The organism is Pseudoalteromonas sp. 2CM36K (assembly GCF_023161865.1).
GTDB classification, from domain to species: Bacteria; Pseudomonadota; Gammaproteobacteria; order Enterobacterales; family Alteromonadaceae; genus Pseudoalteromonas; species Pseudoalteromonas tetraodonis.
Map to the genome: position 1 here is coordinate 115,344 of NZ_JALNTK010000004.1, position 57,671 is coordinate 173,014.

Annotated in this window: 48 protein-coding genes and 4 pseudogenes (2 of these 52 cut by a window edge); 20 read left to right on the forward strand and 32 right to left on the reverse strand. The window is 40.2% G+C overall.

Going from position 1 to position 57,671, the window contains the following annotated elements; all coding sequences use genetic code 11:
• Positions 1-915 carry the 5' portion of an HrcA family transcriptional regulator gene (locus MTN97_RS03730; RefSeq protein ID WP_248473715.1) on the reverse strand. 51 nt of this gene lie to the left of the window's left edge, so the window shows 915 of its 966 coding nt (coding positions 1-915); the start codon lies at positions 913-915; the stop codon falls past the left edge of the window.
• A gap of 167 nt (positions 916-1,082) precedes the next feature.
• On the opposite strand from MTN97_RS03730, the gene nadK reads away from it, so the two are divergent.
• The 4 genes from nadK (at position 1,083) to MTN97_RS03750 (ending at position 4,715) form a co-directional block, all read left to right on the forward strand.
• Complete coding sequence (gene nadK / locus MTN97_RS03735; RefSeq protein WP_076922469.1) at positions 1,083-1,967, forward strand: NAD(+) kinase; 885 nt, start codon at positions 1,083-1,085, stop codon at positions 1,965-1,967.
• A gap of 75 nt (positions 1,968-2,042) precedes the next feature.
• Complete coding sequence (locus tag MTN97_RS03740) at positions 2,043-2,600, forward strand: hypothetical protein (RefSeq protein WP_248473716.1); 558 nt, start codon at positions 2,043-2,045, stop codon at positions 2,598-2,600.
• Positions 2,601-2,675: 75 nt separating this feature from the next.
• Positions 2,676-4,349, forward strand: a complete 1,674-nt coding sequence (gene recN, locus MTN97_RS03745; protein WP_248473717.1) for a DNA repair protein RecN — start codon at positions 2,676-2,678, stop codon at positions 4,347-4,349.
• 48 nt (positions 4,350-4,397) lie between these two features.
• Entirely contained in the window at positions 4,398-4,715 is a 318-nt protein-coding gene (locus MTN97_RS03750; RefSeq protein ID WP_248473718.1) for a hypothetical protein, read from the forward strand.
• A 223-nt stretch (positions 4,716-4,938) separates the two neighbouring features.
• Here MTN97_RS03750 and MTN97_RS03755 read toward each other — a convergent pair whose 3' ends face one another.
• Complete coding sequence (locus MTN97_RS03755) at positions 4,939-6,354, reverse strand: FAD-dependent oxidoreductase (RefSeq protein WP_138626306.1); 1,416 nt, start codon at positions 6,352-6,354, stop codon at positions 4,939-4,941.
• 9 nt (positions 6,355-6,363) lie between these two features.
• The gene (gltB, locus tag MTN97_RS03760) at positions 6,364-10,821 is read right to left on the reverse strand and encodes a glutamate synthase large subunit (RefSeq protein ID WP_036982359.1); all 4,458 of its coding nucleotides are present in this window, start codon (positions 10,819-10,821) and stop codon (positions 6,364-6,366) included.
• 702 nt (positions 10,822-11,523) lie between these two features.
• Here gltB and MTN97_RS03765 point away from each other — a divergent pair.
• From MTN97_RS03765 to MTN97_RS03775, 3 genes and pseudogenes are all read left to right on the forward strand, one after another.
• Positions 11,524-11,910 (forward strand): hypothetical protein, encoded by a 387-nt coding sequence (locus MTN97_RS03765; protein ID WP_248473719.1) that lies wholly within the window; start codon positions 11,524-11,526, stop codon positions 11,908-11,910.
• Positions 11,906-12,169: pseudogene (locus MTN97_RS03770) on the forward strand (ABC transporter ATP-binding protein); the annotation flags it as partial. The gene MTN97_RS03765 and the pseudogene MTN97_RS03770, both read left to right, overlap by 5 nt.
• Positions 12,135-12,590, forward strand: a pseudogene (locus MTN97_RS03775) (sensor histidine kinase); the annotation flags it as partial. The pseudogenes MTN97_RS03770 and MTN97_RS03775, both read left to right, overlap by 35 nt.
• 202 nt (positions 12,591-12,792) lie before the next feature.
• On the opposite strand, the gene MTN97_RS03780 reads toward MTN97_RS03775, so the two are convergent.
• Positions 12,793-13,131 carry a Grx4 family monothiol glutaredoxin gene (locus MTN97_RS03780; RefSeq protein WP_008113155.1) on the reverse strand — a complete coding sequence of 113 codons (339 nt, stop codon included), beginning with the start codon at positions 13,129-13,131 and terminating at the stop codon, positions 12,793-12,795.
• Between the two features lie 264 nt (positions 13,132-13,395).
• On the opposite strand from MTN97_RS03780, the gene MTN97_RS03785 reads away from it, so the two are divergent.
• The 5 genes from MTN97_RS03785 to MTN97_RS03805 all read left to right on the forward strand — a co-directional run bounded on the left by MTN97_RS03785 (position 13,396) and on the right by MTN97_RS03805 (position 19,844).
• Complete coding sequence (locus MTN97_RS03785; protein WP_010388603.1) at positions 13,396-13,977, forward strand: superoxide dismutase; 582 nt, start codon at positions 13,396-13,398, stop codon at positions 13,975-13,977.
• Positions 13,978-14,186: 209 nt separating this feature from the next.
• The gene (locus MTN97_RS03790) at positions 14,187-16,109 is read left to right on the forward strand and encodes a PrkA family serine protein kinase (protein WP_013465180.1); all 1,923 of its coding nucleotides are present in this window, start codon (positions 14,187-14,189) and stop codon (positions 16,107-16,109) included.
• 31 nt (positions 16,110-16,140) lie between these two features.
• Entirely contained in the window at positions 16,141-17,424 is a 1,284-nt protein-coding gene (locus MTN97_RS03795; RefSeq protein ID WP_024602945.1) for a YeaH/YhbH family protein, read from the forward strand.
• A gap of 18 nt (positions 17,425-17,442) precedes the next feature.
• Positions 17,443-18,957 (forward strand): SpoVR family protein, encoded by a 1,515-nt coding sequence (locus tag MTN97_RS03800; protein WP_248473720.1) that lies wholly within the window; start codon positions 17,443-17,445, stop codon positions 18,955-18,957.
• A gap of 5 nt (positions 18,958-18,962) precedes the next feature.
• Positions 18,963-19,844 (forward strand): universal stress protein, encoded by an 882-nt coding sequence (locus tag MTN97_RS03805; protein ID WP_069439622.1) that lies wholly within the window; start codon positions 18,963-18,965, stop codon positions 19,842-19,844.
• 10 nt (positions 19,845-19,854) lie between these two features.
• Here the strand turns inward: MTN97_RS03805 and MTN97_RS03810 are convergent, their stop codons facing one another.
• Both MTN97_RS03810 and MTN97_RS03815 read right to left on the reverse strand, forming a co-directional pair.
• Positions 19,855-20,826: a diguanylate cyclase gene (locus tag MTN97_RS03810; protein WP_248473721.1), complete on the reverse strand. Its 972-nt coding sequence runs from the start codon at positions 20,824-20,826 to the stop codon at positions 19,855-19,857.
• Positions 20,827-20,832: 6 nt separating this feature from the next.
• The gene (locus MTN97_RS03815; RefSeq protein ID WP_214552022.1) at positions 20,833-21,837 is read right to left on the reverse strand and encodes a response regulator; all 1,005 of its coding nucleotides are present in this window, start codon (positions 21,835-21,837) and stop codon (positions 20,833-20,835) included.
• Positions 21,838-22,058: 221 nt separating this feature from the next.
• Between MTN97_RS03815 and tpx the strand changes: the two genes are divergently transcribed.
• Positions 22,059-22,640, forward strand: a complete 582-nt coding sequence (gene tpx / locus MTN97_RS03820; RefSeq protein ID WP_036982343.1) for a thiol peroxidase — start codon at positions 22,059-22,061, stop codon at positions 22,638-22,640.
• A gap of 73 nt (positions 22,641-22,713) precedes the next feature.
• Here tpx and adk read toward each other — a convergent pair whose 3' ends face one another.
• The 11 genes and pseudogenes from adk to MTN97_RS03870 all read right to left on the reverse strand — a co-directional run bounded on the left by adk (position 22,714) and on the right by MTN97_RS03870 (position 32,977).
• On the reverse strand, positions 22,714-23,358 hold the full coding sequence (adk, locus tag MTN97_RS03825; protein WP_036982340.1) for an adenylate kinase: 645 nt from the start codon (positions 23,356-23,358) through the stop codon (positions 22,714-22,716).
• Between the two features lie 361 nt (positions 23,359-23,719).
• Positions 23,720-25,633 (reverse strand): molecular chaperone HtpG, encoded by a 1,914-nt coding sequence (htpG, locus tag MTN97_RS03830; protein WP_036982337.1) that lies wholly within the window; start codon positions 25,631-25,633, stop codon positions 23,720-23,722.
• A 121-nt stretch (positions 25,634-25,754) separates the two neighbouring features.
• Positions 25,755-26,467, reverse strand: a pseudogene (locus MTN97_RS03835) (RluA family pseudouridine synthase).
• Positions 26,468-26,571: 104 nt separating this feature from the next.
• The gene (recR, locus tag MTN97_RS03840; RefSeq protein WP_036982332.1) at positions 26,572-27,180 is read right to left on the reverse strand and encodes a recombination mediator RecR; all 609 of its coding nucleotides are present in this window, start codon (positions 27,178-27,180) and stop codon (positions 26,572-26,574) included.
• A 6-nt stretch (positions 27,181-27,186) separates the two neighbouring features.
• Complete coding sequence (locus MTN97_RS03845; RefSeq protein WP_013465191.1) at positions 27,187-27,513, reverse strand: YbaB/EbfC family nucleoid-associated protein; 327 nt, start codon at positions 27,511-27,513, stop codon at positions 27,187-27,189.
• 60 nt (positions 27,514-27,573) lie between these two features.
• A complete protein-coding gene (gene dnaX / locus MTN97_RS03850; RefSeq protein ID WP_248473722.1) occupies positions 27,574-29,907 on the reverse strand; it encodes a DNA polymerase III subunit gamma/tau in 2,334 nt (777 codons plus the stop codon).
• A 3-nt stretch (positions 29,908-29,910) separates the two neighbouring features.
• Positions 29,911-30,456, reverse strand: a complete 546-nt coding sequence (apt, locus tag MTN97_RS03855; RefSeq protein WP_013465193.1) for an adenine phosphoribosyltransferase — start codon at positions 30,454-30,456, stop codon at positions 29,911-29,913.
• A gap of 160 nt (positions 30,457-30,616) precedes the next feature.
• On the reverse strand, positions 30,617-30,739 hold the full coding sequence (locus tag MTN97_RS17870) for a hypothetical protein (protein WP_282447298.1): 123 nt from the start codon (positions 30,737-30,739) through the stop codon (positions 30,617-30,619).
• Between the two features lie 71 nt (positions 30,740-30,810).
• Positions 30,811-31,563 carry a DUF2063 domain-containing protein gene (locus MTN97_RS03860; RefSeq protein WP_248473723.1) on the reverse strand — a complete coding sequence of 251 codons (753 nt, stop codon included), beginning with the start codon at positions 31,561-31,563 and terminating at the stop codon, positions 30,811-30,813.
• Between the two features lie 54 nt (positions 31,564-31,617).
• Positions 31,618-32,475, reverse strand: coding sequence for a DUF692 domain-containing protein (locus tag MTN97_RS03865; protein WP_248473724.1), 858 nt, complete (start codon positions 32,473-32,475; stop codon positions 31,618-31,620).
• Between the two features lie 64 nt (positions 32,476-32,539).
• The gene (locus MTN97_RS03870; RefSeq protein WP_248473725.1) at positions 32,540-32,977 is read right to left on the reverse strand and encodes a hypothetical protein; all 438 of its coding nucleotides are present in this window, start codon (positions 32,975-32,977) and stop codon (positions 32,540-32,542) included.
• Positions 32,978-33,164: 187 nt separating this feature from the next.
• Here MTN97_RS03870 and MTN97_RS03875 point away from each other — a divergent pair, with 187 nt between their 5' ends.
• Together MTN97_RS03875 and MTN97_RS03880 are read left to right on the forward strand one after the other, a co-directional pair.
• Positions 33,165-34,145, forward strand: a complete 981-nt coding sequence (locus MTN97_RS03875; RefSeq protein ID WP_248473726.1) for a tRNA-dihydrouridine synthase — start codon at positions 33,165-33,167, stop codon at positions 34,143-34,145.
• Between the two features lie 59 nt (positions 34,146-34,204).
• Positions 34,205-34,531 (forward strand): TraR/DksA C4-type zinc finger protein, encoded by a 327-nt coding sequence (locus MTN97_RS03880; RefSeq protein ID WP_036982316.1) that lies wholly within the window; start codon positions 34,205-34,207, stop codon positions 34,529-34,531.
• Positions 34,532-34,545: 14 nt separating this feature from the next.
• On the opposite strand, the gene MTN97_RS03885 is transcribed toward MTN97_RS03880, so the two are convergent.
• From MTN97_RS03885 to pyrC, 9 genes are all read right to left on the reverse strand, one after another.
• Positions 34,546-35,589: a hypothetical protein gene (locus MTN97_RS03885; protein WP_036982313.1), complete on the reverse strand. Its 1,044-nt coding sequence runs from the start codon at positions 35,587-35,589 to the stop codon at positions 34,546-34,548.
• Positions 35,590-35,650: 61 nt separating this feature from the next.
• Positions 35,651-36,910 (reverse strand): tetratricopeptide repeat protein, encoded by a 1,260-nt coding sequence (locus MTN97_RS03890; RefSeq protein WP_069439632.1) that lies wholly within the window; start codon positions 36,908-36,910, stop codon positions 35,651-35,653.
• 11 nt (positions 36,911-36,921) lie between these two features.
• Entirely contained in the window at positions 36,922-37,536 is a 615-nt protein-coding gene (locus MTN97_RS03895; protein WP_036982309.1) for an energy transducer TonB, read from the reverse strand.
• Complete coding sequence (locus tag MTN97_RS03900; RefSeq protein WP_006792384.1) at positions 37,536-37,940, reverse strand: ExbD/TolR family protein; 405 nt, start codon at positions 37,938-37,940, stop codon at positions 37,536-37,538. The genes MTN97_RS03895 and MTN97_RS03900 overlap by 1 nt, the downstream gene beginning before the upstream one ends.
• Positions 37,941-37,954: 14 nt before the next feature.
• Entirely contained in the window at positions 37,955-38,479 is a 525-nt protein-coding gene (locus tag MTN97_RS03905; protein WP_036982306.1) for a MotA/TolQ/ExbB proton channel family protein, read from the reverse strand.
• Positions 38,479-39,843, reverse strand: coding sequence for a MotA/TolQ/ExbB proton channel family protein (locus tag MTN97_RS03910; protein WP_036982301.1), 1,365 nt, complete (start codon positions 39,841-39,843; stop codon positions 38,479-38,481). The genes MTN97_RS03905 and MTN97_RS03910 overlap by 1 nt, the downstream gene beginning before the upstream one ends.
• Before the next feature lie 6 nt (positions 39,844-39,849).
• A complete protein-coding gene (locus MTN97_RS03915; RefSeq protein ID WP_013465204.1) occupies positions 39,850-40,620 on the reverse strand; it encodes a DUF3450 domain-containing protein in 771 nt (256 codons plus the stop codon).
• Positions 40,621-41,476: 856 nt separating this feature from the next.
• Positions 41,477-41,680, reverse strand: coding sequence for a cold-shock protein (locus tag MTN97_RS03920; RefSeq protein WP_036982297.1), 204 nt, complete (start codon positions 41,678-41,680; stop codon positions 41,477-41,479).
• A gap of 420 nt (positions 41,681-42,100) precedes the next feature.
• Entirely contained in the window at positions 42,101-43,141 is a 1,041-nt protein-coding gene (gene pyrC, locus MTN97_RS03925; protein ID WP_248473727.1) for a dihydroorotase, read from the reverse strand.
• Between the two features lie 203 nt (positions 43,142-43,344).
• Here pyrC and MTN97_RS03930 point away from each other — a divergent pair, with 203 nt between their 5' ends.
• From MTN97_RS03930 to MTN97_RS03940, 3 genes are all read left to right on the forward strand, one after another.
• Positions 43,345-45,714: an EAL domain-containing protein gene (locus MTN97_RS03930; RefSeq protein WP_248473728.1), complete on the forward strand. Its 2,370-nt coding sequence runs from the start codon at positions 43,345-43,347 to the stop codon at positions 45,712-45,714.
• A 958-nt stretch (positions 45,715-46,672) separates the two neighbouring features.
• Complete coding sequence (locus MTN97_RS03935; protein WP_036982291.1) at positions 46,673-47,560, forward strand: LysR family transcriptional regulator; 888 nt, start codon at positions 46,673-46,675, stop codon at positions 47,558-47,560.
• 54 nt (positions 47,561-47,614) lie between these two features.
• The gene (locus MTN97_RS03940) at positions 47,615-48,379 is read left to right on the forward strand and encodes a YdcF family protein (protein WP_248473729.1); all 765 of its coding nucleotides are present in this window, start codon (positions 47,615-47,617) and stop codon (positions 48,377-48,379) included.
• A gap of 347 nt (positions 48,380-48,726) precedes the next feature.
• Here the strand turns inward: MTN97_RS03940 and MTN97_RS03945 are convergent, their stop codons facing one another.
• Positions 48,727-48,906 (reverse strand): hypothetical protein, encoded by a 180-nt coding sequence (locus MTN97_RS03945; RefSeq protein ID WP_248473730.1) that lies wholly within the window; start codon positions 48,904-48,906, stop codon positions 48,727-48,729.
• Positions 48,907-49,339: 433 nt separating this feature from the next.
• Complete coding sequence (locus MTN97_RS03950) at positions 49,340-50,092, reverse strand: Nif3-like dinuclear metal center hexameric protein (protein WP_036982289.1); 753 nt, start codon at positions 50,090-50,092, stop codon at positions 49,340-49,342.
• A gap of 150 nt (positions 50,093-50,242) precedes the next feature.
• Between MTN97_RS03950 and MTN97_RS03955 the strand changes: the two genes are divergently transcribed.
• Complete coding sequence (locus tag MTN97_RS03955) at positions 50,243-50,605, forward strand: hypothetical protein (protein WP_008114254.1); 363 nt, start codon at positions 50,243-50,245, stop codon at positions 50,603-50,605.
• A 77-nt stretch (positions 50,606-50,682) separates the two neighbouring features.
• On the opposite strand, the pseudogene MTN97_RS18090 reads toward MTN97_RS03955, so the two are convergent.
• Positions 50,683-51,101, reverse strand: a pseudogene (locus MTN97_RS18090) (HPP family protein).
• A gap of 25 nt (positions 51,102-51,126) precedes the next feature.
• On the opposite strand from MTN97_RS18090, the gene MTN97_RS03965 reads away from it, so the two are divergent.
• Entirely contained in the window at positions 51,127-51,702 is a 576-nt protein-coding gene (locus MTN97_RS03965; protein ID WP_248473732.1) for a TetR/AcrR family transcriptional regulator, read from the forward strand.
• 63 nt (positions 51,703-51,765) lie between these two features.
• Here MTN97_RS03965 and MTN97_RS03970 read toward each other — a convergent pair whose 3' ends face one another.
• The 3 genes from MTN97_RS03970 to MTN97_RS03980 all read right to left on the reverse strand — a co-directional run.
• Positions 51,766-54,939 (reverse strand): amidohydrolase family protein, encoded by a 3,174-nt coding sequence (locus MTN97_RS03970; RefSeq protein WP_248473733.1) that lies wholly within the window; start codon positions 54,937-54,939, stop codon positions 51,766-51,768.
• Positions 54,940-55,038: 99 nt separating this feature from the next.
• Entirely contained in the window at positions 55,039-55,863 is an 825-nt protein-coding gene (locus MTN97_RS03975) for a M90 family metallopeptidase (protein ID WP_008114265.1), read from the reverse strand.
• Between the two features lie 94 nt (positions 55,864-55,957).
• Positions 55,958-57,671: the 3' portion of a ligand-binding sensor domain-containing diguanylate cyclase gene (locus MTN97_RS03980; protein WP_248473734.1), read on the reverse strand. The gene runs 1,169 nt beyond the window's last position; only the last 1,714 of its 2,883 coding nucleotides appear in the window; its start codon lies off the right edge, out of view; the stop codon is at positions 55,958-55,960.

Here is a 57,671-nt window from a genome sequence, read left to right on the forward strand (position 1 = left end):
TTGCGCTGATTTCGGACAAATAACACAAAAACGACTTTGATATTCCTGATTTTGAAAGTACGGCACAGTGATCACAATGAGATCATCACAGGTGCTAAAAGGTAAGTTTTCAGCACTGAGAATAGAGACCCCGTTTTTAAATGCGAGCTTATCTTCCACAAAATTTAAAAATGAAACACCAATATTAAGACTTTGCTCACAATCTATTTTTTTATAAAGGTAGTTTTCGCCCACCACAATACTGTTATCTGAACCTAATTTTTGGCTTAGTTCACGCGTCCATTGAGTTAAAGAGTCATGACAATTGCGCGGTGCCGTATTCGCCATTGCCTGCATTCGATAAAGCCCTTCAATTAAAGATTGTTGGCTAAAAACCGTATTAAGCCAAGTTGCAAACTCGTATCGTTGGTTATCACTAGGATCGTGAGGCTTATTAATGCAAATATTGTGGCTCTGGCCTGCTCTATCTAATAACAATACAAGCCAGTTATTAGCGTCAAAGTCGAGTACTTCTACTCTAAATACCTGTTGAGTTCTAACTTGAGGTAGCCCCACACAACAGCATACTTGGTAACGTTGACTCAAGCCATGTGCCAATTCAACTAACTCAGCCTGCTCAGGCTGCCAATAATTAGCAATATCATTGAGCGTAAAAAACTCATCAAACCAATAGTCAAACCCATCATTGGTTGGCACTCGGCCAGCCGATGTATGTGGTGAATACAACAAGCCTATTTTTTCAAGGCGCGCCATCGCGTTACGCACAGTGGCAGAGCATACCGCCATACCTTTTTGCTTTGCAATTTTTGTTGACGGCACAGGTAAGCCATCGCCATTACAGTACATACTCATAACAGCGGCAAATATTTGCTGATCTCGTGGGTTTAGTTTCATGTTATCTACATCTTTACGCATAGCTGTTATATCGGGGCTAAGTATTATTATTTCAAGTATAAAAAATACAATAAATCTAAATTTTACAGTGAATTAATTAAATCCGCTGGTTATTATTAAGATCTGTGTTTTCAAACACTTCTGTTTTAGGTTACTCTACAAATATTAGAACTCTCAGTGTATTTATTATGGACTCTCCCTTTAACACTATCGGCTTGATTGGTAAGCCAAATCATCCTAATGCTGCCGCTACTTTACAACGATTACATACGTTTTTATTAGCTTTAGGCTTTGAGGTGATTGTTGAAAAACGTACAGGGAGTCAACTTAGTGATGTACCGAGCGACAAACTCGTAAAGCTCGTTGATTTAGGCGAGCGTGCCGACTTGGCGATTGTGGTTGGAGGCGATGGCAATATGCTGGGTGCTGCACGGGTGCTTGCTCGCTTTGATATAGCCGTAATTGGTGTAAATAGAGGTAATTTAGGCTTTTTAACCGATTTAAATCCAGAAGGGTTTGAGGGTAGCTTAGAACAGGTACTCAGCGGCGATTACATTGAAGAAAAACGTTTTTTATTAGAAGTTGAAGTGTATCGTCATAACGAACTTAAAAGCGCTAATTCTGCAGTAAACGAAGCAGTGCTTCATGCTGATAAAGTAGCACATATGATTGAGTTTGAAGCCTTTATAAACGATGACTTTGTATTTTCTCAACGCTCCGACGGTTTGATTGTGTCGACTCCAACAGGCTCAACGGCATACTCTTTATCGGGCGGTGGGCCTATTTTAACACCAGAGCTTAATGCAATGTCACTGGTTCCGATGTTTCCACATACTTTATCAAGTCGCCCTTTAGTGGTAGATGCCGATAACGAAGTACGTTTAAAGCTTAGTTTAGAAAATACCGATAGCTTACAGGTAAGTTGCGACAGCCATGTTGTACTTGCCGTATTACCCGGTGATGAGGTCGTTATTCGCAAAGCAGATAGAAAATTACGCTTAATCCACCCAAAAAATTATTCTTATTATAATGTGCTACGTAAAAAGCTAAATTGGGGTAGCCGGTTATACTAATTTTATTGCCAAATATGCAACTTTAGCGCAAAATATTGGACTAGAAGTTTTAAATATCATCAGGAAAAAGTAGTAATGAGTTATGTAGTATTTCTTGCTTTATTATTATTAATTACTTTACTTGGCAGTTACTTGCTAATTGAGAGTAATCGAAAAAAAACCATTGAAGCAAAGAAAAAGCTGTTTAACGAGCGCGTAGCAAGTACTCAATCACGTTTAAAAATAAAACTAAACGAGTTACTTGATGCAAAAGTCATTAGTGCTAAACACCTTCCTCGAATTCAAGCCGTTGTCAGTAATTTTTTTGTGGTACAGCCACACACTGATGAAAATTTAAACAGGCTAGAGTCGCTATGCGATTTACTTATTAATATTCTTAACGAAGAACTAATAAAAACCTATAAAAATAATAACAGCCAAGCTTTTTCCGATACCACTCAATATTTTATAGCAGAGTTACCAGCTCAAGGTATTTTATATAATAAAAACTTTTATCAAGAAGTCCTTCCTACGCTAATTTTAAAGTTAAAAACTGAAGACGTAGCGCAACCAGTTGATAGTATTGACCTTAACGATGAAAACCTCCCTATTGATGAAGAAAAAAAAACATTAATTGAGTCCAGCCTTGCTTAAAATATAGAAATTTAATTTGCAAAAAACCAAAACACTGTATAAATTAACAGTTAATTCACTGGATGGATGAACAGTATGTTAATTGGTTTAGAAATTAAAAATTTTGCAATCGTAAGTAATTTAAGCACAGAATGGCATTCGGGTATGACCGCTATCACCGGTGAAACGGGAGCAGGTAAATCAATCGCCATTGATGCATTATCATTGTGCCTTGGAGAACGAGCAGAGGCATCAGCTGTGCGCCCAGGCACTGATAAAGCCGAGGTAAGTGCGCAATTTGATTTAAGCAATTTGCCACACGCTCATGCATTTCTAGAAGAGAACATGCTTAATAATGACGATAACGAATGTCTACTTCGTCGAGTTGTTTGCAAGAATGGCCGCAGCAAAAGCTACATTAATGGTAGCCCTGTCACCGCTGCACAGCTAAAAGAGCTAGGCCAATATTTAATTTCTATACACGGTCAACATGCACACCAGCATCTATTAAAAGCAGAGCATCAATTACAGCTACTTGATGCTTACGCCGGGCACCAAAATCTAGTTAATGCTGTAAGCCAACGCTATAAACGTTATGCTGATTTACAAAAAGAATTTAAACAACTAGAACACCAACAACAACAACAAGCTGCGCAAAAACAATTATTAGAATATCAAGTGGCTGAGCTTGATGAATTTGCGTTGCAAGCTGGTGAGTTTGAACAAATAGAAGCAGAGCATTATAAGCTCAGTAACAGCCAAACTATTTTGCAATCTTGTCAGCGCGAGCTACAACATTTATACGAAAGTGATGAGCAAAATGCGTGCTCTCTTTTACAACACAGCGCACAACAATTTAATGAACTTGCACATTATGATGAAACCCTGGCCAATGTAGCAGCATTACTGACAGAAGCAGCGGTTCAAGTTGAAGAAGCAAGCAGAGAAATACGCAATTATACTGAACAAGCTGACTTAGATCCTACTCGCTTAACGGAAGTAGAAAACAGACTCAGCGGCGCTATGGATTTAGCAAGAAAACACCATATAAAGCCACAAGAGCTCGTTGAGTTTCATCAAAATGTAACACAAGAACTAGACTCTATAAGCAGTAATAGTTCGCGCCTCGAACAGCTTGAAGGTGAAATTGCAGCAGCCCTTGAAGATTATCAAACGGCTAGTGAGGAATTAAGTGCTAATCGTCATCAATACGCCAACACGCTAAATGGCTTGATCAGCGAAAGTATGGCTAACTTATCTATGGAAAATGGCGTATTTGAAATAGCTCTTACAGCACATACCGATCGCTCTCCTAATAGTTTAGGTTTTGATAATGTATCGTTTTTAGTATCAACAAACCCAGGGCAACCATTACAACCTCTAGCAAAAGTAGCCTCTGGTGGTGAATTATCACGCATTAGTTTGGCTATTCAAGTTATTATTGCCCAAAAAGTAACGACTCCAACACTTATATTTGATGAAGTAGATGTCGGTATTTCTGGCCCTACAGCTGCTGCAGTTGGTAAACTGCTGCGCCAACTAGGTAAGTCTACGCAAGTAATTTGTGTGACCCATTTACCGCAAGTGGCCAGTAGCGCTCATCAGCAGTTTTTTGTTGCCAAAGAAATTGCAGACGGTGAAACATTTACGCATATGCTGGCATTGAATAAAGATGGTCGAGTAAATGAGATTGCTCGATTACTGGGTGGTGATAACATTAGCAAAACAGCTAAAGCAAATGCAAAAGAGCTTATAAAAGCGCACGGATAAAGTGAATCGCTTTACAGTGCGTTACCTTGATACGGTGAGGATACATTAATGCAAACGACGGTCATTTATTTTGGCTTAGTAATTAACTGGCTGCTACTGATTGTCAGTATACTTTTGGCTGTTTTTAGTAAGTTTAAACATACACAATTTAAGCAGAGCTTATATCGCTTTTTAAATGTGGCATTAATTGTACATATTGTTATTGCTGTTATGTTAGTTTTTAGCAGCACAGCTATTAGTGGCTTAATAACACTAAGTTGGTTAGTTATTGGCCTACAGCTTGTTTGTAACGTTATTTGCTATAAAAGTGTGAAACGCCGACAAGCCAGAGTGAAACCGAGCCTAGATCACTTCTCGATGGATTAACTAACAGCGCGTTTAAAAAAAGCCCACAATCTATGTATTGCGGGCTTTTTTATTTGTAAAATCTTATAATTGTAAATAGCTAGGTCAAAACCTAGGTCCCTTTTTATAGACCTTAAACACCGGCTATGGAACCATAAATATTTACCTTTGTTTGTAAAACTGAGGAAATAAAAAAAGCAAACCCGAAGGTTTGCTTTTGACTCCATTCTAACAAAAGCATTATTTACACTTTTAAATAATCCATAATGCCTTCTGCAGCGTTACGCCCCTCAAATATAGCGGTGACCACTAAGTCTGAACCACGAACAATATCGCCACCAGCAAATATTTTAGGATTAGTAGTTTGATGTGTAAATTCACCTTGCTCGGGTGCATTAATACCACCCCAGTGGTTAATTTCTACGTCGTACTGCTCTAACCAATCCAATTTATGTGGCTTAAAACCAAATGCCATAATCACTTGTGTGGCTTCAATAATATGCTCTGAACCCGGTACTTCCTCAGCGCGACGGCGGCCGTTTTCATCTGCCTCGCCAAGCTGAGTTTTTACCATTTTAACACCGGCTACAGCACCTTTGTCATCAAGTACAATCCCTTTAGGCTGAACGTTATAAGTAAAAATTACGCCCTCTTCTTTGGCATTTTTTACTTCGCGTTTTGAACCAGGCATGTTCTCTTCATCACGACGATAAGCACACGTTACTTTTAACGCGTTATGACGAATGGAGGTACGCACACAGTCCATTGCTGTATCACCACCACCTAGTACCACTACTTTTTGATTTGCCATATCAATGCAGGCTTGTTTAGACTCATCGTAACCCATAACACGGTTAGTGTTACCAATTAAAAATGGCAGGGCATCATGCACTCCCGGTGCATCTTCGTTCTCAAGCCCCGCTCGCATACTCTGATAAGTCCCCACGCCCAAGAATACGGCGTCATACTCATTAAGTATTTCATCCATACTAATGTCTTTACCTACTTCGACATTAAGCTTGAATTCAACACCCATTTCGGTAAATATTTCACGACGTTTTTGCATGACTTCTTTTTCTAATTTAAAAGAAGGAATACCAAAGGTTAACAGCCCACCAATTTCAGGGTGACGGTCAAATACCACAGGCTTTACGCCATTACGCACTAAGATATCTGCACAGCCCAGGCCCGCAGGCCCTGCGCCAATAATGGCAACTTTTTTATCAGTCCATGTCACATAGGACATGTCTGGTTTCCAGCCCATTTTAAACGCGGTGTCGGTGATGTATTTTTCAATATTACCGATTGTTACTGCACCAAACTCTTCATCTAATGTACATGAGCCTTCGCATAAGCGGTCTTGCGGGCATACTCGTCCACACACTTCTGGCAAACTGTTAGTACGGTGCGATAGCTCAGCGGCCTCTAAAATGCGCCCTGTACGGATCAGTTTTAACCATTGTGGAATATAGTTATGTACTGGACATTTCCACTCACAATAAGGGTTACCACAATCAAGGCAACGATCCGCTTGTGAATTAACCTGATTTTCTGAAAAGGGTTCATAAATTTCTACGAACGATTTTTTACGCGACGAGATTGGTTTTTTGCGTGGGTCTACACGCTGCACGTCTATAAATTGATATACATTTTCGCTCATACTGCCCCCTTATTGCGCCTGAACACGTAGTTCGGCGCTACTGCGAGCGCGGTGCCCGAGTAAACTTTTTACGTCACTTGATTTAGGTTTTACTAATTTGAACATCGGTAAATAAAGTTCAAAGTTAGCTAAAATAGTTTCTGCTCTGCATGAGCCTGTTAGCTCTAAATGATCAGCAATTAAGCCGCGTAAATGCTCTTGATGTGAACTTAAGTCATCTAAAGTAACCACTTCAACCAACTCTGGGTTAATGCGTTTCTCAAAATCACCTCGTTCATCTAAAATGTAAGCGAAACCACCGGTCATACCTGCACCAAAGTTCACTCCTACATTACCAAGTACACACACAACGCCACCGGTCATGTATTCACAACCGTTATCACCTACGCCCTCAACAACGGCTTGCACGCCTGAGTTACGTACAGCAAAACGCTCGCCTGCACATCCTGCTGCAAACAATTTACCGCCGGTTGCACCATATAAACAGGTATTACCAATAATTGTTGCTTTATGACTTTCAAATGACGAACCCAGTGGTGGGCGAATAACTAGCTTACCGCCCGCCATGCCTTTACCAACGTAATCGTTAGCATCGCCAACCAAAGTCATTTCAAGGCCACCAGCATTCCATACACCGAATGACTGACCAGCTGTACCATGTAATTCAATAACTACTGGATCTGCGGCCATGCCTTGATTACCGTGTTTATCAGCAATATACCCAGAAAGCATAGCGCCAACCGATCTATCGGTATTACAAATACGACTTACTAATGAAATGCCACTTGAGTTATCTATTGCCTCTTGCGCCTTACCAAGTAAGCTCTCATTTAACTCACCTAAATAATGCGAGCTATTTGGTGCACTGCAAAACAAAGTTTCACCCGTTGGGTTATTTGGCTGAGCGATAACCGCTGATAAATCTATTTTTTGCTGCTTCGCTGTTTTGCCTTCAATGGCTTCGAGTAAGTCTAAGCGACCAATTAAATCGGTTAGGTTTGCAACCCCTAAACTTGCCATAATTTCGCGCGCTTCTTGAGCAATAAACTTAAAGTAGTTCATCGCCATTTCTGGCAGACCATGATAATGCTTTTGACGTAATGTTTCGTCTTGTGTTGCCACACCTGTCGCACAGTTATTTAAGTGACAGATTCGTAAGTATTTACAGCCTAATGCCACCATAGGCCCTGTGCCAAAGCCAAAACTTTCGGCGCCTAAAATGGCCGCTTTGATGATATCAAGGCCCGTTTTTAAACCACCATCTGTTTGCAGGCGAATACGATGGCGAAGGCCATTTTCTACCAAGGCTTGCTGTGTTTCAGCAAGTCCCAACTCCCATGGACTGCCAGCGTATTTAACCGAGGTTAATGGACTTGCACCTGTGCCACCATCATAGCCTGAAATAGTAATTAAGTCGGCATACGCTTTCGCTACACCGGTTGCAATTGTGCCAACACCCGGTTCAGATACCAGTTTTACAGAAATCAATGCATTCGGGTTTACTTGTTTTAAGTCAAAAATCAGCTGGGCTAAATCTTCGATAGAATAAATATCGTGATGCGGCGGAGGTGAAATAAGTGTCACACCCGGTACCGAGTAACGAAGCTTGGCAATATAGGGAGTGACTTTTTCACCTGGTAGTTGTCCGCCTTCCCCTGGTTTAGCGCCTTGTGCCACTTTTATTTGAATAACATCAGCGCTACGTAAATAATGGGGCGTTACACCAAATCGACCCGAGGCTACTTGTTTAATACGTGAATTTTTTTCTGTACCGTAACGCAGCTTATCTTCGCCACCTTCACCAGAATTTGAGCAGCCACCTAAACGATTCATGGCAATTGCGAGTGCTTCATGCGCTTCTGGCGATAATGCACCAATACTCATGGCCGCTGAGTCAAACCGTTTATAAAGCTCAGTGGCAGGCTCTACCTCATCAATGCTTATACCCTTTTCTGGCAGCTTTAATGTCAACATATCGCGCAGAGTCGCAACTGGACGGTGATTAACTAGCTTTGCGTATTCGCTGTAATCACTGTACTCGCCGCTACGTACTGCTTTTTGTAACGTTTGAATCACATCAGGATTGTAAGCATGGTACTCGCCGCCGTGAACGTATTTAAACAAGCCACCATGGCTTAATAATTTACGTTTACTAAGCGCCAGTTTATGCAAGCTTTGCTGATCGTCATCAAAGTCGCTAAAACACGCCCCTTTAATACGACTCGCCACGCCTTTAAAACACATCTCAACAATAGCGTCCGATAGACCAACCGCTTCAAACAACATTGAACAACGATATGAAGCCACGGTACTAATGCCCATTTTAGACATGATTTTGTACAAGCCTTTATTAATTGCTTGACGATAAGCCAGTGTAACTTCACTGTATGACTTATTAATTACCTTGGTATCGCTCATAGCCACAAGTGACTCGTACGCTAAATACGGGTAAATTGCGGTTGCACCAAATCCAAGTAGTACCGCAAATTGATGCGCATCGCGAACGCTACCAGTTTCAATAATAATATTTGACTCACAGCGTAAGTTATTATCTACCAAGCGTTTTTGTACCGCACCCACCGCCATAGCAGCAGGAATAGGTAATTGATTGTCATCAAAGTTACGATCCGTTAATACCAGCATAATGCAGCCAGATGCGGCTTTTGCTTGTGCTTCATCACAGATGCGCTTTACCGCATTCTCAAGGCCTTCTTCTACGGTATAAGTAATATCAATCTTACAATAGCTGTAGTGCGCTTCATCGGCGTTAAGTAGCTGCTGCATATCAGCGTACATTAAAATAGGCGTATCAAATTGCAGGCGTTTAGCGTGCCCTGTTGTTTCATTAAATACGTTTTGCTCACTGCCAATACACGTTGCAAGCGACATCACATGGTTTTCACGTAACGGATCAATTGGCGGATTAGTAACCTGAGCAAACTTTTGACGGAAATAATCATAAAGTGAACGGTGCCCTTCGCTCAGTACGGCAAACGGCGTATCGTCACCCATTGAGCCAGTGGCTTCTTGCCCATTTTCACCCATGACACGAATGACGCTGTCTAGCTCTTCGTTAGTATAGCCAAACATCTTTTGGTATTTGACAAGGGTTTCATCATCAAATGAGCGATTGCCCGCATCTTGCTCGGTAAGTGCTTCAAAAGGCGTTAATCGTTTAACGTTTTCTTCTAACCACGACTTATAAGGGTGGCGTGATTTTAAATCTTGGTCAATTTCATCTGAATGCCAAATTTTGCCTAATTTAGTATCAATAACGAGGAGTTCGCCCGGGCCAACACGTCCTTTTTCGACCACTTCGTCAGCGGTGTAATCCCATATCCCAACTTCAGAGGCTAAAGTAATAAAGCCATCTTGAGTAATGATATAGCGCGCAGGGCGCAGGCCATTACGGTCTAAGTTACAGGCAGCAAAACGCCCATCCGACATAACAATCCCTGCAGGGCCATCCCACGGTTCCATATGCATAGAATTAAAATCATAGAATGCGCGAAGGTCGTCATCCATAGCACGGTTTTTTTGCCATGCTGGCGGTACCAGCATACGCATCGCACGGAATAAATCCATACCACCGGCTAAAAACAGCTCTAGCATATTATCGAGGCTAGATGAGTCAGACCCTGTTTCATTAACAAACGGCGCTGCGCTTTGTAAATCAGGAATAAGCGGCGAAGCAAATTTATAAGAGCGTGCACGGGCCCACTGACGGTTACCTTCAATAGTATTAATTTCACCATTGTGCGCTAAATAACGAAATGGTTGCGCTAAAGGCCAGCGAGGCTGTGTGTTTGTAGAGAAGCGTTGATGAAAAACACAAATAGCACTGGTCATGCGAATATCAGCAAGATCGAGATAAAAATTTGGCAAGTCAGCAGGCATCATTAAGCCTTTATAGATGGTGACTAGCCCAGATAAGCTCGCAATATAAAATGATTCATCATCCATCAAGCGCTTTTCTGCACGACGACGTGCAACATATAAACGTCGCTCTAAATCTTTAGAACGCCAGCCTTCAGGCGCACTAATAAAAATTTGTTCAAACCCAGGCAATTGCTTTAGGGCTATAGGTCCTAACATTGATGGATCGGTAGGGACAACACGCCAACCTAAAATATTAAGCGTTTCTTTTTCTAGTTCTTCGCTTAAAACATCTTTAGCTGCTTGTGCTAATACCGGATCAGCATTGAGGAAAATCATCCCAACGGCGTAATTTTTACCTAAATGCCAATTATTTTCAGCAGCAATAGCACGAAAGAAGCTGTCTGGTTTTTGAAGTAACAAGCCACAACCATCACCCGTTTTACCATCAGCAGATATACCGCCCCGGTGCTGCATGCGATCTAAACCGGTGATCGCCGTACGGATGAGTCGGTGACTCGCTTTGTTATTAACTTGGGCTATTAAGCCAAAGCCACAATTATCTTTTTCTAGTTTTGAGTCATATAACATGGACCCCTCCCCTTGCTGCACTGTTAACGTGGATGAACGGCTCGACGATTTGCTAACAGACGATCAAAATTAGCGTTATTCCTAACCTGAGTCAATATCTTTCTGAATATATATTCATTATATTGAATATATTTCAACTTCATTAAAAATCATAAAACAATGCTAAATATTAACATTTGAGTAGATATTGGATCGAAAACTTTAATGACACCGGTGTTATTTTTAAGAACTTGTAAATAAAGCCTCCTCACAATAAGCAGTTTACGTAAACGTAAACGAGCCAAAATATGAATAACTATTCACCGAATATCATTCCATCATTTTTGCTTTATTCGTAATACATCTAAACATGACATTTAATTACATCGACTTTTACTAGCACATAGTTTATTCAATGAATTTGCACGTTAGTCTTATGCTATGCATTAATTATCAACTTTCTTTGCTTTACGTTGAGGTAATCTCACCCCGCAGCGGACACTTTTTATGTCCGCGGACATATAAAAAGAAAGTTTAAAAATAAAAAGTAATTAAATTCAACAAGATAAAAAATGGCACGCTATTCGAATATCGCATAACTACATAAATTTTGAGGGCATTGAATGTTTACTATTGGCTTATTTTTAATTTCACCAATTATTCTGTTTATTGCCTCGCTAATGATTACTGTGTTTGAAAAACACTAAGCAAAGAGAACAAATAATGATTAAAGACACTAACGGGCAAGACACGCAAATCTCACGACCTATAAATTTTAAAAAATACATCAGGCTGTTTATATTTATTGTGGGCTTAGTTGCTCTATGTGTATATGCATTATTAAATACTGATCAAGAAGGTACTATCTCGGTTTATAGAGTAAGCCTACAAATAGCCACAGAGATGCGCCAATCGCTAATACGCGATGCTGCAGCCAGCGGTAAAATTGTGGCCGCCAGAGCACCAAAAGTTTACAGCCCTGAACGAGGCTTTGTTTCATTGAAGGTAAATGCTGATGACTCAGTAAAACTGAATGATGTAATAGCCATGGTTGAGAGCCCCAAGTTCACAAACGAATTAAAGCAGCAACACTGTTTTAGCTCGTCTTGAGGGCGAGCTACGATTTTTATTAGCCGATGAACCAACTGGTAATCTCGACAGCCTTATGGCTCGTCAAGTAATGGAGCTGCTTAAACAAATAAATCGTGATGGCGCAACCATTGTCATGGTCACCCATGATGCAGAACTTGCTCTGCGTGCCCCTCGAAACATTCAAGTTGTAGACGGTCAACTTGCTGATTTCACCTTGTACCAAGGTGCACAAAACCTTAAAAAACGAGTTCGTTCAAGGCTATGGTTGGTTTGCTAAACTTCCACCACCTATAATAACGACGGTTGACTGGCATTCATTACTCGATCAATTACAAAGCCAATGGCAATTTAATTTCGACCTTCAAAAAGACATCACTACACAAGCCGATCAAACCCAAATAGAACAATTGCTCATTAACCTGTTGAAAAATGCACATGAATCAGAGTCGCTAGCAGAGCATATTAGTTTAAAAGTAACACAAGATAGTCTCGGCACTCATATTAATGTGAGCGACAAAGGAAAAGGCATGAGTGAAACAGTTATGGCCAGTGCGCTTATCCCTTTTTGTTCTACCAAGGTGGCAGGAAGTAGATTAGGTTTGGCACTGTGTCGAGAAATTATTGAAGCCCACCATGGGCAAATTAGCCTACACAATCGGGACGTCGGCGGGATCAGTGTTTTTGTAAGTTTACCTTGAGAGTTGTTTAGCTTTAAGGCTGAAAACTCATCCAATTTAGAAATGATACAATCGCGTTCTGAAGTTTATGACCTAGGGAGCTAAGTAAAAACCGCGAAAAGCTGCCTACTCATTCGGTACTGTCATCGTATAAGCAACTATGAGTAAATACTTTATAGACATAAAAAAAGCTGCAAATTGCAGCTTTTTTTTACCTAAACGCTTATTCAGCGTCTGCAGGTTTATGCTTTGCAGCTGTTTCAGTGATCAGTGGTTGTAATTCACCACGTTGAAACATTTCAATGATAATGTCACAGCCACCAATTAACTCGCCTTCAACCCAAAGTTGCGGGAAGGTAGGCCAGTTAGCGTAAGCAGGAAGCTCTGCACGAATGTCTGGATTAAGTAAAATATCCACATATGCAAACGGTTCACCGCACGACATTAATGCTTGTGATGCTTGTGAAGAAAAACCACAATTAGGCAGTTTTGGTGATCCTTTCATGTATAAGATGATTGGGTTTTCAGCAATTTGCTGTTTAATTTTATCGATGGTTTCCATTTACAACCTCAAAATGACGATAGCGAACACATTAGGCCTTGAAAAAGTTTCACTGTGGCCTCAGATATATAAATTAACATAGGCAATTAAAGCCTCAATCTTAAATAGCTTTAGCAAGAGCATTGCTGTTTGCTAAAACTTGAGTAAAATACTCAACAATTATAGTAACACTATATTCCTGTTTGGTATAGATAAGTGCCCTGTTTGCGCAGGCATTACGTATTACTAAATAGACTATCAACCAAAAGAAGATGGAGATAAAAAATGGCATTTGAACTACCGTCACTACCGTATGCAATTGATGCACTTGAGCCACATATTTCACAAGAAACGTTAGAGTTTCACCATGGTAAACACCACAACACTTATGTGACTAAACTTAACGGTTTGATCCCAGGCACTGAGTTTGAAGGTAAATCACTTGAAGAGATCGTATGTTCTTCAGAAGGCGGTGTATTTAACAACGCTGCTCAAATCTGGAACCACACTTTCTACTGGAACAGCCTATCTCCAAATGGCGGTGGCGCTCCAACAGGTGCAATTGCTGATGCAATTAACGCTAAATGGGGCTCATTTGACGCATTTAAAGACGCGTTAAACGACAAAGCAGTAAATAACTTTGGTTCAAGCTGGACGTGGTTAGTTAAACTAGCAGATGGTTCACTAGATATCGTTAATACATCTAACGCTGCAACACCATTAACAGATGCAGGTGTTACACCAATCCTAACCGTGGATTTATGGGAACACGCATACTACATTGATTACCGTAACGTGCGTCCAGATTACCTTAAAGGTTTCTGGTCACTCGTTAACTGGGAATTCGCGAACGCTAACTTCGCATAATTAGTTTTAAACTAACCTTTAAAAAGACGCTTAGGCGTCTTTTTTTATGTCCGCTACTTTATTTGATTAAGGTTATACGTAGGTTGTTTTTTAAAAGTGCATCATGATCATTTTTCATATAAATTTTTAATTTTATTGCACAAAAATTTAAATTCGTGACTAGACTTTAAATGGTGAATACATTTTCCAAGTAGGTTTCGGAGGTCATTATGACTATTTTTGATCACTACCAAGCACGTTATGAATCAACACAAGAAGAAGAGTACAGTGTTGCTGAGTTTCTAGAAATTTGTAAAACCGATAAGTCTGCTTATGCCAGTGCTCCTGAAAGATTACTGATGGCCATTGGCGAGCCTAAAATGGTAGATACCGCTACCGATACTCGTTTAAGTCGCTTATTTTCGAACCGTGTTGTTGCACGTTACCCTGCATTTGCCGATTTTTATGGTATGGAAGACGCCATTGAGCAAATTGTTTCTTATCTAAAACACGCCGCGCAAGGATTAGAAGAGTGTAAACAAGTGCTTTACTTGCTTGGTCCGGTAGGTGGCGGTAAGTCATCGATTGCTGAAAAGCTAAAGTATTTAATGCAACAAGTGCCTATTTATGCAATTAAGGGCTCCCCGGTTAATGACCATCCGCTGTCATTATTTGATCCCGTTGAAGATGCCAGCCTACTCGAAAAAGAATATGGAATTAAGTCTCGTTACCTCAAAACGGTAATGTCGCCATGGGCCGCAAAACGTTTACAAGAATTTAATGGTGATATTAGTCAATTTAGAGTGGTTAAACGCTTCCCATCAATTTTAAATCAAGTTGCGATTGCTAAAACAGAGCCCGGAGATGAAAACAATCAAGATATTTCTGCTCTTGTCGGTAAGGTCGATATTCGCCAACTTGAACACTTTGCACAAAATGATCCTGATGCTTATGCCTATTCAGGCGCATTATGTTTAGCCAACCAAGGCTTAATGGAATTTGTGGAAATGTTTAAAGCCCCCATAAAAGTGTTACACCCACTGCTAACAGCCACACAAGAAGGTAACTATAACGGCACAGAAGGCATAAGCGCCCTGCCATTTAACGGCATGATACTCGCCCACTCTAATGAATCAGAATGGCAAACCTTTAAAAACAATAAAAACAACGAAGCCTTTTTAGACCGTGTTTATATTGTTAAGGTCCCTTATTGCTTACGAGTGACCGAAGAAATTAAAATTTACGATAAGCTGATTGAACACAGTGAGCTTTACAACGCCCCCTGTGCGCCAGGTACACTTAAAATTTTAGCCCAATTTACCACTCTTTCGCGCTTAAAAGAGCCGGAAAACTCAAGCATTTACTCTAAAATGCGAGTTTACGATGGTGAAACCCTTAAAGACACCGACCCAAAAGCGAAGTCGTATCAAGAGTATCGTGATTACGCTGGTGTTGATGAGGGCATGACCGGCCTTTCAACCCGTTTTGCGTTTAAGATTTTATCGCGAGTATTCAACTTTGACACCACCGAAGTGGCCGCCAACCCTGTGCATTTGTTTTATGTGCTTGAGCAGCAAATTGAGCGTGAACAATTTAGTGCCGAGGTTGAAGAACGTTATTTAAGCTTTTTAAAAGGCTATTTAATTCCACAATATGTTGAGTTTATAGGTAAAGAGCTACAAACCGCGTACTTAGAGTCATATTCAGAATATGGCCAAAATATTTTTGACCGCTACGTTATTTATGCTGATTTTTGGATTCAAGATCAAGAATACCGCGACCCTGATACAGGGCAATTATTTGACCGTGATGCACTCAACGCTGAGCTTGAAAAAATAGAAAAGCCTGCAGGTATTTCAAACCCTAAAGATTTTAGAAATGAAATTGTTAACTTTGTGCTGCGTGCTCGCGCTCATAACAATGGCAAAAATCCGCTGTGGACGAGTTATGAAAAACTACGCACGGTTATTGAGAAAAAAATGTTCTCAAACACGGAAGACTTACTCCCTGTTATTTCATTTAATGCAAAAACATCAGCTGAAGATCAGCAAAAGCATGAGGACTTTGTTAATCGTATGGTTGAAAAAGGCTACACGCAAAAACAAGTGCGCTTGCTATCTGAGTGGTATTTACGGGTTAGAAAATCGCAATAACCTTCATAATTGCAGTTTTTAGGAGGTCATTATGGCGCATTTTATCGACAGGCGTTTAAATGGCAAAAACAAAAGCACAGTTAACCGCCAGCGTTTTATTAGGCGTTATAAAAAGCAGATCAAAGAAGCGGTGTCTGATGCGATCAATAAACGCAGTGTCACTGATTCAAGCTCTGGAGAGAGCATCTCTATTCCGCAGCGTGATATTAGCGAACCTACTTTTCATCAAGGTAGAGGCGGTAATAGAGAGCAAATACACCCTGGGAACGATCAGTTCTCTACTGGCGACAAAATAGAACGCCCTAAAGGAGGCAAAGGCGGTGGCGCAGGCGAAGGTGAAGCAAGTGACTCTGGCGAAGGCCAAGATGAATTTGTTTTTTCTATCTCTAAAGATGAATACCTTGATTTGTTATTTGAGGATTTAGAACTCCCTAATTTGCAAGAAAATCAGCTTGATAAGCTAGTGCAAATGAAAACCCATCGCGCTGGGTTTTGCAGTGATGGTATGCCCAGCAATATTGATGTAGTGCGCTCATTACAAGGCTCTCTAGCTCGTCGTATTGCAATGACCGCAGGTAAAAAACGCCGCCTTAGCGAGCTTGAGGGGCAACTAGCACTGCTGCTTGAACAACCACACTGTGATAAAGCCGCTGTGGCCTTATTACAAAAAGAAATCGACACACTCAAACAGCAAATAAAAACCGTGCCCTTTATCGATAATTACGACTTACGTTTTCGTAACTACGACAAGCAACCACACCCAACTAGTAAAGCGGTGATGTTTTGTATTATGGATGTGTCAGGTTCGATGGATCAAGCAACAAAAGACATGGCAAAGCGCTTTTACATTTTGCTTTATCAGTTTTTAACTCGCAGCTACAAAGACATCGACGTTGTGTATATTCGCCATCATACCCAAGCCAAAGAAGTTGATGAGCAGGAGTTTTTTTATTCACAAGAAACAGGCGGTACCATTGTTTCAAGTGCACTAAAACTGATGAATGAAATAATAGCTGAGCGCTATAATGCTGATGAATGGAATATATACGCAGCACAAGCTTCTGATGGCGATAATTGGGCCGATGACACGCCCCAATGTGGACACATTTTACGTAATAAAATACTTAAAGCTGTTCGCTATTTTGCCTATATAGAAATTACCACACGTGCCCATCAAAGTTTATGGCGCGAGTATCAAAGCATTAGCCAAACGAACAGTAATTTTGCCATCCAACATATCCAAGGTGTTGAAGATATTTACCCTATATTTAGGGAGCTATTTAAAAAAGGTCGTCAACAGCAAGGGGCTGCATAGCCAAAGCGAGGTAGCATTATGAACGATAATCGAATAAGTGATGGGCCCGATTGGACCTTTGAACTATTGCAACAATACCAAGACGAAATAGCCCGTGTGGCTGAGCATTACAAGTTAGACACCTACCCTAACCAAATTGAAGTAATCACCGCAGAACAAATGATGGATGCCTACTCAAGTATAGGCATGCCCATTGGCTACACTCACTGGTCGTATGGTAAAAAATTTATTCAAACGGAGCAAAATTATAAACGCGGCCAAATGGGACTTGCGTATGAAATTGTGATTAATTCCAACCCCTGTATTGCTTACCTAATGGAAGAAAACACCCTTCCGATGCAGGCACTGGTTATGGCACATGCTTGCTACGGGCATAACTCATTTTTTAAAGGTAATTATTTATTTAAAACTTGGACTGATGCAGGCTCAATTATTGATTATTTATTGTTTGCTAAAAACTATATTAGCCGCTGTGAAGAAAAGTACGGTATTTCCGAAGTAGAAAGCATACTCGACTCATGTCATGCATTAATGAGTTACGGTGTTGATAGGTACAAACGTCCACAACGAATTTCGTTATTTGAAGAACAAAAGCGTCAGCAAGAACGGGCTGAGTATTTGCAATCACAAGTTAACGAATTATGGCGTACCATTCCTTCTCAACAGCAAGAGTCAAAAAAACACGAACGCCACTTCCCGCAAGAGCCACAGGAAAATATTCTGTACTTTATTGAAAAAAATGCCCCTTTACTCGAGTCATGGCAGCGAGAAATCGTCAGGATAGTGCGAAAAATATCGCAATACTTTTATCCGCAAAAACAAACCCAAGTAATGAATGAAGGTTGGGCCACTTTTTGGCACTATACTATTTTGAACCATTTATATGATGAGGGAAAACTAACCGACTCATTTATGTTGGAGTTTTTACAAAGCCATACTAATGTTGTGTACCAACCTCCATACAATAGCGATTATTACTCGGGTATTAACCCCTATGCACTGGGCTTTAATATGATGGTTGATATACGTCGTATTTGTGAAAACCCAACAGAAGAAGATAAACGCTGGTTTCCTGAGCATGCGGGCAGTGACTGGCTCGAGACACTCCACTTTGCAATGCAAAATTTCAAGGATGAGAGTTTTATTAGCCAATTTTTATCCCCTAAGCTGATTCGGGACTTTAAATTATTCACCATAGTCGACCATGCTAGTAACCCACATTTAGAAATAGGCGCTATTCACGACGATAATGGCTACAAATCGGTTAGAGAAGCACTTTCTGCACAATATAACCTTAGTAATCATGAGCCTAACATACAAGTTTACGATGTTGACTTACGCGGCGACCGCTCTTTAACCCTACGATATGTACCCCATAATGCTATTCCACTGGCTAACTCCCATGGGGAAGTATTAAAACACCTTTACAGACTATGGGGCTTTAAGGTAAAACTGGAACAGGAGTCAAATTCGGGTGAGATTTCAACCATTGGTCAATGTCCAATTGATGATTCACGCCATACAACAGAGTAAAAATAATGGACAAAAAAAAGCTTCTTGTACTGATTGATTCGGTTGAATTTGCAAAAACGTCATTGCAGCACGCTAAACAAAAAGCGCTGCAAGGCAATAAACATATTGATATTGTTGCATTTAGCTTTGAAGAAACCAGCAATATTTTATTTTCTCTGTCGCCAGAACAATTGCTTTCACTCCAAGATAAATGCCTTTCATCATTAAGGGCTCAGTTGGAGCCACTGATTAGCGCTGAACTGGAGGGTTGCAGTTATACCTTTCAAACCGCATGGCATGAAGCCCCCGAGCAGTGGCTTAACGAAGATATTAATACTGATGATTACGAAATGGTGATAAAAACACGCCATATCGACAGCGATAGCCAATTTAGTGAGCTTGATTGGCAACTTATCCGCTTTACACCCATCGCTTTGTATTTAGCGGCAGATAACAAATGGCGCAAGCATACCAACATACTCGCTGCACTTGATTTAGCTAGCGAAAAAACCGCAAAACATAAACTTAATCAGTCAATTATTAAATATGGTCTAGCATACGCACAGCGAACAGACTGTGAATTTTATGCCGGCTACACAGTGTATATTTCTCCAATATTAAGAGATTTAGGCTTAGTATTTTCAGAAGAGCAACTAGTCAATGCCTTTGAGAAATTACCTCAATCACAGCAACAACTCATTATTGATAATAACTTACGCGACAAACTTTATATTAAAGCGGGTTTACCTGAGCAGGTGATCCCAAGCTTAGCAGCCAAGCTCAATGCTGATTTAGTGATTATAGGATCTGTTGGGAATGTAGGAATTAAAGCAAAACTCATTGGTAATACTGCAGAAAAAATAATGCGCTTACTTAAAACTGACTTGCTTATTTTACCCCCCAATTAAAAAATGATGCCTAAGCATCATTTTTTATATCAGCGTATACCGACACTTTATTTCGACCCGTTTCTTTTGAATGGTAAAGCGCTTTATCGGCAGCTTCAATCCAACGTTCGTGATCTTTAAATTGATCATCAAAACACGCAATACCCACACTAATGGCCAAATGCAGCGTGTGCTCATTGTATTTCGCCGGAGAGGTTTCAATTAGCTGGCGTAAGCGTTCAGCAAATACAATAGCCCCTTGTTTATCGGTATCTAATAAAGTAACAACAAACTCTTCACCGCCGTATCGCCCAGCAATGTCTGTTTCACGCAATGCAGTTTTCAGTAAACTCGCTACATGACGAAGTGCTACATCTCCAGCACTATGTCCAAAATCATCATTTACCTTTTTAAAGTGGTCAATATCAAAAATTAATAACGAGCAACAACCTTTGTTTCGCTTCGTTCGTAAAAATTCTTGGTGCAATAAATGCTCCCAGTGCCCTCTATTGGCAAGCTGGGTTAAACTATCTGTTTGGCTTACTTGTTCTAGTTTTTTATTTAACTCTTCTAGTTCTTTTTTGTTAACCGCAATATCTGTCACATCGTAAATAATAATACAAATATGCTCGACTTCGCCTCGCACATTGGTAAGTGGGATAAACGTGGCATTTTGATACATATAGTCCGCTTTACCGGTAATTGGTCGGTAGTTTTTAAAACGAAAAATATAAGGCTGTTGCTCCCAAATAGTAAATGAACGATTCTTTAATACAAACACTGACTCAGATTTACTTCTAAACCATTTTTCATCAATGGCCGGAAATAAATCAAATAAGTCTTTGTCTTTCACAGCGCTCGGTAACAAACCAGAATGATTTTCCATAAAACCATTCCATACATGCACTTTGTATTCTCGATCGAGTATAACAAGACCGACATCAACCGTATTAAACATATCCATTAACCAATGGATTTCATTCACATCTAAATCAGCTGGCATAAATATTTAATCTTCTAGTAGATGAGCAACTTTGTATTTCAAAGTTTTCAGTGAATCTTCAGTAAAGAGCAACATTAAATCACAACTAATATCATGATTTTCAATACCGTAACTTATTTCTATGGCTAGAGTCCGTTGCCAGCGCGACTTATTCGACTGAACAAGTTCAGAAACGTCCCGATGCTGCCCCAAAACTATTGGATGCCCTTGGCTAAAGGTCATGTCGAGCTGTTTTGACAAGCCGGTTAAAATAGCGCCAATTAAAATGTTACTTACATCCATTAGCAACTCTAACTCAACCTTGTCGTTTAGTTCACCTTCGTAATTCATCAGTGAGGCTATTTCTTTAAAACTAGAGTCATTTAAAAGTAATAATGCCTCGCCAGATACCCCGCCGCCTATAAAGCCTTGGCAAATACCCGATGTAGTGTCATTGGTATCAACATAGCTTAACGCCATGTTGAGCTCACTGACTTCTAAAACATTAACATTAGGAATGGGTAACTTAACAAATACATTAAGCAGTCTTGCTAGTAAATCTCCCGCCTGACCCATGGCAACATTAGTCAGCTCTTGATATATATCACGAACATCAGGGTCAACTTGTTCACCTAACGAGTGAGACATGCGTTCACGCAGTGCTCTATCTCTAATACCATGATGTTCAATAATGGCAGCAAGCTTTTCGGGGGAACACGGTTTTTGAATAAAATCTATGGCGCCAAGCTCAAGCACACGTTGATGCGCACTCGGTTGAATATCGCCTGATACCACAACAGTGAGAACGTCGAGTCCTTGCTCTTTCATTGCAGCAAGCACGCCATAACCGTCCATTTCTGGCATATTTAAATCAAGGAAAAGAATTTCAGGCTGGGCTTTAGTTATTTGTTTTATGCAGTCTACACCGTCACATGCAAATTCAACTTTAATATCCCAATCATCGGGTAAAGAGCGAGCTAATTGACGTCTAGCTAATTTTGAATCATCACAAATTAAAACCGATGTTGACATATTATCTCTCTATTTTAAAACTTGTTGTACGCTGACACCGCAAAAAATAAAGGCACGGATATTATTAATCATTACCTATTTATTATATATACATATTAATCAAAGTATTGCTTATTTACAATTTTAGGGAAAAATAAACGCGTCAATTATTCTGCTTGGTAACTCCGTCACTGTATAATACACTCACCACTATTACGTTAATTCTTAAAAGGAAAAAATCCATGCGTCGTTCATTAGCCTTTGCATTAAGCCTGTTTTGTTGCACTAGTTTTGCATCAGAGTTACCTGAAAACACCTTAGATGCAGGAAAAGTAACAGCGCAAGGTAAACCTGTTACGTTACTAGGCCAAGGCCTTAAAGTCGGTGCTGATGCGCCAAATTTTAAAGTGGTCGACGACAGCTTTACTGCCATTACATTAGAAAATTACCAAGGACAGGCTATATTGATCAGCGTAGTACCAAGCTTAGATACTGGTATTTGTAGCCTGCAAACAAAACATTTTAATGAAAAAGTAGCGCAACAGTTTCCTAGCGTAGCCATGTTGACGATTAGTGCCGACCTACCTTTTGCACAAAAACGTTTTTGCAAAGCAGAAAATATCGATAAAGTTACGACACTTTCTGATTCTGTATGGCGTGATTTTGGCCAAAAGTATGGGTTAATAATTAAAGATATGGGGTTACTTACTCGCGCTGTTTTTATTCTCGATAAAAGCCATAAAGTTATATATAAACAATTAGTTAGTAGCTTATCAACCGAGCCTGAATACGATAGCGTTATTGAAAAGCTTAAAACGCTTTAAAGGTCAAATTTCAGATAATAAAAAACCGCTATAAAGCGGTTTTTTTAATTATGCTTTTAATTTTAGATAAAAATTAACCTAAAAGCTCAGCTAGTTGCTTGCTTACAGCTTCAACCGCTTGAGTACCGTCTAATTTATGGTACTGCGTATTACCCGCTTGCGCTTCTGCTTGATAGTAGTCAACCAGTGGCATTGTTTGCTCATGGTAAATGCCTAAGCGTTTACGAACTGTCTCTTCTGTGTCATCCTCACGGATAATAAGCTCTTCGCCTGTTTCGTTGTCTTTACCTTCCTCTTTTGGTGGATTGTAAACAACATGATAAACACGACCAGAACCAGGATGAACACGACGGCCACCCATACGCTCAACAATTACTTCATCAGCAACATCAAACTCAATAACATGATCAACGACAACGCCATTGTCTTTCATTGCATCAGCTTGTGGAATGGTACGTGGAAAGCCATCAAGTAAAAAGCCTTTCTCACAATCAGGTTTTGCAATGCGCTCTTTAACAAGGCCAATGATGATGTCATCAGAAATTAACTGACCTGCGTCCATTACTTTTTTTGCTTCAAGGCCAAGTGGTGTGCCCTCTTTAATTGCAGCTCGTAGCATATCACCGGTAGAAATTTGTGGAATACCGTATCTATCCATTAAAAACTGAGCTTGAGTACCTTTACCTGCACCCGGCGCGCCCAAAAGAATAATGCGCATATCATTGTCCCCTAATATGAGAGTTTATTTTAAAGTCTGAATTCTTCCACAAGCGCCGCAGATACTCAAGTAACTTATACTAATTGTCTAGAGTCTGTTGGCCTTTGCGGATTAATATTTGTGCAAACCAGGGGCACTTTAATAGCGGCACAAGCTTTGCAACCTAGTAGGCTGTGCAAAAATCGAGCAAAGCTTCTGCGTCCTGCTCACGCCATTTGCCACCCCCCATGTAGGCAGACAGACCCTTTTGGGCAGCGCCTATGCAGAAAATTTAACCTTTACAAATCAATAAACTCTATGCTCCAGCGCATAAAAAAGGGAACAAACGTTCCCTTTTTACTCAATCATTGATTTTTAATACTTATTTGCTCAAATCAAGCATAAGTTTATTTAAGCGAGTGACAAATCCAGTTGGATCTTTAAGCGTACCGCGCTCAGCTAGTAATGCTTGATCTAGCAATACATGTGACCACTGCGCAAATTTATCTTCGTCTTGCTCATCATTTAAATGCTTAACAATCTGGTGTTCAGGGTTTAGCTCAAACACAGGTTTAGCTTCTGGCACTGCTTGACCTACTGACTCCATCAGCTTTTGCATTTGCGAGCTCATGTCGTTGTCGTCGCTCACCACACAGGCTGGCGAATCGGTTAAACGATGTGTAAAGCGTACTTCTTTAACATCATCACCTAATGCAGTTTTAATACGCTCAATAAGGCCTGCAACTTCTTTTTCAGACTCTTCTTGTGCTTTTTTCGTTTCTTCGTCGTCTAAGTCACCTAAATCTAAATCACCGCGAGTAATTGATTGAAATTGCTTGTCTGCAAATTCAGTTAAGTGGCTCATCATCCACTCATCAACACGGTCACTTAGTAGTAAAACTTCAATGCCTTTTTTGCGGAAAATTTCTAAATGCGGTGAGTTTTTAGCTGCAATAAATGAGTCAGCAACAACATAGTAAATTTTATCTTGGCTGTCTTTCATACGCTCAATGTATTGTTCAAGCGATACATCTTGAGTGTCTGAATCGGTATGCGTTGAAGCAAAACGTAACAGCTTAGCAATGCTCTCTTTGTTAGCCGCATCTTCTGCTGGGCCTTCTTTCATTACTTGACCAAATTCATTCCAAAACGTTTGGTAATCATCGGCTTTGTTTTTCGCCATACGCTCAAGCATTTTAATAATACGCGACGTACACCCCTTACGGATAGCTTGGGTCACTTTGTTATCTTGAAGTATTTCACGCGATACGTTCAGTGGTAAATCATTTGAATCTAATAAACCTTTAACGAAACGCAGATAGCTTGGCATAAACTGCTCAGCATCATCCATAATAAATACACGTTGCACGTATAATTTTAAGCCACTTTGGCGCTCACGGTTCCATAAATCAAACGGCGCTTTTTTCGGAATGTATAACAAACTGGTGTATTCAGTTTTACCTTCAACTTTGTTATGCCCCCAACTAAGTGGATCTTCCCAGTCATGGCTTACATGTTTGTAAAATTCTTTGTATTCATCTTCAGAGATTTCAGACTTATCACGCGTCCACAATGCCGTAGCACGGTTAATGCTTTCCCACTCACCAGGAACTGCTGGAATTTTCTCACCGTTTTCGCCTTCAGACTCTGGTACTTCTGCTTTGTACATTTGTACTGGTGTAGAAATATGATCAGAGTATTTAGTCACGATACTACGAAGGCGCCATTCGTCTGCGTACTCTTTTTCTTCTTCACGTAGGTGTAGAATAATGTCTGTACCACGGCCTTGTTTTTCAATTTCTTGCAGCGTGTATTCACCTTCACCTTTTGATTGCCACTCTACAGCTGTTGTCTCCCCTGCTTTACGGGTACGCACTGTCACTTCATCAGCCACAATAAACGCTGAGTAAAAGCCCACACCAAATTGACCAATAAGTTGTGAATCTTTGCTTTGGTCGCCCGTTAAGTTTTTGAAAAATTCTGCGGTACCCGACTTTGCAATTGTACCTAAAGAGCTGATCACTTCATCACGTGTCATACCAATACCATTATCAGAAATGGTTACCGTATTAGCTTCTTTATCAGCACTAATACGTACACGTAAATCAGCATCACCTTGATATAAGTCGCCGTTTGATAACGCTAAAAAGCGTAATTTATCGGCTGCATCAGATGCATTTGATACAAGCTCACGTAAAAATATTTCTTTATTAGAATAAAGCGAATGAATCATTAAGTTTAATAATTGTTTTACTTCTGTTTGAAAGCCTAATGTTTCTTTTTGTGCTGCAGTCATTTATGTATCTCCAATTTGCAAAGTGTCTGCGTTATGCACTTAATATGGGGGGAGGTGTGAGAACTTCAAGTAAAAAAATATAAAAAACCCCATTCAAAGACACTTTAAAAGGCTTAATCAACTAAAAAGGTGTTGCGGCATGCCCGTACATTAGCTTATCAGTGCGTGGATGCACAAAAAATAAGTCGCTGGCATGTAATAATAACCGTTGAGTTCTCTGCTCACTGCAATCATTTGTATATAAATCACACCCTAGTATAGGGTGGCCAAACGTTAGGCTATGTATCCTAAGTTGATGAGTGCGTCCAGTTATAGGAGTAAATTCGACTAAGGTTTTTTACTCTTTGTGAAAACGTTTAACCACTTTAAATTCGGTTTGCGCGGGTTTGCCGCTCTGGTGGCAAATTTTCGCTTTCGGAAATAGCATTTTATCTTTTGCTATAGGCGCAGTAATCACTCCTTGAGACACAGCAACCAACCCTGAGAGCATTGCGCGGTATTGTTTTTTAACACTTCGGTATTGAAATTGCACATTCAGTGCTTTAGCTGCTTGCGCGTTAAGTGCTACCACCATCACTCTGGAGGTACCCAAATCTAAACGGTGGGGTAATATGGCTTTAGGAAACGCTGCGGTAACGCCTTGTTGACCATTAACAAGCCTATAGTGAACCGAATCCCAGTTAAGAGGGTTTTACCCGATAAACTCAACAAACCGCTAGGTTTATTGATCAACAAAATATCATCATCTTGATAAATGATTTCTGTGTGTTCATGGCAAACAGGTGCGATAAAGTCATCAACAATCACATTAGCACTTTGAGTTATTGCAGCCATACCATCCTTAAGTTGTTATTTATATTGCATCAAAGGCAATAAAAAAGCCTATAAGATGTATGTAGGCTTTTAAAATAAGTTCAAATAGTTAAGCTTAAAATAAACTATTCATGGCTGACTAAGCGCCGACCACTAAATGCATGCATAAGCGTCATTCCATCGACTAAATCAAGCTCACCACCAACAGGAATACCATGAGCAATACGCGATGCACCCACATTGTTTTTGTGGCAAAGCTGAGCAATATAATGCGCCGTTGTTTCGCCTTCAACCGAAGGATTTGTGGCTAAAATGACTTCATTAATACCGCCTTGCGCGAGCTTTTGCTCAAGTACATCAAGGCCAATTTCTTTAGGCCCTATGCCATCAATCGGTGATAAATGCCCCATTAATACAAAGTAAAGCCCTTTGTATTGACCTGTTTGCTCAATGGCCAGTACATCCGTTGGCGATTCAACAACACATAGAATACCACTGTCTTGGCGTTTAGTGCTTAAGCAAATATCACAATGCGCTTGCTCGGTAAATGTGCGGCACGATTGGCAATGACCTACGGCATTCATTGCTTTAGTCAGGGCATTACCAAGTTGAGCACCGCCTTTACGGTCGCGCTCTAACAAATGAAACGCAATACGCTGAGCAGACTTTGGACCAATGCCGGGCTGACAACGCAGTGCTTCAATAAGCGATGTTAAACTATCTGAAAGTTGCATAGTTGCTTAGAACGGCATTTTCATACCAGGTGGTAATTGCATACCGCCTGTTACTTTGCCCATGCGCTCTTGCGTTTCGTCGGCAACACGGCGCACAGCATCGTTACATGCTGCAGCTAATAAATCTTCAATCATGTCTTTGTCGTCTTCCATTAAGCTCTCATCAAGCTCAACACGGCGCACGTTGTGGTTACCAAGCATGGTTACTTTAACTAAACCTGCACCAGCTTCACCAACGACTTCCATTGTTGCGATTTCTTCTTGGGCTTTTTGCATGCGCTCTTGCATTTGCTGCGCTTGCTTCATCATGTTACCCATTCCACCTTTAAACATAATCGTCTCTCTTTCTTTTAATACATTAACTGAAATATAAATAAGGGCACTGATAGTTAATTACAATGCCTGAATACTGTTTTCGTCAATTTCAGCGCTAAATAGCTGTTGAAATTGTACTATATTTTCATCGCTTGTGATCACATCAATCGCTTGCTGGTGACGACCTGCATCAATTTTTTGTTGAATCAGATAAGGCGAGTCAATCACCCCACTGGCAAAGTCGATATTTAGCTCAACGTTATGCCCATAAATAGCAGATAACGCCACATTTAACTTTTGGCGCAGCATAGACGTATCTAAATGCTTTTGCGATTCATCCACTTCAATATGAAAATGATTATCTTGCTTGGTAAAAATTGAATGCAAGGCAAACTGGCGCATACGCCCGCCAAGCCCCATTCGCTTAATTAAATAAGCCCATTCATCTTGTTGATGGGCAAATCTAATTTCACTGATGGGGCTTTGAAAATCATCCGGTACCGGAATACTTGGTGCTTGTTCAACAGCAGGAGCCGGTTTTTGCGGATTAATTTGCTCTAATAGCTCAGGTGCAAGATTTTCGGTAATTGTTTGGTGCTTCGCTTTAAAGTCAACTTTATTTGCAGGTTTAGTGCTTACCTGTGGCTTGCTCCCTGACATGGGGAGCGCTGGCTTTTTTGGTAACTCATCACCCGTCTCACTATCCCATGGAGGCGGCTCCTGCGCTACAGTTTGAGGTGTATTGCTAATAGGTTTATCGACGGGCCTAGCAGGGGTCGATTTTGGCACAACAGGTTTATCAGTTGCTGCGCTTGACAGTTTACCCGCACCGGAAATATTTCTGTCACGTAAAATACGCGCTATTGCAGACTGTGCACGTGCTTCTTGCTCGCCCATTGTTGGCGCTGAATGCTCAGTGCTACTAGGTGCGTTTGATAGCTCAGGATTAAATCCTTGATCAACCGCGCTACTCATTACATCATCGTATTGCGCTGCAATGGTTTGTTCTACATCGCTGTGCTGCATGTAGGCATCATCTTCGCTTTGACGCTGCGCTTGTTCATCGCTAATTGGCGTTGTATCAGACACGTTTGGCTGACTTTGTGTTGACTCTTGCTCAATGTGAGTCAGGCTATTATCAGAGCGCGAAACCTCAGGCTCAGCGGCCTCTATTGGCTGTGGATTATGTATTGATGGCTGACTTTCAGTGCTATTGCTCTGCGCTGGTTTATTTTTATTTAAAATATCACGCAATGCATTGGTACGCCCTGCGGCATTTTGCTCTGGCGCGGGTTGCGAGCTAGGCGCTGAATGCGTTGTTTGTGAGTGCTCAGGTTGAAATGCTAACAATCGTAGCATAATCATCTCAAACCCTAAGCGTGGCTCAGGCGCCCACTGTAAATCTTTTTTGCCATTCAGTAATAACTGATAATACACTTGAATTTGCTGAGCATGAGTGTGCGCTGCAACATGCTTAATGTAGTCAGCATTATTGCTATCAAGTGCTGCCGCTTCAGGCACTAATTGGCTTAATTGAATAATATGCGTAAGTGCAATTAAGTCATCAAGTAGTGCAATATAATTAGGATTTCTGCTCGCGACTTGGGCAACTTCAGCCATTAAGGCTGCGCCATCCTGCGCGAGTAATGCAGCGAGTAAACTCTGACTATAATGGGTATCCATTAAACCAAGCATGGCTTGAACAGCTTGATTATTAATATCGCCATTTGTTTGAGCAATAGCCTGATCGGTTAGGCTCAGCGCATCTCGCATACTGCCATCGGCTGCTTTAGCAATAATGCTTAGGGCATTATTATCAAAATTGAGCTGCTCTTGCGTAAGAACATGCTCAAGCTGTTGCTTAATTTCAGCTTGCGACAAGGCATTTAAATTAAACTGTAAGCAGCGTGATAAAATAGTTACCGGTAATTTTTGTGGATCGGTGGTCGCCAGTAAAAACTTTACATGCTCAGGTGGCTCTTCGAGCGTTTTTAATAAGGCATTAAAGCTGTGCTTTGACAACATGTGTACTTCATCAATTAAGTACACTTTATAGCGTCCGCGGGTTGGCGCATATTGAACGTTATCGAGTATTTCGCGAGTATCTTCAACTTTTGTGCGTGAGGCCGCATCTATTTCGAGTAAATCAATGTAGCGCCCTGCTTCTATATCAACACAGCTACTACATTGACCACATGGTGTGGCAGAAATGCCCTCATCACAATTTAAGCTTTTAGCAAAAATACGCGCAATGGTCGTTTTACCAACACCACGGGTTCCAGTGAATAAATAAGCGTGATGCAGTCTATTTTGATTCAGCGCATTAACCAGCGCTTGTTTAACATGAGACTGCCCAACCAATTCATGAAAGGTTTGAGGACGCCATTTTCTCGCTAGAACCTGATAACTCATCGATTATTCGCCTTCGAATTCAACCAATTTTAGGATTTTAATACCCATTTTTTCAACACGCTGCTCCCCACCTAGTTCAGGTAACGATACAACGAATGCTGCATCTGTGGCGTTGCCGCCTAATTTTGCAACCAACTTGGCTGTTGCTTCAATTGTACCACCGGTCGCCAACAAGTCATCAACTAGCAAAACTTTGTCACCGGCTACAATTGCATCAGTATGAAGCTCTAATGTATCTTCACCATATTCGAGTTGGTAATCTTGGCGAATAACTTCGCGCGGTAATTTACCAGGTTTGCGAACAGGGATAAAAGGAATTCCCAAGGCATAAGATAGCGGTGCACCAAAAATAAAGCCACGCGATTCCGTGCCAATAATTTTAGTAAAACCTTGATCTTTATAGGCGTTAATAAATGCATCTATGGTTGCTTTAAACGCTTCAGGGTTTGCCATTAGGGTTGTTACATCGCGAAACATAATGCCCGCTTTAGGGTAATCAGCAATTGTAGTAATGCTGTTTTTGATAATTGCTGGTGTTACTTGAGTCATAATTTTAACTGCTCAATGGTTCATATTACAAAGCAGGTGATTATAACCTTAAGTGAGCGTAAATTGCGAGTTTGCGGTAGTCATAAAAATTCAGGAAGGATAAACAAGATAAAAAATATAAGGCTGATGAAAACAACAGCCTTATGAAATAGAGCAAAAATTACGTCAAGTTGGTGATCCAACCTAAAATAGCATTTAAACACCCTATTCCAGCAAACACGGCTAAAAATGCAAAAAAGTAAGCCGCATTAAATGGGTCTTTAAACTCTTTATCATCTGACATCGTACAACCTTTTATTAAGCACAACAAATAAAGGCGTTATAATAGACGAAGTGAAATAATCTATAAAGAGCTTAATCTTGATTTTTTGTCACTATAATTTGACGCTGTGCCATAGCCGTTAAGGTACTTAATGCGCCTTGAGTTATTTGCTCAAGGCTAAATTGAGGTGCATTTTCACTGACTTGCTGGCAAACATGCGCAAATGTGCTTCCTGCGTTATTGTCAATAATAGTCAACAGCATGGCGGTCATCGCATTAGTTGATAAAAATTGCACTTCATCATCTTTATCTCTGTACACCACAAAATAATGAGGCTGCTCTGAGGGCTGTTGTGGTTGAAACGCTTCGCTAATATGTTGCACGGGGAATTCATAGCTTAAGTTACGTGCCGTTTTAGATAAATATAAAGGGCTTTGGGTTAATTGATTCGTTACCAGTTCGCTCTCATCCAAGTCAGCCTGAGTTACCGATACATCAAGCTCAATCCATTCATAATGCGCCAGCGCTAGCATAAACACAGGGTCACACTCTTTGGGCACATAACTTGTCATTAAGTACGTAATAAACTCTTCAGCAATATCTAAAAAGTAAGGCGACTGACAATCGTGTTCACTAAAAAATTCACGAACACGTAACTGCCATTGTTGCTCAGTGTAAAGTGTTTTTAATACCGGAAATGCTGATGATACAAACCCATTGATGTTATTAAAAAAAAGCTCCCGATAAATAGCCATACGTCTGTCTTCAACATCTGCTGGGCAAGGGTTCGTGTTGGGCTGGCGAATATGAGCCATAAACTCATTTTGAATATCGATAAAACTCATAGTTAATACTCTTTTAAAACCATGCTGTTGTTATTACTAGCTGCATAAAACTGTTTAAGCACTTTGCTCAGTGGATAACAGCTGCAGGTGCTTTGCTTGTAATTGATGAATTATATCCAGCTCTTCGATTAGCACGTTAATAGGTGGAATATTAAAGTCCCGCTCTAACAGCGTCGGAAATACACCATGCGTTTCATAAGCGCTATCGAGCAACTGCCATACCGGATCAATAACATCGGCGCCATGAGTATCTATAATCAAGTCCTCGGCTTCGTTGTAATGCCCTGCAACATGGGCATAAGCAATTCGGTTAGCTGGCAATGCAGCTAAAAAGGCATGTGCATCGTAACCATGATTAACTGAATTAACATAAATATTATTTACATCTAGTAGTAACTGGCAATCAGCCTGTTCTAAAATAGCGTTTGTAAATTCAAGCTCAGTTAACTGTTGTCCAGGCGCGCCATAATAAGACACATTTTCCAGCACAAGTGGTCGCTCTAATATATCTTGTACCTGCTTAACCCGAGAAACGACATGTTTGATCGCTTCTTCAGTAAAAGGAATTGGCATTAAGTCATACATGTGTCCTTTTCCTGAACAATAACTTAAATGCTCGCTGTATACTTTAATATTATGAGTATCAAAAAACGGTTTTAACGACTTTACAAATTCAAGGTCTAGTGGCTCAGGCGAGCCAATGGAAAGTGACAAACCATGGCAAACAAAGTGATTAGTATTGGTTAACTGCTTAAATTGCTTTTCAAAGCGCCCACCTAGCTTTAACCAGTTCTCTGGGGCCACTTCCATAAACTCAATTTGTTTTGGTATGGCATGCTCAAGCTCATCTAGCATTTCTCTTCGCAAGCCTAAACCGACCATGCCAAAGTTAGGCGTTTGATTTTGAGCCATAATAAAACCTCATATTAAATAAAAAGGGCCTAATGGCCCTCTCACTTATCGGAAAAAGAAAAGTTTAGTGGCTACCACCACATTTACCTTCGCCGCATTTGCCTTCTTTTTTGGCCTTAGCATCGCCACCACATTTACCTTCGCCGCACTTGCCTTCTTTTTTAGCCTTAGCATCACCGCCGCATTTACCTTCGCCGCACTTGCCTTCTTTTTTGGCCTTAGCATCACCGCCGCATTTACCTTCGCCGCACTTGCCTTCTTTTTTCGCTTTAGCATCACCGCCGCATTTACCTTCGCCGCACTTGCCTTCTTTTTTCGCTTTAGCGTCGCCGCCGCATTTACCTTCGCCGCACTTGCCTTCACCTGCGTCTAACTGGTAACCAGCAACCATTTGCTGAAATTCAAATGGATTAGCTTGAACATCAGTACTCGCCATACTTGCGCTGCCAACAACCACTGCGCCTAATGTTAATGCAATTGAGTTTTTCTTTATAGTATTCATTTTTATTACCTTCTAAACTTGTCAGATATCATTATACAAGTAGACCTGCATAAAACTAAAAACTTTCACATTATCTATTTTTTCTAAAATAACTTAGCAAACTAACTATGAACCCTAATAAGCGTTTTATCAATTTATGATTTACAGGTAAACTGGCGCTCTTTTTCAGTAATAAATTAATCACACTATGAAACTTGTTTTAGCACCTATGGAAGGTGTCGTTGACTTTAAAATGCGCCAACTACTCACCGACATAGGTGGCTTTGATCTCTGTGTGACTGAATTTATTCGCGTTGTAGATACTTGCTTGCCTGATAAAGTATTTCACCGCTATTGCCCTGAACTAAAAAATGCAGGGCTAACTCGATGTGGCACGCCAGTTCGAATTCAGTTATTGGGCCAAGTAGCCGGCGTGTTAGCAGAAAATGCAGTAAAAGCGGTTAGTTTGGGCTCTCATGGTGTTGACTTAAACTTTGGCTGCCCGGCAAAAACAGTGAATAAAAGCAAAGGGGGCGCTGTTTTACTCAAAGACCCTGAGCATATGTATTCAATAATTAAAACTGTAAGAGATGCCGTAAGCAGTGAAAATGAGGTAAGTGCTAAAATTCGCTTAGGTTTTGATGATGATAGTAATAGCCAAGAAATTGTCGATGCCGTTGTTAGCGCTGGTGCGAGCAGTATCGCCATTCATGCGCGAACTAAACGCGATGGCTATAACCCGCCTGCCTATTGGGAAAAAATCCCTCCTCTAGTTAAAGATAAACAAATTGCGGTGGTCGCCAATGGGGAGATTTGGCAGGTAGAAGATGCCCTTTTATGCCAAAAGCGCAGCGGTTGCACTGACTTAATGATTGGCCGTGGTGCCCTTTCACATCCTGATTTAGCTCGTAAAATTAAAGCTCATATTAATAATGAAGATTATAGTGAGTTAACATGGGAAAATATTTTACACCATATTATTTACTCATCCATGCACCAAACCGCCAGTAAAGATACCAAGTACTTTGCCTCACGCACAAAACAATGGCTTGGTTATTTAAAACGTCAGTACCCACAAGCAGGACTATTATTTGACGAAATACGTCGTTTAAAAGCCAAAGATGAAGTGGCAGAGGTATTAAAAAAATATGCGAAAGCGCCACAATTTGATACAAATCATAACATCTAAGATAATCTAACTAGATAATAGCAATATCACTGAGGACTAATTTAAGGGTTATACTGCTAATGCATCATCAGCAACGACTAAACGATGAAATTGAAAGTGTTAAAGCGACTATATTAGGCTTGCTGTCACAATCGACTCACCCTACACATCAAAATTTGCTTTGTATACTAACTCGTACCTCAAATGAAGAGTGGCTTGATATGGCAGCTCAGCAATTAGGCACCGAGTACAACCCCTTGATTGAGCGTATGAATAAGCTTGAAGCGGCAATAAGCCAAATTGACATTGGCCAGTATGGTTACTGTTGTGACTGTGAGGAAAAAATATCAGCGCAGCGCTTAGAGCAAGACCCTGCAGCGCAGCGATGTGATCAGTGCGCTAGTTAATAGCGCACTAAAGTTTAATTAAGTAGTTGTGGAGCAAAACTAAACGCTTGCCCTGGATAAAAAAGAATATCTTCAACTAATAAAGTCGCTTCCTCTTCACTTATGTTTAATCGTTTAAGTAAATTTAAGCGTGCTTGTGACAATGTCCAAGCGTGATAATGCACCCCTAGATCAGTCTCCATCATAGCCATATAGAGCAGTTCGTCGGCTGGTTCTAATTGTAAAGCGTTAGCCCTCAGAGGTAATAGCGTATAACCCGTTAACCAGTCTAAACCCGCTATTTTCGAATCAGTTAAAAGTAATGTGGTAAGCTGTGAGGCATTTGAGGCTTCTACCGTTGTTTGCTGTTTTTGACTCTGCATTGATTTGAATTTACTATCAATACGACTTAGCCACTCAAGCGGTGAGAGCACAGCATTTGCAAAATAATTTAATTTACTTTGATACCACTGACTGCCATTAGCAAGGCCTGATAAACCAATGCTGCCTCTTGGCTTATAGTGCGCCAAATAATTGTTTAACTCACTCAACGCTGCATTAAGTTCAACCGGTGTGTTAGTGCGATTTATGGCTTGTTGCACGTACTTTTTTAAATAACTATGTTCAACTTTATTTAGCTTTAAATTACTTTGCTCGGCAGCCTCTAGCTGAGATTTTACAAACCTTAACCATTGCTCAATATTTTTATATTGGGCATCATTTTTCGCCATAGTGAGCATAATAGCCAAAACATTTGTTTGTGCAGGCCATGCAAAATAGCGCTCTGGGAATCGCTCAGCAATAACTAAATAATTAACCTGATTGGTTTGCTCTGCTGATAACTGCATTTGCATTAGCTGCTGATAAATAGCGTGGCGACGCTCTAAATAAGCATCTGTAAAAGGGAGCTGCTCATTACTGAGCTGTGTAACCTGTGAATTAGGCTGCGCACTTAAAGCCGTATTAAGTGATATTAACGCGCTTTGCGCTTCTTCATAAGATGAAAATAAGTCAGCTGGCTTTGAGCATGATGCTAAAAGCAAACAAAATAGCAGTGAAATAATAGGCGTTTTTTTCATGTCAATTCCAATAAAAAAAGCCCCATTGGGGCTTTTTAAAAATACTAGAGTACATTAAATACTAAATTTTAACACCGTTGCGAGCGGCTTTATCTTTAATATATGTAGCCCAACCTTTAGCAAACCTACGTGTGCTTGGGTCGTCCATGGCTTTAGTAATAGCAGCATAAGCTTGCTTATACTTACCTTGGTAGTAAAACGCTTCAGCTAAATCTGAATAAATAGTGCCTTTTTTATCAGAGCCAAGCTCTAATGCTTTGTTCAAACGAACAACAGCAGCGCTGAATTTTTCAGATTGTAAAAGTAATGAACCTGCTTTGCGGTAGAGCTCAGCGTCGTCATCAAATTTAGCAGCTTCTTCGTAATACTTAGCAGCTTTCTCTATATCTTTCGAACGATGGTAGTTACTAGCAATCGCGCTAATATTTTGCTTAGTGCGTTTTACTTTCTCTTCTTTAACAGCCTTTTCAAGCGTTACTGCTGCTTTGTAAGGAATTTCGTTTAAAGAATAAAAGTTAGCTAGTACTTTGTATTCAACTTCGTTTTCGAAGTAACCATTCTTGTATGCAACTTCCATAGTTGCTAGACCTTTTTGGTAGTCTTCGGTTTGTAAATAATACTTACCTAAGCCTACCCAAGATTTTTTGTCTTCAGGCCATACACGAACAATTTCTTCTGCAACTTTAACCATATCTTGATATTGCTTTTTCTCAAAATAGGCAGCTAATTTAAGTTGATAAGGAGCTTTATTTGGCTCTTCAGCTAACTCAATTGCTTTGTTTGCCGGTTCAAGGACCTGATCAAATTGTTTAAGCTCATAGCTTGCTTGCGCAATACGAGTGTAAACTTTCGGGTCCTCTTCACCTGTGAAGTCCATCCAATCAGAATATGCTTGCTTGGCAGCACTGTATTGTTCAGTACCCGCATACATATCGCCCAAGGTTTTTAAACCTTGAGCCTGATCAGCAAAGTTCAATACATCCGGTGCAATCGCTGCTTTCATATACTTAATTGCAACTTTGTATTGCTCTTTTTGAGCGTACATGCTGCCTAAGTAACGATTAACAGTTGCTTTATCAAAGTCATTAGACGGATCTAACTCTTTCAATAACGCTATTGCACCATCAACATCATCTTCGTTATACAAATCGAACGCTTTAATTACTTTTTTACCAGTACGTTCGCCCATGATTTTAGTTTTTGCTTTCTTACGCTCTTCAATCTTTGCGTAATCTGGCGCCGCTAAAACAGGTGCAGTTAATGATGCACCTGACACAGACATAAGAATTGCAAGTGCAGTTACTTTAGAAAAATTTCTCATTACTCGCCTCCTTAGTTGCCTTGGTTAAGTTTAAAGTCTAGTTGAACTTGTAAACCAACTTGCTTTTGTGGTTTCCCGTCAATGATCTTAGGACGGTATTTCCACTTACGCAATGCACGTTTAGCTTCACGGTCAAAGATACGTTTTGGTTCTGCGTCAATAACTTCAACGTCAATCACGCCACCTAACTCATCAATTGTGAACGAAAGTTGAACCCAACCTTCTTTACCATCACGTGCTGCTTGTGTTGGATATTTTGGTTCAATACGAACGATAGGTGTCGCATCACCATCTCGTCCAAATGCACCTGGACCACTTAGTCCACCGGCCGTGCTTCCCACATCGATACTTGGCATATTAAACGACAAGCTCGTACTTGGGTTGCTATTTTCCGGCTGTGGCGGCTGCGGTTTAGGCGGCTGCTTTGGCGGTGGCGGAGGCGGAGGCGGTACACGCTTCCTCTCCTGCACCTTAGATTCAGGCGGATTCGTCATAATTTCGACTATGATCTGCTCTTTTTGTTCCGTATTACGGTCAGCCCCACCAGAAATGAGGTATGCCATGAAGTAGAACAAGCCGAAAGTAACTGCCCCACCTGCAATCAGTGAAAACAGAAAACGAATCATTACTGATCTCCAGCTATTGAAATTCTCAGGTTATCACCCGTCGCTTTAATCTGGTCCATCACTTTAACCACTGTGCCGTGTTTTGCTTCTTTATCAGCTTGCAAAATTACAACATCAGTAGGTTGTTCTGCTAATAAACTTTCGATTTTTGCTGAAACACGTTCAACATCAACTTGCTGTTTATCAATCCAGATTGCACCGTCACTGCGAATTGCAATAAAAATGTTAGCATTTTTTTGCTTCGTAGCTTGGGCAGCTTTTGGTTTATTGACCTCGATACCAGCCTCTTTAACGAACGATGTAGTTACGATAAAGAAAATAAGCATGATAAATACGATGTCAAGCATTGGCGTCATATCTACCGCTGCTTCTTCTTCTTCACGAAAACGTTGTTTACGTGCCATATTTAATTCTCTCTCTAGTGATGAGGCATACTATCTATAAGCTTGGCTTTCACCATTCTCGCTCTTGCCTCAAGGCGTGAGCTAAAGAATACCCCAGATAGTGCCGCAACCATTCCAGCCATTGTTGGGATTGTTGCCATTGATATGCCTGATGCCATTAAACGTGCATTACCTGTACCTTGGGTTGCCATGGTTTCAAAAACCGCGATCATACCCGTAACAGTACCAAGTAAGCCTATTAAAGGACATACAGCTACTAATGTTTTAATCAACAACATACGCTGATCTAATTTTTCAGACGCTTCAGAAATCCATGCTTCACGGATTCTGTGTGCGTACCAAGACGTAGTGTCTTGGCGGGCATCCCACTTGGCTACTATTTCCTTCGTTAAACGAGGAAATTCAGCAAGTAGGAACCAATAGCGCTCAATCATTAAAACCCACATAAGAAAGAGTGCTATCGCGACCACGTATAATACCTGGCCGCCTGTGCCAACAAAATCCCTGATAGATTCCCATATCTCCATCAGGACTAGCATTAGGCTTTCTCCTTCTCCGCGTGAGTCGCGATGATACCCGCGCTTTGCTCATCAAGGATATGTAATACCGACTTACTACGACTTGCAACAATAGAGTGAAGTAGGATAAGTGGTAGAGCTGCAATAAGACCTAGCGCTGTAGTTACAAGTGCTAGAGAGATGTTACCAGCCATGATCTTCGGATCGCCCGTACCGAACAATGTGATTGTTTGGAACGTTAGGATCATACCGATTACTGTACCTAGTAGACCTAGTAATGGTGCGATAGCAGCAAGGATCTTGATGATGTTAATACCCGCTTCGATGCGTGGCGTTTCACGTAGAATCGCTTCATCAAGTTTAAGCTCAAGGTTTTCAACATCTTGATTTTTGTTGTCAGAGTACACTTTAAGAATACGACCCAATGGGTTGTTTGTATTCGGTGTAGACAAGTTCTTAAGCTGAGCTTTGATCTTAGAAGTAGTAAGCGCTAAATCAACGAAACGTACTAAGAAGATTAAAAGACCTACAGCAAGCAATACGGTGATGATGTAACCAACTTCAGCACCTTGCTCGTAGTACTCCATAAGAGACTTCTTCTGCGTGTTGATACGCAAAATTGCACCACGTGTAGGATCCACGTATACGCCAGCGTAGTTATCAGCTGAAGTACCTTCTAGATCAGAAATACCTTTTAAGATATAGCTGTCAGGTTGCTTACCTAGAGGCTGTATAGACTTAGTCTCTGGTGAGTAGATTAAGTAGCCATCGTCTGTAACTAAGTTGAAGTTACCGATACGTGTTACTTTTTTCATTGACGGGTTACCGTCAAGACCTGCAACTTCAGTTTCAAACGTTGAAACTTTAGCTGACTCAGTCATTTCTGTTTGAAGTGAAATCCAAAGTTCTTCTAACTCACGAACTGTTGGAAGTTCTTTAGCCGCAGCTAATGAACGAAGTACTTCAGCACGACCTGGTTTTTCAGCACTTACTAAAGATGCTTCGATTGAACCAATCGCGTCAGCTGCTGCACGACGAACAACACCAAACATTTCACCTAACGTACCTTGCGCGTTTTGAAGAGCTTGCTCTTTTTCCGCTAAAGTATTTTCGTTTTGTGCATATTCTTTGCTAAGACGATCACCACGTGCTTTCTCAGCAGCTAATTGGCTTTTCGCTTTGTTAAGTAACGCTTGCTTATCAGCACGATCTGATAAGAACTCTTGTTCACGTTGCTTATTGATTTTCCCTTCAGAAATACGCTCTTGCTTTACTTGCTCAAGAATTTTATCTAAAGCATCAGTATTTGCATGTGCATTAAGCGCGGTACCGGCAGAAACAGACAGTACTGCTGCAACAGCAAAACCTTTAAATAGTTTCTTCATTATTGATTACTCCGCGCCAAAAATTGGTAGTTTAACAAGTTCTAGTGTGGCTTGCTTACGCGCCATACGGATCACTTCTTTAACAGGTTTTAGGTATTCTTCACCTAATTCTTTCCACTGTTTAGTGTTGTTATCCCACACCCAAGCGTGTTTTAGATCGAATGATTGCGCAACATAAGTGATACGACCTAAACGACCAATATCTACGTTAATGCTACGACCATCAACATCTAAAGTACCTTGAGAAGCAGTTACAGCTGAACTGTATGCTGTTTCAACAGTGTACGCTTCAAGTACCTGACGGAACTTCTCAGACGTTGTTACAGATGCAGATGCCATGATCTCACGTAATCTTTCAACACGTCCAAGACGAGTTTCAAGGTTAAATGGAACGTCCGCTTTGATGAATTGCTCAAGCGTATCGATCATGCGATACATCAAAGGCACAACGTTTTGTTTAGTGTTATCGATAGTCGCGATTTGACGATCGAACGATGCGATAGACGCGTTTTGGTCTGCGACCAAACGTGCTACGTGATCGTTGTACACTTTCATAAGTTCAGTCTCATCAACGATGCTACGGTACTCAGCGATTAGCTCCTGAGTTTGACCATATACATTGTCAATTTTAGTTTGAGACTTAACCGCAGCCTTTTGAATTGTTTGACCTGCTTTTTGCACGTCATTCAAAGGATCTGCAATCACATTGCTGCTTGCAAATGCAAATGCGCCAACCAACGCAGTTGCTACAAGACTCTTTCTGATTTTAACAGACATAGTTCCCAACCAATTAAGTAATGTTACTTTTATAATTTAATTATCAACCCGTAAGGGGAAGACAACCCTGATATCTTTTAATAGATATCAACTTACCAATAATGCTAAATGCATTAAGTCATGTCAACTTCATGTTTCGCATAACCTATAAATAAATCAGCTTGTTTGTAAGATATTTAAAGGACTCACACAAAAAAATTAACATTATCGTAACTAACGTGACAAATGCAATTTCAGCAAAGCCAGATATAGTAAGAATAATGATAAACCACCTAGTTAAAGTAAACAAAAATATAACATTTAAAATTAACTTAATCGTGGCTGAAAAAAAATTAAAAATAAGCTTATATTCTCTCCCGAATATTCTTTTTTAGTGGTTTTTGAGACTTTTTAAGCTAAAAATACAGCTAATCGTTATTATTCGCGCATTCGTCGCATAGTAATAAGGACGTGCCGATTATCTAAAAAGCAATACAAAGGAGGGGAAATAGATTACAAAGAATCATTTTTATTAACACCTGTGTTTTTTTGTTTCTACTGATCATTAATATCCTGCCGATTTTTTATATTTTTCCATGGAGAAATATCAATCTTACACACTTTTATGAACTCAATATCATTAAACTCATATCAGGCAGTAGACTAAATTTAAATCGCTAGGCGATCATTGGCCAACTACGGAGTAGCGCATAAAGGTTTACGTTTAATTTGGTATATCGGAGTTAAAAATATAAATAATGGATATCAGAAATGAAAGGCAATAAAGAGAGATTAAAAATAGAGTTGATAATTATTTAAGAATTATGGTGAAACAGGTTAGTGTTTCACCACGATGAACTTAGGTTCACATAATAAATTATGCTACTTCTACGTTCTCAGCTTCAGGGCCTTTTTGACCTTGCTTGATGCTGAAAGTCACTGCTTGACCTTCGCTAAGAGTGCGAAAACCAGAACCAGCGATTGCGCTGAAATGTACAAACACGTCAGGACCATTTTCTTGTTCAATGAAACCAAAGCCTTTAGCTTCGTTGAAAAATTTTACTTTACCAGTAACCGACATACTAAATTTTCCTGTAAGTCAATAATTAAAATTCAGCCATATAATTATGGCAATATCCTCCCTGAGTCAATGCCCAAAAAACTGGAGGTGATAGTACAGGAAGAAGTAATAACCAAACCGGTAACCTTAAACGCAGCACAATACCGTAATTCAATACGCAAAAACTCAAAGCAAATTAAGATTAACACATTAAAATTTTTTTAGCTCTATTATTTAGGATTTATTTTTGAAGTTTCATTGTTTTACTAACTACGGTCTAACCTTTTAATTTTTATAGAAAATAACAAACAAAACATTGTATTTTTTATAAACAAATTACAATTGCTTTAAAATAGTTTTTATCAGTATATTTTTTAGCCACTTAAAATAAAAAACCACCTTGAATTTAAGGTGGTTTAAAGTTTAGTGCTTAAATATTAACTATTTAACTTGCCAGTCGATAACGCTCTCGGCTTTGATTGGTACTACTTCAGAGTCACCTAGCGAGTAGCTTGCCGGCACTGTCCAAGGCGATTTTTCTAAGGTAATAGTGTCGGTATTACGCGCTAAGCCATAAAAATCTGGACCAAAATGGCTTGCAAAGCCCTCTAACTTATCAAGCGCATCAGCCTCTTCAAAAGCTTCAGCATAAAGTTCAAGAGCAGCATGTGCAGTGTAAGCACCTGCACAACCGCATGCAGCTTCTTTTTTATCTTTATAATGTGGCGCTGAATCAGTGCCTAAAAAGAATTTTTTATTGCCACTCGTTGCAGCCGCCATAAGTGCTTGCTGATGAATGTTTCGCTTTAATATAGGTAAGCAATAATAATGTGGGCGAATGCCCCCTGCTAACATATGGTTACGGTTATATAGTAAATGATGCGCAGTAATTGTAGCTGCTACGTTATCAGAGGCACTTTTTACAAACTCGACTGCATCTTTCGTTGTTATGTGCTCAAGAACAATTTTAAGCTCAGGGAAGTCAGCGACAACATCGCCTAGAATAGTATCTAAAAACACTTTTTCACGGTCAAATATATCAATAGACGAGTCGGTTACTTCACCGTGGACGAGTAACAGCATGCCAACTTCTTGCATTGCTTTTAACACCGGATAAATATTTTTAACCGATGTTACGCCAGAATCTGAATTTGTGGTTGCACCCGCTGGGTACAATTTAGCTGCAAATATTTTACCCGTTGCTTTTGCCTTTTTTATCTCTTCTGGTGTCGTTTTATCAGTAAGATAAAGTACCATTAGTGGCTCAAACTGCCCTTGAGGTTTCGCTGCCATAATGCGCTCTCGGTACGATAATGCGGTTTCAGTACACGTGGCTGGCGGTACTAGGTTTGGCATAATGATCGCGCGGCCCATATAACGACTGATATCACGTACTGTATCTTTTAGCTGATCCCCGTCGCGTAAATGTACATGCCAATCATCGGGTCTAGTAATCGTTAAAGTTGTCATTTTGCTCGTCATCGTAAAATCCTAATGCTTAAGTTAACTGATCATAGGCATATGGGGTTTTCGAGTAAAGACCTTATTAAAAATAATCCTTAGATACTATATATAAAGTAAACTTTACACTTCACGCTTCTAATTTATCGTTTTATTTTGTAGAAAGGTTAATATTAGGTTAACGTATGTACCTTTAATAATTATAAGGCCTACCTTCGTTGCCTATGTCGAACACTATCGATACTACTAAAGCGCTCGAAACTAAAACGGAACAATTGAGTATAATCAATCAGTTCTCCTCAAGTTTATTGCAACTGAATACGTTAGAAGCGCTTTTTAGTTATGTCACCACACAAGTTGTTAATCGACTTGGATTTGTCGACTGCGTGATTTATTTAGCCGATGACAGCCAATCTACGCTAAATCAAGTGGCGTCTATGGGTATTGAAAGCGAACACACTAGTTACCAGTCAGAACGAAAGTTAATCCGCTTTAATGAGGGGATAACGGGCTATGCTGCATCAACTGGGCAAGCGTTAATAATTGGCGATGTAACTAAAGACAGCCGCTACATTGCTGATGAGCGCCCTGCACAATCAGAGCTGTGTGTGCCTTTAATATATAAAGATAAAGTACTCGGCGTAATTGACTGTGAACACCCAATAAAAAATTACTTTACCAGTTCACATTTAGAAATTTTAACTACCGTTGCCCACTTACTAAGCGCAAAAATAAATCAAGTGAATACCGTCAACAGCTTGCAAGATACCGTTCGGCAACTTAATAATGCGCAAAAATTAGAAAGTAGCCTACTTCAAATAGCTAACTTAACCTATAAAGCACAAAATTTAGATACCTTTTTTAAATCGCTGCATGTGATTATTGATAGCCTTCTTAATGCAAGTAACTTTTTTATTGCTTTGTATGATAAAAAAGAAGATGTTCTAGATTTTGTCTATACCGTTGAAGGCGGTGTACAAACAAACACGCATAAAATTATTTCAAAAGATCAGTTAAAAGAAACAGCCTCTTACTATTTATTAATTAACGAGCGCCCTTTACTGCTTAATAAAGAGCAATACCGACACTATATAGAGCAAGGCCACTTTAAATTGTTCGGTGAACTAGCAGACTCTTGGCTTGGTGTGCCATATAAAGTTAATGAGCGCATGAGTGGCGTTATTGTCGTACAAAGCTATGACAAGCAACATTACTACAACGAACATGATAGCTCGCTGTTGACGTATGTGAGCCGACAAATAAGTATGGTTATAGACAGGCATTTAGCCCGCCAAGAACTCGAGCACAAAGCACTGCATGATGAACTAACAGGGCTTGCCAATCGTTCGTTACTAATAGAAAGAATGAAGCATGCAATTTTACGCTTGAATCGTGCAAAAAAAGGTACTTTTCATGCTCTGCTCTACCTTGATTTCGATCGCTTCAAAAGTATTAATGATTCGTTAGGCCATGAAGTAGGTGACCATTTTTTAATTGCTATTTGTAAATTGATTACTCAAACCGTTCGCAATACTGATACCTTTTCTCGCTTAGGTGGCGATGAGTTTGCTATTTTTATGGAAAATCTCAGTCATCGTGACCAAGTAAACGATGCCCTCGCTCGAATAAAAACCGCCCTGTCAGATCCCATTGATATTGATGGTCATTTACTGCAACCCTCTACCAGTATTGGCATTGCATTTAGCGATAATGTAATCGATGAAGCATTTGTTTTATTACAGCAATCAGACGCGGCTATGTACGAAGCAAAATCATCAGGGCGTGGCCAAGTTAAATTTTTTAATAATGTCATGCGTAACAAGTTAAAAACACATGCCGACCTTGAAAATGATTTACAACACGGTATTGAGCATAATGAGTTTGAACTGTATTTTCAGCCTATTTTTAACATTACTAGCAGTGACGTTATGGGGTTTGAAGCTTTAGTACGTTGGCATCACCCACGAAAAGGGTTTTTATCGCCAGGTGACTTTATCCCCATTGCAGAAAAAACGGGGCAGATTATCAATTTAGATTTGCATTTGCTCGACCTTGCAGCACAGCATATCGCTTTATGGCAACAACAAGGGCATCGTTTTTTACGCGTTACGGTTAATGTTTCATCTCGCCACTTCGCAAGTTTAGAGTTTGTAGATCAGCTTCACGCGATCTACAAAAAACATCAACTACCTTTAGGCTCATTATGTCTAGAAATAACCGAATCGGGATTGATTGAAAATTTAGAGTTAGCAACACAAATTATTCAAGGATTGTCGCCTTTAAAAGTATTGCTCTGTTTAGATGACTTTGGCACCGGTTACTCTGCCCTTGGTTACTTGCATCAACTGCCTATTCATGTCCTTAAAATTGATAAAAGCTTTATCGATAATTTAAAAACCACGGCCAATCCATTGATTGATGCTATTTTAACCTTAGCCATTTCATTAGATCTTATTGTTATAGCAGAAGGGATAGAAAGCCCTGAACAACTCGCTATTTTGCAAAAAACCCAATGTGATTATGGCCAAGGCTTTTTAAAGTCTAAACCTGTTACAGCAAAAGAAGCTATTTTACTAATACATAGCCCTCTTTAATTAATAAGCCAGGGTTGCTGGCTTTTAAAAATCACAGTAATTTCTTACACGCTTTTGCCAGCCCATTAGCTGGCTGTTCTATTGAATGCTATATGACTTATTTTGCCAACACTAACTCATGCGACGTCACTTTACAGCTTTTTACACTCTGCCTTATAACTACTTACTTAAGTAAGGGTCTATTTAACCAGTAGAAAACTTATAATTAGTTTTATGTCACATTGTTCTCAGTAAAATCTTTAACGCCATTAGAGAATGCTTTAATACGTTATATTATTTAAAGACGTATACGAATTAGTATTAATGTGCGCCAATGAGTAGCGGCTAATCATTAAATCCCTGCCTTCGCTGCTTTTTTCAATCGTGTATCCTTTGAATCCGAGTTGCGTTTACTGAGCTTTTGCCTGCCAAACCCTTCGCCGTAAATTTTAATTAACATTTTAACCTCGCTATGAAACATCTAAATAACCTGAACTTTGGTTAAGAGATTTACTAACGTATTGAATCAAAATTGATATTTATATTTATTTTCTCTAGCCAGAGATTTCCAGTGAAAACAAGGCGAAATTACGCGTCAATAGCTCGCCTATTGCAAGTAAATTCAACGTAGTTAGCGCTGTAAATAGCTGCTTGAGATAGATTTATTATCCAGAGTTCAGGTTAAATATTAATGTCGCGCTATAACCTACTTACTTTAGAGAGTTACATAACAATAAAGTTATCTGTTACCAGGACAAAAATCATTAATAAAAAACTCAAATAAACATGAGACAAATTCAACAACATATAAAAAATTAAACACTATTTGACTCGGCAAAGTTAAAAAACTTAATATTCGCAATAAAAAACACACTAAAGTGCAATTTTATAGCCGTCCAGACGTTGAAACGGTTTTTGTAAAGGCGTAGTATGTAATGAATCTGAGCTATACTCACCATATCTATGAGATTTATTAAAGATGATTGACATTAAACACTTAAAAACAATTGCCACCCTTAAGGAAACGGGTTCTCTCGTCAATACAGCCCGCGAACTATTTTTAACTCAGTCAGCTTTATCACATCAAATCAAAGATTTAGAAAACAAATTAGACTGCCAGTTGTTTGAGCGTAAAACTCAACCAGTCCGATTTACACCTCAAGGTATGTTATTACTTGAATTAGCACACGACATATTACCTAAATTAGAAGCCACCAAGTGCCGACTCAAAGAAAGTCTAAACCAGCCTATTTCGCAGCTGCGTTTAAGCGTTGAATGTCATGCCTGTTTTCATTGGTTATTGCCTACCATTAAAGAATTTAATAACTTTTGGCCTGATATAAAAATTGATTACGAGCGTGGCTTTAGTTACGACGCTATCCCAGACTTATTAAATGATGAATTAGATCTCGTGCTTACATCAGATATTCGCGACCCTGACAAACTTGAATACGCCCATTTGTTTGACTTTAAGCTGAAACTGATTGTGGCACCAGATCACGACTTAGCGAAAAAAGCCTATGTAACTGCGCTTGATTTGAAAAGCGAAACTATTATTTCTTACCCTATTCCGCGTGAGCGCCAGGATATATTTAAGCATTTCATCCAAAATGCGCGTTTTGACGGCACGCTAAAAACGGTTGATCAAGGTTTACTTATATTTCAATTAGTCAGTGCAGGTATGGGTGTGGCCGCCTTACCCGATTGGTTAGTAACCCCGTATGAAAGCCAAGGGTTAATTAAGTCAATTCCACTGGGCGCGCTTGGTTTAACGCGTCCTATGTACTTAGCGATGAAAAAAGATATGAAAGATAATCCAGTTTATCGTCACTTTTTAAACACCTGTAAATTAAATAACGGTCGATAAACCTTAAACTTATGAGTAACATGCTAATAAATATACTTAACCATGTTGCTCATTATGTTTGAACTAAAAAAAATACTAGGCGGCTTGCTCATGCCGTTACCTTTGTTGGGTTTAGTAAGCCTAATATTACTTATTTTTGCGCTCAAACAGCGAAAGGTCGCAATCGCTTTATCTTTAATGAGCCTTGTAACTTTGCTACTTGCCAGCACCCCTTTGGTGGCCAACTTACTGATTAAAAATAGTCAACCAACCTCATTTGCATTTAATTATCTTAAACACCCCAATATAGATAAAATTGTGGTGCTTGGCTGTGACATAAACCCCAACCCTGCATTGAGTGCAAACAGCCAGTTAGGTAATTGTGCGTTAACCCGTTTGGTGGAAGGAATGAGACTTGCTAACATTTATCCCCATGCGCAGCTAATTGTTTCAGGTGGGGGGTATGAAAAAGTCACCAACAGCGCGTTAATGTATAAAACCGCAATTAGCTTAGGTATTAATAAAAATCGTATTGTGCAAAATCCAAACGCAATGGATACCGCCCAAGAGGCAAAACTTTTAGCCTCAAAACTCGTTGATTACAAGGTCGCTTTAGTCACCTCAGTAAGCCACATGCCCAGAGCAAAAAATTTATTTAATGCGCAAGGCATTAACGTTATCCCTGCCGCAACTGATTACCACAACTTTGCCGCTTTCCCTTGGTATAAACAACTCATACCCAATGCAAAAGCACTACTAGTAGTCACCCAGTATGCTCATGAAGTTATTGGCAATGCGTGGATAAATGTACGCCGTACAATTAACCCTGAAGCACTTTAATTAAGTTAACGCTTATTACGCTGGGTAAATTCCCCCTAAAAAACCGCAATTATTTGCGTTTTACACAGGGGGTTATAAAAAAATCAAACTGAATATTCGTTTATAGTAGCGTTGGGTGTTTTGTTATTCTTAGAGGGTTTTAACCTCAGCTGTTTTATTCCAAAGCCGGTACAGTGTCACTAAAAATACGCAAAGAAGTAGCAGGCTTAGTGCTGTTAAATTCTCAACACCTAAAGCATCAAAAGTAGCACCGAAAATGTAGCCTCCACCGACTAAAACAATAACCCATAGCAGTGTAGAGCATCCATTTAACACACTAAAACTGCGCCAACTAATTGCTGTAAGCCCTACGGGAAGGGCACCAATCGTGCGTAATCCTTTAGGATAACTATATAAAAAATGTAGGCTGTGCCATGGCGTTCAACAAGCTCACTGGCTGTTTTAAATAATCGACCAAGGCGGCCTGGTTTTTCAATCCATGCCGCGCCATACGCTCTTGCTAGAGCAAAACGTAATTCATCGCCCAAGTAGCCAACCACTTTTTAACGCACAATAACCAAAAAGTAACAGATAAACCAACAACCCGTACTGCTCAATTAAAGCTAATACCCCTTCCATTTCATTCCTTTAAAGTAACTACCTTAGTAGCAAGCAAAGTAACATTGTAATTTAAACGAGGTAAGTACAGCGAAAGATCTGTGTTTTTTGCAATATAAGAATGGATGTAATTATGATTTTAAGCGTAGGTTTATATCTATTACGTTTATTCAATTTTTGGGATGCATAAAACCAAAAATAATTAACTCACAAAAAGATAAAAGGGTATGCGGGTATATAAAAAATCAACATACTGGCTTATTATAGTTTGCTAAATTAGCTATTTAGAACACTAGATTTAAATAACCTACCCGAAATACGTTACAAGTAGGTTATTTATAAAATTACTTTTAAGCTAGGTGTTTACACAGGATTGTCTATGTCAATAAATGTCACGTCAAAACCATGTTGCTTAGCAAGATATTCGCCTAATGCTTTTATGCCGTAGCGCTCGGTGGCGTGATGACCTGCGGCAAAAAAGTCGATATTTTGCTCGCGTGAGCTGTGTATGGTTTGCTCTGATGCCTCACCGGTTATGTAAGCATCAATACCATGCTCGGCTGCTAAGTCGATATACCCTTGCCCGCCACCAGTACACAAAGCGATGGTTTCAATTTTATCAGTACGTACTAAACTCGTTAGTGGCTCGCGCTTAAGCACTTGGCTTATTTTTTTAGCAAATTCACTGCCCGTTAGCGGCGTTTTTAAACGCCCTCTCATCGCTACACTGTTGTTAGTTGGCTCAAGGCCTGCTTCAATTTCAATATCGAGCAATTGCGCCAGCTGTGCGTTATTACCCATTTCAGGGTGAATATCTAACGGCAAATGATAGGCAAATAAATTGATGTCGTTAGCTAAAAGCGCAGCCACACGACGTTTTTTCATGCCAGTGATAGGTTGTGACTCGCCTTTCCAAAAATAGCCATGGTGTACCAAAATGGCATCGGCATTATTTTCAATCGCGGCATCAATAAGTGCTTGGCTTGCCGTTACACCCGTTACTATGGTACGTATCTCATCTTTACCTTCTACCTGAAGCCCGTTTGGACAAAAATCGTTAATGGTTTCTGGCTTTAACAGGGTGTTTAATAATTGATTAAATTCTCTACGTTGCATACTACTTACCTTACTTTGCACTGAATTTTGTACAAATTTTGGCGGTTATGCGCTAAAAATGAAAGGAAAATCGCAAAAAATTGAAAAACAGTTCTAAAATAGGTATAAATACCTCTTCTTTATCTGTGTAAACAACGTATTGGGTCTCTGATGAGCAAACTAGACAAAACAGAAGTGTTATCTGCCTTTGAAGCTGCATATGAAGCTGCCAACGGTAAAAAACCTGAAATAACAACTAAACCTGGCTGGTATAGCATTGATGGCGGCAAGAACATGCGCCTAGCTGATGTAGCAGAGCTGACTAAAGAATTAAGCTCTGGTAAGTCTACAAAAAAAGCTGCAGTAAAAGCACCTGCTAAAAAAACTAAAAAAGCTGCTCCTGTAAAAGCACAGAAAAAAGCGCCTTTCACCGTGATCACACAAAACGAAGAAGGCTACACAGCAGAAGAGCTTTGGATAGTTGAGCTTGCTCGCAAAGATCACGATTGCCGCCTACCTCGCGGTGTTGTTTGATCTACTGAGTGCTTTGTATAAAAGAAACCGCGTTAAGCGGTTTTTTTATATTTATTATCCATCAAGTATTGAATAAACTACCTCGCAACAAAGCCAGACAAAACTATAAATACAGTTCCTGCCAGTACTGGCATTATTAAAAAATCCCAACTTTGGCCAGACTCAATAATTAAGATAGGGTTGCGCCGGCAACAGGGTGAATAGTTTTTGTGATTATCATTAATGTTATAGCAATACCCAAAGCCAGCCCAACCATAATCGCACTATCAGCTAAAAACAACCCCAATCATTGCGGTCAACATATGTCCCCCTATTACTTTTTTGGCATAGCTAACGGGCTCTGCGGTACACTAAAAACAAGTACAGCTGTTGCGCCGAATGGCGCCATTAACCAAATACCGTAATCACCCATATAATTTAGCCACGCCAAAAACCCCAAAACAAAAGTAGAAAAAACACCTGCGATTAATACCGACTTTATTTGCTCACTATGCATATTACCTGCTCAAATTTGGAATATCATGGATAAACAACAACAAATAATCAGTACGGCACTGAGTCTTTTTTATAAAAAGGGTATACACGCTGTTGGTATTAATGAAATTTTAGCTGTATCGGGCATTGCAGAAAAAAACTTATATAAGCACTTTGAAAGCAAAGACGCGCTTATTTGTGCTTGTTTAGTCGCACGTGACATCTGCTTTAACGCTTGGCTTAAAAAAATATGTATACAACCTAGCGCTATGTTAGTCGCACAGACAATTTTTGCCGGACTGAAAAAGTGGATTAATAATGAGATTTCAGAGTTAGGGTGTTTTAATGGCTGTTTTTTTATTAATACTGCAGCTGAGTACCCTGTAGAGAACGACCCTATTGCCAAACTTTGCAAACAGCACAAGCAAGCGAACTTTGAGATCATACTATCAGCTCTTTTAGAAACGCCTGAATTTGCTCACAATAGAGAAAAAGCAATTGAAGCCACGCAACACTTACTTATTTTAAAGGAAGGTTATATATGTAGAGCGAGGGTGATGCATGATGTAACAGTGACTCCACCTAGTGATAATATTTTAAAAGCGATAGTAGCGGTTAGTTAAATAGGTAAATACAGTATTAAAAAAGCGGCTAAATAGCCGCTTATTAACTAAAAAATGGCTGCATTATTCAAAAAATAATGGTTCACGCTGTTTTTTGCCTACTTCGTTCATGGTGGCTGCGTTGAACAAACGGCCGTTGATCATGGTGTAATCAATTTTGTCTGAATCACGTATGTTTTTCAGTGGGTCGCCATCAATAACCATTAAATCTGCCAGTTTACCGACCTCTAATGAACCCACATTTTTATCTAGGCCTAAATATTTTGCCGGATCGAGTGTCGATGCTCTAATTGCTTCCAGTGGCTTCATGCCGCCTTGGGCAAACATCCACATTTCCCAATGCGCACCTAACCCCTCACGTTGGCCATGCGCACCCAAATTAACAAGTACACCTAAATCTTGTAACTCAGCCGCTACGCGAGCATTGTTGAAGTGATTATAGTGATGATCGGGCGCTTTAACTCGGCGCATTGAGCGCGGTAATAATTGGTTTTTAGGCACAAATTTACTTAAACGTGGATGATTCCATACGTCCGTTTTATCATACCAGTAGTTTTCACCCCAAATACCGCCATAGGCAACCACCAATGTAGGTGTGTAACCTACATCACTTTGTGACCATAGCTGCTTAATATCGTCATAAATATGTTCAACAGGAATTGAATGTTCAATACCTGTATGACCATCGACTACCATGCTCAAGTTATGTTGTAATAATGACCCCCCTTCAGGGACTACCATCATTTCAAGCATTCGCCCTGCTTCTATAACTTGCTGACGCTGCTCTCTGCGCGGTTGGTTATAAGATTTAACACTAAACGCACCCACTTTTTTAAGACGCTCTAAATGAAATTTAGCATCATCTAATGAGTCAATATGCGAGGTATACCCAGGCATATTCGCACCGTATAAAATAGTACCGGTAGAGAAAATACGCGGACCAACGATCATCCCCGCTTTTTGCATTTCACTCGCGGTAAATATTTCAGTGGTATCGTTTGATGGGTCATGAATAGTAGTAACACCCAGCGCAAGACCTGCTAAGTTTTTCCAATTTTGCTGCGGGATAATTTCATCACTGGCTTGAGAGCCATGAGCATGGGCATCTACAATGCCTGGCATAATTGTTTTACCTGTTACATCAATGACCTTTGCTCCCTTAGGAATGCTCACATCAGCAGCAGTGCCAATGGCTTTGATATGTTTGCCATCGGTAACAATAACGCCATTTTCAATGACCTTTTCACCCTCCATGGTAATAATTTTAGCGCCAGTTAATGCAATCATGCCCTGCGGTTCAGCCATTTTTTTACTAAAGCCGATGTTAGTACCGCTTTTTACTTTAACGTCTTTATCATCCGCTTTATTAATCGCAAACATCCCCTCTAAACTGGCATGGTAAAGCTCAGGCCCCAGTGTCCAATACAGTTTATTGCTATTTGCACTCCAGCTAATGTTTTCACCGGCGCGTACAGATAGCTGCTCAATTGGAAATTGACTGTCTTTGGGCCCAATATTTATCGTTTTGCCGCGCTCTACAAATGGAGTAACAAATACTTTAAAGCGCTCAGCAAAAGCTAAATACTCACCATCAGGAGAGACTCTAAATTCAGTGGCGTGCTCTGATTCATACAGTTTACGTACTTTTTTACTTTCAAGCTCTACCACACTTAATGTCGGCTTAGGCCATGGGCTCATAATATAAACACGATCGTTGGCACTGCCAAACTGAGGTTGATAGCCACTTTTAGAAATGAGCTCACTTTTTCCGCCTTTAGCACTAACACTGTATACCCCAGGATGCAGTGACCACTTAGGGTTTAAAATGTTGCCGCCGCTGGCTTTACGATACACCACGGTTTTGCCGTCTGGACTAAATGTTGGCTCTACGTATTTTCCCGGCTCTTGTGTAATAGTGTCGCCACGACCACTGCGTGCAGAGACGACACGCACGGTGCCTTGTTCGTTATCATCCCACGTGGTGTAGACAATGTTTTTGCCATCACGAGAATACTGCGGGAATAACTCATAATGATCGGTTTGCTTAGTTAAGCGCTTTATTTTTCCTGATTCTAAGTCGCGCATGTAAATATAGCCCAATGCTTCAAAAAGTGCGGTTTCACCGTCAGGGCTAATTTGCACATTGCGCAGCATTTTTACATCAAACTCATCAGTGTCGATATTTTGAGTAAAACGCACTGCTTTTTGAATTTTTTTCGTAGTGTCTACTTTAAATGCAATATCGCTAACTGATTTATTATCTACATTGAGTTTATGAAGGGTGCCACCAGCCCAAAATACCAGCTCTTCGTTATCTGGGGTCCACGCAATAGTCGGATATACGCCATGAATCGCCCACGTTTCTTGCATATCGCGCTCTAGCTTATCGTATAGCTTAGTATGCTCACCACTGGTTAAATCATATAAGTACAGGCTGGTTTGAAAGTCATCACGCTTTATGTACGCTAGTTTTTTACCATCTGGCGACGGCGTCGGTCTTATTGCCCCGCCCATGCCACTTATAATGGTTTCTATGTCGCCTGTTTCACGGTCATAACGTTTAATTTTATAAATACCGGCAACAGAGTCTTTTGAATAATGAAAAGTTTTACCTGGGGTTGCATCGTGAGAAAAATAAACATACCGACCATCCGGTGAAAACATGGGTTCACCTAAGTCTTTTTGATCGTTTTCACGTTTAGTCAGTTGCACCCCTTTACCGCCGGCTTTGTGATAAAGCCAAACTTCACCCGCACCTAGCGAGCGACTGGCGGTAAAATGCTTACGTGCAACTAAATAATCACCATCAGGGCTCCACGCAGGGCTATTGAGTAATCTAAATGTTTCGTCAGTGACGGCGGTTTGGTTTTCGCCGTTAACATCCATTATCCAAATATTGTCACCACCGCCTTGATCTGATGTAAAAGCAATGTGCTTGCCATCTGGGCTAAAGCGCGGCTGCATTTGCCATGCAATGTCTGAGGTTATTTTAGTCGCTTTACCACCACTCATTGGCATGGTGTAAATATCGCCCAGTAAATCAAATACTAAGGTTTCTCCGTCAGGACTTATATCGACATTCATCCATGTGCCTTGCTCTACACTAATAGATGCATCAACAAATTGCCCTTTAGGTGAATCAACTTGCCATTTTTTTTCATCCGTTTGCTCTGCGTGTGCGTGGCCTAATGCCAATGAAACTGATAACGCGAGTGCTGTTTGCAGCATTTTTTTCATGCTTATCTCACTTGTTATTGTTGCTGTGTGTTGATCTATTACATGATTGCAACAAAAACGCCAGCAAGTTACCAGCGTAATAGGATGAAGTGCATAAAATCAGTGCCAAACAATAGGATCAAATTGATAAAAATCCACTAGCAAATGGTAAATTTCAGGGTCTTCACGGCGTAAATCGGCAGGCTTTTCTAAAAATGTTTCGGTGATCACCGCAAAAAACTCAGCCTCATTGGTGGCTCCATAGCTATGTATTACATGCGGCATACTATAAGCAACATGGGTTTTTAACTGCGAAAACGCTCGGCTAAATACTCTGCCCCATTGTTGGTATTTTGCCTGTGATGCAAGTAGTGGTGTGCCGGTGGTTTTACCGGTTTCTTGATCAAGTTGATGTGCAAATTCATGAAACACTAAGTTATGCCCATCACTGGGTAAGCGGTTGCCCTCAAGCACATCATGCCAGCTAAGCACCAATGTTCCCCCCGGCCACGATTCACCTTGCCTTACTGTATTATGAAAACTGACAAGGCCTGCGTTATCGCGGCTTGATTGGGGCGCGTAATACGCGCTGGGGTAAAGTAAAATTTCTTTTACGTTTTTATACAAAGGCCAAGGCTTGTTAAGCACCAGCAAGCAGGCATCGGCGGCAATAATGAGTTTCATTGCCTCCGTTAGTTGCAACCCATCGCAGCCAACAAAACGCTTTTCATTTAAAAACCACACAATATGGGATGCTAACTTTGCTCGCTCTGCATCGGTCATTTTGTTGTATATGGGCATAGCACGCAGTAACAACGTATGTTGTTGCTCGCTTAATAATAAACCACTGTATTTACGGTGCCACACGGCATTTTGAATATCAGGCCAGCGCCAAAACATTATAATAAATACAATTAAAACAAAAATTAATAGCCCATTTATCATTGGGTCGTCCTAAATCAAACCATTTAGCTTTAACGCTAAAATGCTGCGCCCGTATTATTAAAATAGTAATGGGTGCAGTGAGGCTGTTTTTCAATCACATCACTTCAGTTCGATTTCGACCATTGTTTTTTGCCTTATACAAAGCTTGGTCGGCCCGTGATAATAATCGGTCATAATCATCAACATCACCAGAGTCAGAAACACCAAAACTCACGGTTACGCTGAGGCCTTCTGCGATATTTGAAAAGTTTTTATTTTCAATACATTTGCGTAACTTCTCGCACATTTCTTGGGCCTGCACTGCACTCGTATCGGGAAACACAAAAGTAAACTCTTCGCCACCCCAGCGAGCTACCTCTTGCTCACCTTCGCAGTGCGCTTTAAGAATGTTAGCTATTTCACATATAACCTGATCACCTATGAGGTGTGACCAACCATCGTTAATCCGTTTAAAGTGATCAATATCCATAATAGCGATAGCAAGTGATTTTTTACATGCTTTAAAGTCTGAAAAGTTATCCGCCAGCCAGCCATCAAATGCGCGGCGATTCGGTAAATCGGTAAGCTGATCGTGTGTGGCTTGATACGCAAAGGCACTGGCTTGCTCTTGCAGTGCTTGCGTTTGCTTCACCACTCGACTCGTTAATTCCTTTTCAACTTGTTTATAACGATATAAGCGGTAGCGATAAGCGCTATATATCACCACCACAAAAAGAAAAAACATAAACAACTTAAAGCTTGTTTTTTGCCAAAAGTGCGATTGAATTTCAAAGTTAACGACTTTGTGATTTTGTTGCCAATCAGTATTTGGATAGGCTGCACGTACAGCAAAAGAATACTTGCCCGCAGGTAAGTTAGTGTATTCAGCAGTCGCTATGTGTTGACGGTTGACCCATTCGTTATTAAAGCCTTCCAATTTTGTTTGAAAGTTTAATCGCTGCGGCATAATAAAGCTCAGTCCCGCGTATTGAAATGACAAGCGCGTCACCCCTGGTGGTAAAATAATAGTTTCACCGTCTATAGGTAACGACGTTGGTTTACCATCAACAGAAAAGCTTTCAACAATCGTTGGTAACGCTATTTTAGTGGCATCTTTTAAGCGTTCCAGTTTTACTGTACTCACCCCTTTTGCGGTAGCAAACCAAATTGTGCCATCTGAATGAGCGGTTGCAGAGGGGGTTGAACCGCCATTTGCTTGTGCACTGTGCATGCCATCAGCCTCATCGTATAATTGAAAGGCGAGCGTACCTCTATTGTTAGATTTTGAATCAAGCAGCTCATTTACCTGCTTATAATTGACTTCAATAATGCCACGGTTACTTGATAGCCAAAGTGAGTCTTTAAACGGCACAATTTGAAAAAGCTTATCAACGGGTAAACCTAATTCACGCCCTAAAATAGTCATCTTTGCGTTTGAATGCTGATAACGAACTAAGCCACGATCGGTAGCCACCCACGTGTATTTATCATCAATGTAAAAGCCAAACGCATATTGGGCGGCAAATTCAGCAGGAAACTCAACAGGATTAAACAAGTCAGTTTGAGTGTCATAAACCACGACCCCATTACCGGTTCCTACCCAAATATTAGCTGAGTTGTCTTCACTCAAGGCTAAAATAAACCCACTCGGCAGCTCTTTTTCATTAGTAAATTGGTTTAAGCTACCATCGGTATTAACGCGTGTCAGCCCCATGGCCGAGCCTATCCATAAGCGATTTTTTGAATCAAAAAGTAAAGATCTTACTTCATTACTACCTAAGCCATTATCACGGTTTAAATAAGGTACGAGTTCGTTATTAACCACTTTT

What these genes read in the sequence shown, in the direction of transcription:
- nadK (WP_076922469.1), top strand. Translation starts at nt 1,083, where the DNA reads ATGGACTCTCCCTTTAACACTATCGGCTTGATTGGTAAGCCAAATCAT.
- MTN97_RS03740 (WP_248473716.1), top strand. Translation starts at nt 2,043, where the DNA reads ATGAGTTATGTAGTATTTCTTGCTTTATTATTATTAATTACTTTACTT.
- recN (WP_248473717.1), top strand. Translation starts at nt 2,676, where the DNA reads ATGTTAATTGGTTTAGAAATTAAAAATTTTGCAATCGTAAGTAATTTA.
- MTN97_RS03750 (WP_248473718.1), top strand. Translation starts at nt 4,398, where the DNA reads ATGCAAACGACGGTCATTTATTTTGGCTTAGTAATTAACTGGCTGCTA.
- MTN97_RS03755 (WP_138626306.1), bottom strand. Translation starts at nt 6,354, where the DNA reads ATGAGCGAAAATGTATATCAATTTATAGACGTGCAGCGTGTAGACCCA.
- gltB (WP_036982359.1), bottom strand. Translation starts at nt 10,821, where the DNA reads ATGTTATATGACTCAAAACTAGAAAAAGATAATTGTGGCTTTGGCTTA.
- MTN97_RS03765 (WP_248473719.1), top strand. Translation starts at nt 11,524, where the DNA reads ATGATTAAAGACACTAACGGGCAAGACACGCAAATCTCACGACCTATA.
- MTN97_RS03780 (WP_008113155.1), bottom strand. Translation starts at nt 13,131, where the DNA reads ATGGAAACCATCGATAAAATTAAACAGCAAATTGCTGAAAACCCAATC.
- MTN97_RS03785 (WP_010388603.1), top strand. Translation starts at nt 13,396, where the DNA reads ATGGCATTTGAACTACCGTCACTACCGTATGCAATTGATGCACTTGAG.
- MTN97_RS03790 (WP_013465180.1), top strand. Translation starts at nt 14,187, where the DNA reads ATGACTATTTTTGATCACTACCAAGCACGTTATGAATCAACACAAGAA.
- MTN97_RS03795 (WP_024602945.1), top strand. Translation starts at nt 16,141, where the DNA reads ATGGCGCATTTTATCGACAGGCGTTTAAATGGCAAAAACAAAAGCACA.
- MTN97_RS03800 (WP_248473720.1), top strand. Translation starts at nt 17,443, where the DNA reads ATGAACGATAATCGAATAAGTGATGGGCCCGATTGGACCTTTGAACTA.
- MTN97_RS03805 (WP_069439622.1), top strand. Translation starts at nt 18,963, where the DNA reads ATGGACAAAAAAAAGCTTCTTGTACTGATTGATTCGGTTGAATTTGCA.
- MTN97_RS03810 (WP_248473721.1), bottom strand. Translation starts at nt 20,826, where the DNA reads ATGCCAGCTGATTTAGATGTGAATGAAATCCATTGGTTAATGGATATG.
- MTN97_RS03815 (WP_214552022.1), bottom strand. Translation starts at nt 21,837, where the DNA reads ATGTCAACATCGGTTTTAATTTGTGATGATTCAAAATTAGCTAGACGT.
- tpx (WP_036982343.1), top strand. Translation starts at nt 22,059, where the DNA reads ATGCGTCGTTCATTAGCCTTTGCATTAAGCCTGTTTTGTTGCACTAGT.
- adk (WP_036982340.1), bottom strand. Translation starts at nt 23,358, where the DNA reads ATGCGCATTATTCTTTTGGGCGCGCCGGGTGCAGGTAAAGGTACTCAA.
- htpG (WP_036982337.1), bottom strand. Translation starts at nt 25,633, where the DNA reads ATGACTGCAGCACAAAAAGAAACATTAGGCTTTCAAACAGAAGTAAAA.
- recR (WP_036982332.1), bottom strand. Translation starts at nt 27,180, where the DNA reads ATGCAACTTTCAGATAGTTTAACATCGCTTATTGAAGCACTGCGTTGT.
- MTN97_RS03845 (WP_013465191.1), bottom strand. Translation starts at nt 27,513, where the DNA reads ATGTTTAAAGGTGGAATGGGTAACATGATGAAGCAAGCGCAGCAAATG.
- dnaX (WP_248473722.1), bottom strand. Translation starts at nt 29,907, where the DNA reads ATGAGTTATCAGGTTCTAGCGAGAAAATGGCGTCCTCAAACCTTTCAT.
- apt (WP_013465193.1), bottom strand. Translation starts at nt 30,456, where the DNA reads ATGACTCAAGTAACACCAGCAATTATCAAAAACAGCATTACTACAATT.
- MTN97_RS17870 (WP_282447298.1), bottom strand. Translation starts at nt 30,739, where the DNA reads ATGTCAGATGATAAAGAGTTTAAAGACCCATTTAATGCGGCTTACTTT.
- MTN97_RS03860 (WP_248473723.1), bottom strand. Translation starts at nt 31,563, where the DNA reads ATGAGTTTTATCGATATTCAAAATGAGTTTATGGCTCATATTCGCCAG.
- MTN97_RS03865 (WP_248473724.1), bottom strand. Translation starts at nt 32,475, where the DNA reads ATGGCTCAAAATCAAACGCCTAACTTTGGCATGGTCGGTTTAGGCTTG.
- MTN97_RS03870 (WP_248473725.1), bottom strand. Translation starts at nt 32,977, where the DNA reads ATGAATACTATAAAGAAAAACTCAATTGCATTAACATTAGGCGCAGTG.
- MTN97_RS03875 (WP_248473726.1), top strand. Translation starts at nt 33,165, where the DNA reads ATGAAACTTGTTTTAGCACCTATGGAAGGTGTCGTTGACTTTAAAATG.
- MTN97_RS03880 (WP_036982316.1), top strand. Translation starts at nt 34,205, where the DNA reads ATGCATCATCAGCAACGACTAAACGATGAAATTGAAAGTGTTAAAGCG.
- MTN97_RS03885 (WP_036982313.1), bottom strand. Translation starts at nt 35,589, where the DNA reads ATGAAAAAAACGCCTATTATTTCACTGCTATTTTGTTTGCTTTTAGCA.
- MTN97_RS03890 (WP_069439632.1), bottom strand. Translation starts at nt 36,910, where the DNA reads ATGAGAAATTTTTCTAAAGTAACTGCACTTGCAATTCTTATGTCTGTG.
- MTN97_RS03895 (WP_036982309.1), bottom strand. Translation starts at nt 37,536, where the DNA reads ATGATTCGTTTTCTGTTTTCACTGATTGCAGGTGGGGCAGTTACTTTC.
- MTN97_RS03900 (WP_006792384.1), bottom strand. Translation starts at nt 37,940, where the DNA reads ATGGCACGTAAACAACGTTTTCGTGAAGAAGAAGAAGCAGCGGTAGAT.
- MTN97_RS03905 (WP_036982306.1), bottom strand. Translation starts at nt 38,479, where the DNA reads ATGCTAGTCCTGATGGAGATATGGGAATCTATCAGGGATTTTGTTGGC.
- MTN97_RS03910 (WP_036982301.1), bottom strand. Translation starts at nt 39,843, where the DNA reads ATGAAGAAACTATTTAAAGGTTTTGCTGTTGCAGCAGTACTGTCTGTT.
- MTN97_RS03915 (WP_013465204.1), bottom strand. Translation starts at nt 40,620, where the DNA reads ATGTCTGTTAAAATCAGAAAGAGTCTTGTAGCAACTGCGTTGGTTGGC.
- MTN97_RS03920 (WP_036982297.1), bottom strand. Translation starts at nt 41,680, where the DNA reads ATGTCGGTTACTGGTAAAGTAAAATTTTTCAACGAAGCTAAAGGCTTT.
- pyrC (WP_248473727.1), bottom strand. Translation starts at nt 43,141, where the DNA reads ATGACGAGCAAAATGACAACTTTAACGATTACTAGACCCGATGATTGG.
- MTN97_RS03930 (WP_248473728.1), top strand. Translation starts at nt 43,345, where the DNA reads ATGTCGAACACTATCGATACTACTAAAGCGCTCGAAACTAAAACGGAA.
- MTN97_RS03935 (WP_036982291.1), top strand. Translation starts at nt 46,673, where the DNA reads ATGATTGACATTAAACACTTAAAAACAATTGCCACCCTTAAGGAAACG.
- MTN97_RS03940 (WP_248473729.1), top strand. Translation starts at nt 47,615, where the DNA reads ATGTTTGAACTAAAAAAAATACTAGGCGGCTTGCTCATGCCGTTACCT.
- MTN97_RS03950 (WP_036982289.1), bottom strand. Translation starts at nt 50,092, where the DNA reads ATGCAACGTAGAGAATTTAATCAATTATTAAACACCCTGTTAAAGCCA.
- MTN97_RS03955 (WP_008114254.1), top strand. Translation starts at nt 50,243, where the DNA reads ATGAGCAAACTAGACAAAACAGAAGTGTTATCTGCCTTTGAAGCTGCA.
- MTN97_RS03965 (WP_248473732.1), top strand. Translation starts at nt 51,127, where the DNA reads ATGGATAAACAACAACAAATAATCAGTACGGCACTGAGTCTTTTTTAT.
- MTN97_RS03970 (WP_248473733.1), bottom strand. Translation starts at nt 54,939, where the DNA reads ATGAAAAAAATGCTGCAAACAGCACTCGCGTTATCAGTTTCATTGGCA.
- MTN97_RS03975 (WP_008114265.1), bottom strand. Translation starts at nt 55,863, where the DNA reads ATGATAAATGGGCTATTAATTTTTGTTTTAATTGTATTTATTATAATG.